Origin of the sequence: Caulobacter sp. CCG-8, from assembly GCF_037402475.1 — a bacterium.
Taxonomy (GTDB): domain Bacteria; phylum Pseudomonadota; class Alphaproteobacteria; order Caulobacterales; family Caulobacteraceae; genus Caulobacter.
On record NZ_JBBEUD010000012.1, the window covers coordinates 111,783 to 168,433 of the forward strand.

At 68.2% G+C, this 56,651-nt stretch carries 51 protein-coding genes and 1 riboswitch (1 of these 52 only partly in view); of the genes, 25 read left to right on the forward strand and 26 right to left on the reverse strand.

Features of this window, described 5'->3' with window-relative positions:
- Positions 1-173: 173 nt before the first annotated feature.
- From rplI to rpsF, 3 genes are read right to left on the reverse strand one after another with little or no spacing between them, the layout of a single operon-like run.
- On the reverse strand, positions 174-758 hold the full coding sequence (gene rplI / locus WAE60_RS13515) for a 50S ribosomal protein L9 (RefSeq protein WP_337687008.1): 585 nt from the start codon (positions 756-758) through the stop codon (positions 174-176).
- Between the two features lie 13 nt (positions 759-771).
- Complete coding sequence (gene rpsR, locus WAE60_RS13520) at positions 772-1,047, reverse strand: 30S ribosomal protein S18 (RefSeq protein WP_029914647.1); 276 nt, start codon at positions 1,045-1,047, stop codon at positions 772-774.
- Between the two features lie 15 nt (positions 1,048-1,062).
- Positions 1,063-1,443, reverse strand: a complete 381-nt coding sequence (gene rpsF / locus WAE60_RS13525; protein ID WP_029914645.1) for a 30S ribosomal protein S6 — start codon at positions 1,441-1,443, stop codon at positions 1,063-1,065.
- A 336-nt stretch (positions 1,444-1,779) separates the two neighbouring features.
- Here rpsF and WAE60_RS13530 point away from each other — a divergent pair, with 336 nt between their 5' ends.
- Positions 1,780-2,412 carry a hypothetical protein gene (locus tag WAE60_RS13530; protein ID WP_231499499.1) on the forward strand — a complete coding sequence of 211 codons (633 nt, stop codon included), beginning with the start codon at positions 1,780-1,782 and terminating at the stop codon, positions 2,410-2,412.
- Positions 2,413-2,415: 3 nt separating this feature from the next.
- Here the strand turns inward: WAE60_RS13530 and WAE60_RS13535 are convergent, their stop codons facing one another.
- From WAE60_RS13535 to WAE60_RS13545, 3 genes are all read right to left on the reverse strand, one after another.
- Complete coding sequence (locus WAE60_RS13535) at positions 2,416-3,213, reverse strand: sterol desaturase family protein (protein WP_337687013.1); 798 nt, start codon at positions 3,211-3,213, stop codon at positions 2,416-2,418.
- A gap of 70 nt (positions 3,214-3,283) precedes the next feature.
- The gene (locus WAE60_RS13540) at positions 3,284-4,399 is read right to left on the reverse strand and encodes an AraC family transcriptional regulator (RefSeq protein ID WP_337687014.1); all 1,116 of its coding nucleotides are present in this window, start codon (positions 4,397-4,399) and stop codon (positions 3,284-3,286) included.
- 81 nt (positions 4,400-4,480) lie between these two features.
- On the reverse strand, positions 4,481-5,023 hold the full coding sequence (locus WAE60_RS13545) for a peroxiredoxin (RefSeq protein WP_029914637.1): 543 nt from the start codon (positions 5,021-5,023) through the stop codon (positions 4,481-4,483).
- 167 nt (positions 5,024-5,190) lie between these two features.
- Here WAE60_RS13545 and WAE60_RS13550 point away from each other — a divergent pair, with 167 nt between their 5' ends.
- From WAE60_RS13550 to WAE60_RS13590, 9 genes are all read left to right on the forward strand, one after another.
- On the forward strand, positions 5,191-5,676 hold the full coding sequence (locus WAE60_RS13550) for a hypothetical protein (protein ID WP_337687015.1): 486 nt from the start codon (positions 5,191-5,193) through the stop codon (positions 5,674-5,676).
- A 67-nt stretch (positions 5,677-5,743) separates the two neighbouring features.
- Positions 5,744-6,688, forward strand: coding sequence for an ACP S-malonyltransferase (gene fabD / locus WAE60_RS13555; RefSeq protein ID WP_029914633.1), 945 nt, complete (start codon positions 5,744-5,746; stop codon positions 6,686-6,688).
- A 17-nt stretch (positions 6,689-6,705) separates the two neighbouring features.
- On the forward strand, positions 6,706-7,446 hold the full coding sequence (gene fabG / locus WAE60_RS13560; RefSeq protein ID WP_337687017.1) for a 3-oxoacyl-[acyl-carrier-protein] reductase: 741 nt from the start codon (positions 6,706-6,708) through the stop codon (positions 7,444-7,446).
- Positions 7,447-7,633: 187 nt separating this feature from the next.
- A complete protein-coding gene (locus tag WAE60_RS13565; RefSeq protein WP_007672577.1) occupies positions 7,634-7,873 on the forward strand; it encodes an acyl carrier protein in 240 nt (79 codons plus the stop codon).
- A gap of 170 nt (positions 7,874-8,043) precedes the next feature.
- Positions 8,044-9,324, forward strand: coding sequence for a beta-ketoacyl-ACP synthase II (fabF, locus tag WAE60_RS13570; RefSeq protein WP_337687032.1), 1,281 nt, complete (start codon positions 8,044-8,046; stop codon positions 9,322-9,324).
- Between the two features lie 137 nt (positions 9,325-9,461).
- Positions 9,462-10,445, forward strand: a complete 984-nt coding sequence (mltG, locus tag WAE60_RS13575; RefSeq protein ID WP_231499513.1) for an endolytic transglycosylase MltG — start codon at positions 9,462-9,464, stop codon at positions 10,443-10,445.
- A 1-nt stretch (position 10,446) separates the two neighbouring features.
- Positions 10,447-11,328: a YicC/YloC family endoribonuclease gene (locus WAE60_RS13580; RefSeq protein ID WP_029914624.1), complete on the forward strand. Its 882-nt coding sequence runs from the start codon at positions 10,447-10,449 to the stop codon at positions 11,326-11,328.
- Positions 11,318-11,962 (forward strand): guanylate kinase, encoded by a 645-nt coding sequence (gmk, locus tag WAE60_RS13585; protein ID WP_029914622.1) that lies wholly within the window; start codon positions 11,318-11,320, stop codon positions 11,960-11,962. Before WAE60_RS13580 ends, gmk begins: the two co-directional genes overlap by 11 nt.
- A gap of 67 nt (positions 11,963-12,029) precedes the next feature.
- Complete coding sequence (locus WAE60_RS13590; protein ID WP_029914619.1) at positions 12,030-12,533, forward strand: hypothetical protein; 504 nt, start codon at positions 12,030-12,032, stop codon at positions 12,531-12,533.
- 8 nt (positions 12,534-12,541) lie between these two features.
- On the opposite strand, the gene rsmA is transcribed toward WAE60_RS13590, so the two are convergent.
- The 6 genes from rsmA to lptF all read right to left on the reverse strand — a co-directional run bounded on the left by rsmA (position 12,542) and on the right by lptF (position 20,529).
- A complete protein-coding gene (rsmA, locus tag WAE60_RS13595) occupies positions 12,542-13,363 on the reverse strand; it encodes a 16S rRNA (adenine(1518)-N(6)/adenine(1519)-N(6))-dimethyltransferase RsmA (protein WP_029914618.1) in 822 nt (273 codons plus the stop codon).
- Between the two features lie 39 nt (positions 13,364-13,402).
- On the reverse strand, positions 13,403-14,407 hold the full coding sequence (gene pdxA, locus WAE60_RS13600; protein WP_029914616.1) for a 4-hydroxythreonine-4-phosphate dehydrogenase PdxA: 1,005 nt from the start codon (positions 14,405-14,407) through the stop codon (positions 13,403-13,405).
- Positions 14,404-15,753, reverse strand: coding sequence for a peptidylprolyl isomerase (locus WAE60_RS13605; protein WP_029914613.1), 1,350 nt, complete (start codon positions 15,751-15,753; stop codon positions 14,404-14,406). The genes pdxA and WAE60_RS13605 overlap by 4 nt, the downstream gene beginning before the upstream one ends.
- Before the next feature lie 75 nt (positions 15,754-15,828).
- Positions 15,829-18,267 (reverse strand): LPS-assembly protein LptD, encoded by a 2,439-nt coding sequence (locus WAE60_RS13610; protein ID WP_156035821.1) that lies wholly within the window; start codon positions 18,265-18,267, stop codon positions 15,829-15,831.
- Between the two features lie 25 nt (positions 18,268-18,292).
- Positions 18,293-19,396 (reverse strand): LPS export ABC transporter permease LptG, encoded by a 1,104-nt coding sequence (gene lptG / locus WAE60_RS13615; RefSeq protein WP_337687040.1) that lies wholly within the window; start codon positions 19,394-19,396, stop codon positions 18,293-18,295.
- On the reverse strand, positions 19,393-20,529 hold the full coding sequence (gene lptF, locus WAE60_RS13620) for an LPS export ABC transporter permease LptF (protein ID WP_029914608.1): 1,137 nt from the start codon (positions 20,527-20,529) through the stop codon (positions 19,393-19,395). The genes lptG and lptF overlap by 4 nt, the downstream gene beginning before the upstream one ends.
- 268 nt (positions 20,530-20,797) lie before the next feature.
- Between lptF and WAE60_RS13625 the strand changes: the two genes are divergently transcribed.
- The 10 genes from WAE60_RS13625 to WAE60_RS13670 all read left to right on the forward strand — a co-directional run bounded on the left by WAE60_RS13625 (position 20,798) and on the right by WAE60_RS13670 (position 29,849).
- A complete protein-coding gene (locus WAE60_RS13625; protein ID WP_337687042.1) occupies positions 20,798-22,279 on the forward strand; it encodes a leucyl aminopeptidase in 1,482 nt (493 codons plus the stop codon).
- A gap of 2 nt (positions 22,280-22,281) precedes the next feature.
- A complete protein-coding gene (locus tag WAE60_RS13630; protein WP_029914603.1) occupies positions 22,282-22,743 on the forward strand; it encodes a DNA polymerase III subunit chi in 462 nt (153 codons plus the stop codon).
- Positions 22,740-23,075, forward strand: a complete 336-nt coding sequence (locus tag WAE60_RS13635; RefSeq protein ID WP_029914601.1) for a peptidase inhibitor — start codon at positions 22,740-22,742, stop codon at positions 23,073-23,075. Before WAE60_RS13630 ends, WAE60_RS13635 begins: the two co-directional genes overlap by 4 nt.
- A 183-nt stretch (positions 23,076-23,258) precedes the next feature.
- Positions 23,259-23,672 carry a spore coat U domain-containing protein gene (locus tag WAE60_RS13640; protein WP_197026726.1) on the forward strand — a complete coding sequence of 138 codons (414 nt, stop codon included), beginning with the start codon at positions 23,259-23,261 and terminating at the stop codon, positions 23,670-23,672.
- A gap of 11 nt (positions 23,673-23,683) precedes the next feature.
- The gene (locus WAE60_RS13645) at positions 23,684-24,181 is read left to right on the forward strand and encodes a spore coat U domain-containing protein (protein WP_337687046.1); all 498 of its coding nucleotides are present in this window, start codon (positions 23,684-23,686) and stop codon (positions 24,179-24,181) included.
- Positions 24,182-24,193: 12 nt separating this feature from the next.
- Complete coding sequence (locus WAE60_RS13650) at positions 24,194-24,913, forward strand: molecular chaperone (protein ID WP_337687048.1); 720 nt, start codon at positions 24,194-24,196, stop codon at positions 24,911-24,913.
- Between the two features lie 39 nt (positions 24,914-24,952).
- Positions 24,953-27,268 carry a fimbria/pilus outer membrane usher protein gene (locus WAE60_RS13655; RefSeq protein WP_337687049.1) on the forward strand — a complete coding sequence of 772 codons (2,316 nt, stop codon included), beginning with the start codon at positions 24,953-24,955 and terminating at the stop codon, positions 27,266-27,268.
- Positions 27,256-27,750 carry a spore coat protein U domain-containing protein gene (locus WAE60_RS13660; RefSeq protein ID WP_337687052.1) on the forward strand — a complete coding sequence of 165 codons (495 nt, stop codon included), beginning with the start codon at positions 27,256-27,258 and terminating at the stop codon, positions 27,748-27,750. The genes WAE60_RS13655 and WAE60_RS13660 overlap by 13 nt, the downstream gene beginning before the upstream one ends.
- Positions 27,751-27,765: 15 nt before the next feature.
- Positions 27,766-28,002, forward strand: coding sequence for a hypothetical protein (locus WAE60_RS13665; RefSeq protein ID WP_029914589.1), 237 nt, complete (start codon positions 27,766-27,768; stop codon positions 28,000-28,002).
- 83 nt (positions 28,003-28,085) lie between these two features.
- The gene (locus WAE60_RS13670; RefSeq protein ID WP_337687055.1) at positions 28,086-29,849 is read left to right on the forward strand and encodes a cellulase family glycosylhydrolase; all 1,764 of its coding nucleotides are present in this window, start codon (positions 28,086-28,088) and stop codon (positions 29,847-29,849) included.
- A 146-nt stretch (positions 29,850-29,995) separates the two neighbouring features.
- Here the strand turns inward: WAE60_RS13670 and WAE60_RS13675 are convergent, their stop codons facing one another.
- Positions 29,996-30,400, reverse strand: coding sequence for a hypothetical protein (locus WAE60_RS13675; RefSeq protein ID WP_029914585.1), 405 nt, complete (start codon positions 30,398-30,400; stop codon positions 29,996-29,998).
- Positions 30,401-30,622: 222 nt separating this feature from the next.
- Here WAE60_RS13675 and WAE60_RS13680 point away from each other — a divergent pair, with 222 nt between their 5' ends.
- Entirely contained in the window at positions 30,623-31,207 is a 585-nt protein-coding gene (locus WAE60_RS13680) for a hypothetical protein (RefSeq protein ID WP_337687057.1), read from the forward strand.
- A gap of 2 nt (positions 31,208-31,209) precedes the next feature.
- Here the strand turns inward: WAE60_RS13680 and WAE60_RS13685 are convergent, their stop codons facing one another.
- Positions 31,210-33,078 carry an ABC-F family ATP-binding cassette domain-containing protein gene (locus WAE60_RS13685; protein ID WP_029914581.1) on the reverse strand — a complete coding sequence of 623 codons (1,869 nt, stop codon included), beginning with the start codon at positions 33,076-33,078 and terminating at the stop codon, positions 31,210-31,212.
- A gap of 100 nt (positions 33,079-33,178) precedes the next feature.
- Between WAE60_RS13685 and ndk the strand changes: the two genes are divergently transcribed.
- The 3 genes from ndk (at position 33,179) to WAE60_RS13700 (ending at position 35,944) form a co-directional block, all read left to right on the forward strand.
- Entirely contained in the window at positions 33,179-33,598 is a 420-nt protein-coding gene (gene ndk, locus WAE60_RS13690; RefSeq protein ID WP_029914579.1) for a nucleoside-diphosphate kinase, read from the forward strand.
- A 142-nt stretch (positions 33,599-33,740) separates the two neighbouring features.
- Complete coding sequence (locus tag WAE60_RS13695) at positions 33,741-35,303, forward strand: hypothetical protein (RefSeq protein ID WP_337687059.1); 1,563 nt, start codon at positions 33,741-33,743, stop codon at positions 35,301-35,303.
- Positions 35,300-35,944 carry a YoaK family protein gene (locus WAE60_RS13700; RefSeq protein WP_337687060.1) on the forward strand — a complete coding sequence of 215 codons (645 nt, stop codon included), beginning with the start codon at positions 35,300-35,302 and terminating at the stop codon, positions 35,942-35,944. The genes WAE60_RS13695 and WAE60_RS13700 overlap by 4 nt, the downstream gene beginning before the upstream one ends.
- Positions 35,945-35,947: 3 nt before the next feature.
- Here the strand turns inward: WAE60_RS13700 and WAE60_RS13705 are convergent, their stop codons facing one another.
- The 4 genes from WAE60_RS13705 to purM form a co-directional block, all read right to left on the reverse strand.
- Positions 35,948-37,165 carry a dipeptidase gene (locus WAE60_RS13705; protein ID WP_337687062.1) on the reverse strand — a complete coding sequence of 406 codons (1,218 nt, stop codon included), beginning with the start codon at positions 37,163-37,165 and terminating at the stop codon, positions 35,948-35,950.
- A gap of 56 nt (positions 37,166-37,221) precedes the next feature.
- Positions 37,222-39,618, reverse strand: a complete 2,397-nt coding sequence (locus WAE60_RS13710; protein ID WP_337687064.1) for a TonB-dependent receptor — start codon at positions 39,616-39,618, stop codon at positions 37,222-37,224.
- Between the two features lie 283 nt (positions 39,619-39,901).
- Positions 39,902-40,018: riboswitch (glycine riboswitch) on the reverse strand.
- A gap of 232 nt (positions 40,019-40,250) precedes the next feature.
- The gene (gene purN, locus WAE60_RS13715) at positions 40,251-40,826 is read right to left on the reverse strand and encodes a phosphoribosylglycinamide formyltransferase (protein WP_337687065.1); all 576 of its coding nucleotides are present in this window, start codon (positions 40,824-40,826) and stop codon (positions 40,251-40,253) included.
- A gap of 4 nt (positions 40,827-40,830) precedes the next feature.
- Entirely contained in the window at positions 40,831-41,856 is a 1,026-nt protein-coding gene (gene purM / locus WAE60_RS13720) for a phosphoribosylformylglycinamidine cyclo-ligase (protein WP_029914564.1), read from the reverse strand.
- 113 nt (positions 41,857-41,969) lie between these two features.
- Here purM and rnd point away from each other — a divergent pair, with 113 nt between their 5' ends.
- A complete protein-coding gene (rnd, locus tag WAE60_RS13725; protein ID WP_029914562.1) occupies positions 41,970-43,139 on the forward strand; it encodes a ribonuclease D in 1,170 nt (389 codons plus the stop codon).
- A 49-nt stretch (positions 43,140-43,188) separates the two neighbouring features.
- On the opposite strand, the gene WAE60_RS13730 is transcribed toward rnd, so the two are convergent.
- The 8 genes from WAE60_RS13730 to WAE60_RS13765 form a co-directional block, all read right to left on the reverse strand.
- A complete protein-coding gene (locus tag WAE60_RS13730) occupies positions 43,189-45,255 on the reverse strand; it encodes an ATP-binding protein (RefSeq protein ID WP_337687084.1) in 2,067 nt (688 codons plus the stop codon).
- A gap of 114 nt (positions 45,256-45,369) precedes the next feature.
- Positions 45,370-45,648, reverse strand: coding sequence for a hypothetical protein (locus tag WAE60_RS13735; RefSeq protein ID WP_337687066.1), 279 nt, complete (start codon positions 45,646-45,648; stop codon positions 45,370-45,372).
- A 177-nt stretch (positions 45,649-45,825) separates the two neighbouring features.
- Positions 45,826-48,840 (reverse strand): TonB-dependent receptor, encoded by a 3,015-nt coding sequence (locus tag WAE60_RS13740; RefSeq protein ID WP_231499497.1) that lies wholly within the window; start codon positions 48,838-48,840, stop codon positions 45,826-45,828.
- A gap of 287 nt (positions 48,841-49,127) precedes the next feature.
- Entirely contained in the window at positions 49,128-50,615 is a 1,488-nt protein-coding gene (locus WAE60_RS13745) for a Ppx/GppA phosphatase family protein (RefSeq protein ID WP_029914557.1), read from the reverse strand.
- An 80-nt stretch (positions 50,616-50,695) separates the two neighbouring features.
- The gene (locus WAE60_RS13750) at positions 50,696-51,157 is read right to left on the reverse strand and encodes a hypothetical protein (protein WP_337687069.1); all 462 of its coding nucleotides are present in this window, start codon (positions 51,155-51,157) and stop codon (positions 50,696-50,698) included.
- The gene (locus tag WAE60_RS13755; protein WP_029914555.1) at positions 51,154-53,388 is read right to left on the reverse strand and encodes an RNA degradosome polyphosphate kinase; all 2,235 of its coding nucleotides are present in this window, start codon (positions 53,386-53,388) and stop codon (positions 51,154-51,156) included. The genes WAE60_RS13750 and WAE60_RS13755 overlap by 4 nt, the downstream gene beginning before the upstream one ends.
- Before the next feature lie 294 nt (positions 53,389-53,682).
- Positions 53,683-54,381, reverse strand: coding sequence for a chromosomal replication initiator DnaA (locus WAE60_RS13760; RefSeq protein WP_337687072.1), 699 nt, complete (start codon positions 54,379-54,381; stop codon positions 53,683-53,685).
- A gap of 121 nt (positions 54,382-54,502) precedes the next feature.
- On the reverse strand, positions 54,503-56,651 hold the 3' portion of the coding sequence (locus WAE60_RS13765; protein WP_337687074.1) for an SIR2 family protein. 254 nt of this gene lie beyond the right edge of the window; 2,149 of the gene's 2,403 nt are visible here — the last part of the coding sequence; its start codon lies beyond the right edge, outside the window — the gene reads right to left on this strand; it ends in the stop codon at positions 54,503-54,505.

Below are 56,651 nucleotides of genomic sequence, written 5' to 3' on the forward strand. Positions count from 1 at the left end.
GCGGCGATCGACGCCTTGTCCGGAAGCGGAGGAGCCTGTCTCCCCCATATCGAAAGGATGGGAATGCGTGCGTTCGCCCGCAAGCTGAGCAATTCTTGACGAACGCGCAGAAAAAAACGGCGCGGATTTCTCCGCGCCGTTCTTCCAGTTTTTCTAGACGCTACTAAGCCGGATTAGGCTTCGTAGTGGTCGCCTTCGAACGAACCGGCGCCGCCTTCGGCCATGTCTTGGGCGGCTTCGGCGTCAGCGGCGCGGTCTTCCTCGAACTGAGCGGCGATGACGTTCTCGCCGCGCGCTTGGCGGTCGGCTTCGTCTTGGCTGCGCGCGATGTTGAGAGTGACCGTGACGGTCACTTCAGCGTGCAGCTTCACCTTCACTTCGTGGACGCCCAGCGTCTTGATCGGCTTGTCGAGGACGATCATCGAACGATCGACCTTGCCGCCTTCGGCCTTGATGGCGTCGGCGACGTCGCGACCCGCGACCGAACCGTACAGCTGGCCGCTTTCGCCGGCTTGACGGATCATCACGTACTGATGGCCGTCGATGCCTTCACCGGCCTTGCCGGCGTTCTCGCGGTTCTTGACGTTGCGAGCTTCGATCTCAGCGCGCTGAGCTTCGAAGGTCTTCAGGTTGGTCGAGTTGGCGCGCAGGGCCTTGGAACGCGGCAGCAGGAAGTTACGGGCGAAGCCGTCCTTCACGGTGACCACGTCGCCGAGGACGCCGGTGCCTTCGACGCGTTCGAGCAGAATGACTTTCATCGTGGTGTCTCCCTTACTTCACGACGTAGGGGAGCAGAGCCAGGAAGCGGGCGCGCTTGATGGCCTTGGCCAGTTCGCGTTGCTTCTTGGCCGACACCGCGGTGATGCGCGACGGCACGATCTTGCCGCGCTCGGAGACGTAACGCTGCAGCAGCTTCACGTCCTTGTAGTCGATCTTCGGCGCGTTGGCGCCCGAGAACGGGCAAACCTTGCGGCGACGGAAGAAGGGGCGGCGGGCGCCGCCACCGGCGGCGGGAGCGCCGGCTTCGGGAGCAGTGGTATCGGTCATGATCTCTCTTCTCCCTTACGCTTGCGGCGCGAAGTCGTCGCGCGGGCGCTCGCTGCGCTCGCCACGTTCGCGGTCGCGACGGGCCAGAACCGGCGACAGTTCCAGGTCCAGCTCTTCGACGCGGATGGTCATGAAGCGCAGGACGTCTTCATTGATCAGCAGCTGACGTTCCATCTCCTTCACGGCCGCGGCCGGAGCGTCGATGGCGAGCAGGGAGTAGTGGCCCTTGCGGTTCTTCTTGATGCGGTAGGTGAGGTTACGGAGGCCCCAGTACTCGATCTTGGCGATGTGACCGCCATTCTCTTCCAGGAGAGCCTTGAGTTGCTCGTTCAGAGCTTCGGCCTGTTGCGGCGAGATGTCCTGCCGCGCGATGACCACGTGTTCGTAGAACGCCATGTTTTCCTTCTTCCGGCTTGGAAGGCGGCGCGGGCGACGGCGGAAGTCCGTCGACCACGATGGATCTTGCATGCCGAGCGGGAAATCCCGACCCAAAGGGCTGCGCGCAAGACCGCCATCCGTGAGAGCGCGCGCTATTACAGGAAAGGCCGCGCCAAGGCAAGGAAACCCTGCGGATTCGGGCGAAGGCGGCGCCCGGCCCGCAATCGCGTCCTGCGCGAACCGCCCGGAAACCGGGCGCTCGAACAACTGTCATACAAAATTGGCGGACAGGTGCTTTGGACGCGCAAAGGCTTGTGCTATCGGGGGTTCATGGGGTTTCGCACGCTCGCTTCCTTGATCGCGGTCACGGCCGCGACCGCGGTCCTCGCCGATCCGGCGGCGGCCCGCGAGGTGATCCGCAAGCCCGACCTGTCGGTCTGGGGCTCAGACGGCCACTTCCAGGGCTATTCCGCCGCCCAGACCCTGGACCTGTCCAGCGACGTCGAGAACGCTACCTTCACCGCCAAGGTGGCCGGCTCCATCGACGACCCGACCTACAATTTCGAGCTGAACCTGAACCAGAAGCCCGACGAGCAGGTCGCCGCGAACCGCGCGCTGGGGGTCGGCGCGTCGTGGAACGCCCGCGAGGCGGCGATCCGCTCGTCCCTGGCCCGCTCGTTCGGCTTCGGTCTGCTGCCCAAGGCCAACTATGTCCGCCTGTCGATGGACATGAACGCCACCCAGCCGGTCTATGTGCGCGGCCGCATGCCCGAGACCCGGGCCAACGTGCGGTCCGAACTGACCCTGGACGGCCGCCCGGTCGCCTCGATCGCCGTCGGCGGCGGCACCACCGGCCAGGAGGGCGTCGACTTCAGCCTGACCCGGCCGTTCGACATCCCCGCCGAGTTCACCGTCAGCCTGCGCGCCGCCGACGAGCGGGTCCAGGACGGGCGGCTGATGGTCAAGCTGGTCCGCTCGACCTGGTAGGGCTCAGGCCGCCTCCGCCATCACCTCGCGCCCCGGACGGCGCACGGCTGCCGCGAACCGCTCCAGGTAGCGCGGGTTCTCGGTGCCCATCCATTTGTCCCACCAGGTGAAATAGAGCCCGTAGTTCCAGCCCGCCTGGGCGTGGTGCAGGTCGTGGTGGGTCACCGTCGTCAGCCAGGGCAACAGCGGGCGGCCGTCGCGGGTGGCCGGGAACAGCTCATAGCCGCTGTGCCCCAGGGTGTTGCGGACGATCTGGTGCAGCATGAACAGGCCCGCGACCGGCCACTGGGTGGGGACCAGCAGCATCCACAGCGGCACGAACAGCGCGTTGATCGCCGCCTCGCCCAGGTCGAAGCTGTAGGCGGTGAACGGCGAGGGGCTGTTGGACCGGTGGTGGCGGCGGTGGAAGGTCCGGAACAGCCGCCGGTCGTGGATCAGCCGGTGCGTCCAGTAGAACCAGGCGTCGTGGGCCACGATCATCAGCGCCAGGCTGGTCCAGAACCAGACCGGGCCCAGGCCCCGGGCGATGTACGGGCCCGGCATCAGGCCGGCGCGGAACAGGGCGAAACTGATCAGGCCGACCGTCGAGAAGATCATGATCGAGCGGATCGAGCAGGCGAACTCGACCAGCAGCTGGCGCGCCGGCGGCCGGCCCTCGCGGATCTTGCGCCCGGCCAGGGGCGCGGCCAGCACGACCCACAGGGTCAGCCAGACGCCGACCGCGAAGGTCACGTAGCGGCTGACGTCGGTGAAGGCGGCGTGCAGCCAGTTGTCCGCCATCGCGGCGAGATAGGGGAGCATCGGACTTCCTCGGTTGGACGATGACCGGAGGAAAGGACGGCGCGGCCGGCCCGTCGCGCCGATCGCGAAATCAGGCGGACTTGTCGGCTTTCGGCGAAGGATCGCCGCTTTCGACCAGCCGCAGGCGGGCCGGAGCCGGGGTGTTGGCGGTCCGCCATTCGGTGGGGGTGACGCCGGTGGCGGCCCGGAAGGCGCGGTTGAACGGCCCCAGCGAGGCGAAACCCAGGTCGTAGGCGATGGTCGAGATCGACTTCAGGGCCAGGTCGGGGGCGGCGAGGGCGGTCTTGGCCGCCTCGATCCGCCGGCCGTTGACGTAGTCGGCGAAGTTGCGATGGCCCAGCACGCCGTTGATCAGCCGGCGCAGGCGATGCTCGGGCGCGCCGACCAGGGCCGCCAGGGCGGTGATCGACAGGTCCTCGCCGCGCCAGACCTCGTCATCGTCCATGGCCGTCTCCAGCCGCGACAGCACCAGCCGGTCGGCGGGCGACAGGTCGTGGTCGGCCAGGGGCGCGGCGCGAGGCGGCCGGTCCTCGGCCTCGGGGACGGCGGCCAGGGCGGGTTCGGCCCGCAGCAGGGCGACCGATCCGGCCAGGGCCAGGACGGCCAGCACCAGGGCCTGGGCCAGGCGCCCGTGGCCGAAGCCCGACAGCCCGGCGCTGGCGGCCAGGTTCTGGACGCTGAGCAGCAGGATATAGCCCGCGGCGGCCAGCATGATCGGCCCGCGCATCCGCCGGCGCTCGGCCACCAGGTCGCCGCGCCAGCCGCGCCAGATCACCAGCAGGGCGTGCAGCACGATCCCGGCCGAAGCCAGGTTGAAGACCAGCCAGAAGGGCTCGCAGATCGGGGGCGGCAGGGAACGCGCCAGCAGCCACCAGGCCGCCAGGCCCACGGCCGGCCACAGGCGGTGGAGCGAAAAGCGCCGCTCGTCGGCGAACAGGGCGTAGGCCAGGGTCCAGAACAGGCCCGTGGTCGCCACCGACATCAGGCACAGCGGCAGCCAGGCCACGAGCACGCCGCCCGGCCGGTAACCCTCGACGACATGGGCGGCCGCGCACAGGAAGAACAGCGCGCCCACCCAGCGGACGGGCGAGGGGCGGCGGTCCAGGGCCAGGCCCAGCCCGGTGGCGGCGAACCCGCCGATGGCCACGCCGCGCGCGAGAGTCTCGAGAAGGATCGTGTCGACCATGGCCGTGATCCTAGGATCAGGCGGGCGGGACCGCGCTGGTCCCGCCGCGCCGATTTCGGAAGAGTCTGGCCGAAACCTGGCCTATTTGTGCTTTCCGGCCTTGTAGGCCTTCACCGCGTCCATGGTCTGGGTCACGTGGCCCTGGAAGTTCAGGTCGCTGTAAGCCAGCAAGATCTTGCCGCTGGGGGCGATGACATAGGAGGTGCGGTTGGACAGGTTGTCCTTCATCGGCAGCACCACGTCGTAGGTCTTGATCAGGGCCGGATTGGCGGCGGCCACCGCGAACTTGTCGCGGCAGTGCTCCTTGGAGAAGTCCTTGATGCGGTCGACATTGCCGGCCGTCACGCCGATCACCGTCGCGCCCAGCTTCTCGAACTCGGGCGTCGCCTCGGCGAACTCGTGGGCCTCGGCCGTGCAGCCCGACGTGTAGGCGGCAGGGAAGAAGTACAGCACCACCGGCCCCTTCTTCAGCGCCTTGGACAGGGTGAAGCTGAAATCGTTGCCGGCCAGGGCGGCCGGGGCGGTGAAGTCCGGCGCCTTTTCGCCGACCTTGAGGGCGGCCAGGGCGGGAGAGGCGGCCAGCAGGGCGCCGCAGAGGGCGAGACCGGTGAGCAGGCGTTGCATGCGGGAGGCTCCGAGGGAAGGCGAGGCGCAGCCAAGTGCGTCGTCGATTCAATAACCCCATTCTCGCGCCTTCCAAACGCCGACCTTCGTCGAGGCGGCGGATGCTTCGGCCGTCGCGTTCGGCCTCGCGCCATGGTAGAGATGAGCGACAGACGGAGGCGGCTCGAATGCGCGGCGCGATCCTTTCCCCGGCGGTGCTTTCCATAGCGGTGCTTTCCATAGCGGTGCTGGCGGCCGCCGCGACGACCCTGGCCCAGGCGGAGACGCCGACGATCCGATCGTTCCGCGCGGTCTCGTCGTCCCGAGTCGCGATCCCGGCCACGCCGCGCCCGCCGATGACGCCTTCGGTCATGCCCAGGACGACCCCGGCCGCCACGCCGCCGCACTGTCCGCCGCCCAAGCCGCCGCCCAAGCCGCCGCTGTCGGTCAGCATCCCCAAGCCCGACTACAACAAGCGGACCATGGCGCTGATCCAGCAGAACATCGTCATGATGGCCGCCATGCGGGCCGCCGAGACGCCTCGGCCCTGCGACCCGTCCTGGAGCGCCAAGAAGCTGGCCCGCAAGGGCTGCCCGCCGGTCCAGCTCTCGCCCGAGATGATCGTGGCGAACGCGCACGAGGCCGCGTTCGACCCCGTTCCCGGTCAAAACTGATCCTTGCCCGTGGCGCGGTGATCCCATAACCCTCCCGCCCTTGGATTTGTAACGACGGAGCGGGCCCATGAGCATCGCCTTCATCTTCCCGGGACAGGGCAGCCAGACGGTCGGCATGGGCGCCGATCTCGCCCAGGCCTTCGCCGCCGCCCGCGAGGTCTTCCAGGAAGTCGACGACGCCCTGAACCAGAAGCTGTTCCAGCTGATGACCGAGGGTCCCGACGGCGACCTGACCCTGACCGAGAACGCCCAGCCGGCCCTGATGGCCGTCAGCCTGGCCGTGACCCGCACGCTGGAGAAGGAATTCGGCGTCGGGATCGACCGCGCCGCCTTCGTGGCCGGCCACAGCCTGGGCGAATACAGCGCCCTGGCCGCCGCCGGCGCGATCACCCTGGCCGACACCGCGCGCCTCCTGAAGCTGCGCGGCCAGGCCATGCAGCGCGCCGTGCCGGTGGGCGAGGGCGCCATGGCTTCGCTGATCGGCCCCAAGACCGACCTGGCCCTGGCCGAGGCCGCCGCCGCGGCCGGTTCGGAAGTCGGCGTCTGCGTCGTGGCCAACGACAACAACAACGGCAACGTGGTGATCTCCGGCGCCAAGGCCGCCGTGGACAAGGCCATCGAGAAGGCCAAGGAGCTGGGCGCGCGGGCCATCCCGCTGAACGTCTCGGCACCGTTCCACTGCCCGCTGATGCAGCCGGCCGCCGACGAGATGGCCGAGGCCCTGGCCAAGACCACGATCGTCTCGCCCCGCGCCCCGCTGGTGGCCAACGTCACCGCCGCGCCGGTCCACGACCCCGACGTCATCCGCAAGCTGCTGGTCGAGCAGGTCACCGGCCGCGTCCGCTGGCGCGAAAGCATGACCTGGCTGGCGGGCGAGGGCGGCGTCACCCGCTTCGCCGAGGCCGGCGCCGGCAAGGTGCTGTCGGGCATGGCCAAGCGGATCGCTCCGGACGCCGAAGCCGTTCCCCTGAACAGCCCGGCCGACCTCGAAGCCTTCGCCAAGTCGCTCTAATTCCAGGATATCAGATCATGTTCGATCTCACCGGCAAGACCGCCCTCGTCACCGGCGCCACGGGCGGCATCGGCGGGGCCATCGCCAAGGCCCTGCACGAGCAAGGCGCCCATGTCGTGCTCTCGGGCACCCGCGAATCGGCCCTGGCCGAGCTGAAGGCCCAGTTCGGCGAGCGCGTCTCGACCGTGGTGGCGAATCTCTCGGACGCCGAACAGGTCGACGGCCTGGTCGCCAAGGCCGAGGAAGCCGCCGGCGCGCCGTTGGACATCGTGATCGCCAACGCCGGAATCACCCGCGACGGCCTGATCGTCCGCATGAAGGACGAGGACTGGGACACCGTGATCAAGGTGAACCTGGAAGGCTATTTCCGCCTGGCCCGCGCGGCCGCCAAGGGCATGATGAAGCGCCGTTCGGGCCGGATCATCGGCATCACCTCGATCGTCGGCGTCACGGGCAACCCCGGCCAGACCAACTACGCCGCCTCCAAGGCCGGCATGATCGGCTTCTCCAAGGCCCTGGCCCAGGAACTGGCCAGCCGGAACGTGACGGTCAACTGCGTGGCTCCCGGCTTCATCGCCAGCCCCATGACCGACGCCCTGAACGAGCAGCAGAAGGCCGGCATCCTGTCGACCATCCCCGCCGGACGTCTGGGCGAGGGGAGCGATATCGCCGCTGCGTGCGTTTACCTCGCCAGTGACCAGGGCGGTTACGTCACGGGTCAGACCTTGCACGTCAACGGCGGCATGGCCATGATCTAGACGGGCCGTCTTTTCCTGGGCTCCGCGCCTTTCTGCTTGGAAAGACGAAAGCCCACATTTCTAATCGGACGTGCCGCTAGTCACTCGAAAAGGAACGTGATAGGCGGTGGCCCGACAATTCCCGTGGGGGCGAGGTTCGTCCGAGCCTCCCGCGGTACTGCAAGATTCAAAACGAGGGACTAACAGAATGTCCGACATTCTCGAGCGCGTGCGTAAGATCGTCATCGAGCACCTGGACGCCGATCCGGAAAAGGTCACCGAAAAGGCCAGCTTCATCGACGACCTGGGCGCCGACAGCCTCGACAACGTCGAGCTGGTCATGGCGTTCGAAGAAGAATTCGACATCGAAATTCCGGATGACGCCGCCGAGCACATCCAGACCGTCGGTGACGCCGTGAAGTTCATCACGGAAAAGACCGGCGCCTAAGGCGTCGGGTTCGCGTATTTCAGCGAACGGGACTATCAACCGCCGCGTCGCACGGGCTCTTGCCATCGTGCGCGCGGCGGTTTTCGTATGTGGCCGAGATTCGAGGTCGGGGGGCTGTCCGAGTCGTCAGCATCCCCATATGACCGCGATGCGAAGGTTGGGAGTGATCCATGCGTAGAGTTGTCGTCACCGGGCTTGGCCTCCTGACCCCTCTGGGTCAGGGCGTCGATGTCACCTGGAAGAACATCCTGGCCGGCAAGTCCGGCGCGAACAGGATCTCGGCCTTCGATCCGACGGAATACGCCTGCCAGGTGGCCTGCGAGGTTCCGCGCGTCGACGGCCGCGGCGGCGGCGGTCCGGACGTCGAGGGATCGTTCAACCCCGACCTGACCATGAGCCCGCGCGACCAGAAGCGCGTCGACGACTTCATCTTGTACGGCATCGCCGCCGCGGACGAGGCCGTGAAGGATTCGGGCTGGGTCCCGGAAACGGAAGAAGACAAGTACCGCACCGGCGTGATCCTGGGTTCGGGCATCGGCGGCCTGTCGACGATCGCCGACACGGCCCTCGAGCTGGAAGCCAAGGGGCCGCGCCGCGTCAGCCCGTTCTTCATCTCCTCGGCCCTGATCAACCTGATCTCGGGCCAGGTCTCGATCCGCTACGGCTTCAAGGGCCCCAACCACGCCGTGGTCACCGCCTGCGCCACCGGCGCCCACGCCATCGGCGACGCCACGCGCCTGATCAAGTACGGCGACGCCGACGTGATGATCGCCGGCGGCGCCGAAGCGGCCGTCTGCAAGGTCGGCATGGCCGGCTTCATCGCCTGTCGCGCCGTGGCCACCGCCTTCAACGACACCCCGGAAAAGGCCTCGCGTCCCTATGACAAGGACCGCGACGGCTTCGTGATGGGTGAGGGCGCCGGCGTCGTGGTGCTGGAAGAGTACGAGCACGCCAAGGCGCGCGGGGCCAAGATCTACGCCGAAGTCATCGGCTACGGCCTGTCGGGCGACGCCTATCACATCACCGCCCCGTCGGAAGACGGCGACGGCGGCTTCCGGGCCCTGTCGGCGGCCGTCAAGGACGCCGGCCTGGCGCCGTCGGACATCGACTACGTCAACGCCCACGGCACCTCGACCATGGCCGACGGCATCGAGGCCGGGGCCGTCGAGCGCTTCCTGGGCGACCACGCCAAGAACGTGGTGATGTCGTCGACCAAGTCGATGACCGGCCACCTGCTGGGCGCGGCCGGCGCGATCGAGGCGATCTTCTCGGTCCTGGCGATCCGCGACCAGATCGCCCCGCCGACCATCAACCTCGACAATCCGGACGTGAGCGTCGCCATGAACCTGGCGCCGAACAAGGCCGTGCCGCACAAGATCGACGTGGCCGTGTCCAACAGCTTCGGCTTCGGCGGCACCAACGCCTCCGTCGTGTTCCGCAAAGTCTCGTGAGCCGGAAGCCCTCGCCCCAACGCCGGACCCCGCGGCCGGCGCCGAAGACGGGGGCTCCCCGCAAGGCCAATCCGCGTCGGCGTGAAACCGCGCCGGTCGGACGCCGCATCGCCGCCACGGGAGCGGGCCTGCTGACCATGCTGGGCCTGGCCGCCATGGTGGTGGTGCTGGCCGCCGTGTGGATCTACCAGGGCCCGGGGCCGGCCGCCCGTTCGGGCGACGTCACCACCGTCGTCCTGCGGCGCGGCGCCAGCCTGCCCGAGATCGCCTCCAGCCTGGAGCAGGCCGGGGTGATCCGCTCGTCGTCGCTGTTCCTGACCGCCGCCCAGACCACCGGCGCGGCCCGCAAGCTGAAGGCCGGCGAATACGAGTTCGCCTCCAAGGCCTCGCTCAGCCAGGTCCTGGCCAAGATCCGCGACGGCAAGATCGTCCGCCACCAGGTGACCATCGCCGAAGGCCTGACCTCGGACATGGTGGTCGACATCCTGATGCGGGCGCCCGAGCTGACCGGTACGGTCGCGACTCCGCCCGAAGGCTCCATCCTGCCCGAGACCTATCAGGTCCAGCGCGGCGAGGACCGTTCGGCGGTGCTGCAGCGGATGATGGACGACCGAGACGCCCTGCTGGACAAGCTGTGGGCCGCGCGCCAGCCGGGCCTGCCGTTCGAGACCAAGGACCAGGCCGTGACCATGGCCTCGATCGTCGAGAAGGAAACCGGCCTGGCCCGCGAGCGCCCGCACGTGGCGGCGGTGTTCATCAACCGCCTGCGCCAGGGCATCCGCCTGGGCAGCGACCCGACGATCATCTACGGCCTGACGCGCGGACGGCCGCTGGGCCGGGGCATCCTGCAGTCCGAACTGCAGCGCGAGACGCCGTACAACACCTATCTGATCACCGGCCTGCCGCCGACCCCGATCGCCAACCCGGGCAAGGCCGCTCTCGAGGCCGTGCTCAACCCGATGAAGAGCGACGACCTCTATTTCGTCGCCGACGGTACGGGCGGCCACGTCTTCGCCTCGACCTACGAGGAACACGAGCGCAATGTCGCCAAGTGGCGGCAGATCGAGCGCTCCAAGGCGGCCGGTCCTGTCACCTCCAAGACCCCGCTCGCCGGAGGGTAGGATGGCGCTGTCAGGCATGACCGGCTTCGCCCGCGTCGAGGGCTCGCACGGGGCCTGGTCGTGGGCGGTGGAGGCGCGCAGCGTCAACGGTCGCAACCTCGAGACCCGCTTCCGCGGCCCGCCGGGCTTCGAGGGCCTGGATCGCGCGGCCCGCGACGGCGCTCAGGCCCGCTTCCAGCGCGGCCAGCTGACCGTCAACCTGCAGGCCAAGCGCATCGAGGCCCAGGCCGCGGTGCAGATCAATGTCGAGGCGCTGGAGCGCTATCTGAAGGCCGGCGCGCCCTATGTGGCGACCGGCATGGTCGCCAAGCCCACCTTGGACGGCCTGCTGGCCCTGCGCGGCGTGATCGACGCCCGCGACGAGGACGACGCCGCCGAGGACCGCGCCGAGGTCGAGGCCGCCATGTCCGCCACGATCGCCCACGCCCTGGACGGGCTGAAGGCCGCGCGGCTGGAGGAGGGGGCCGCCCTGGCCCCGATCCTGACCGGCGCCGTCGACCGCATCGAGGCCCTGACCGTCCTGGCCTCGCAGGAGGCCGCCGGCCAGCCGGCCGTGCTCAAGGAGCGCTACGCCCGCAAGCTGACCGAGCTGATCGGCGAGGCCGCCTCGGAGGAGCGCATCGTCCAGGAAGCCGCCGCCATGGCCGTGAAGGCCGACGTGCGCGAGGAGCTGGACCGCCTGGCCAGCCACGTGACCGCCGCCCGCGCCCTGCTGGCCGCCGACGCGGCCGCCGGCCGTCGCCTGGATTTCCTCTCGCAGGAGTTCATGCGCGAGGCCAACACCCTTTGCAGCAAGTCGGCCCTGACCGCCTTGACCGCCCACGGCCTGGATCTGAAGGCCACGATCGAGCAATTCCGGGAACAGGTTCAGAATGTCGAATAACCCGCATGGACGCACGCGCGGCCTGCTGATGATGGTCGTGGCCCCGTCGGGCGTGGGCAAGACCTCGCTGACCCGCCGCCTGGTGGCCGACCACAACGACCTGCACCTGTCGATCAGCGCCACCACCCGCGATCCGCGCCCGGGCGAGCACGACGGCCGCGACTACCACTTCGTCACCCGCGACAAGTTCCAGGTGATGATCCAGGACGACGCCTTCCTGGAATGGGCCGAGGTCTACGGCAACCACTACGGCAGCCCGCGCGGGCCCGTCGTCGAGGCGCTGGAGCGCGGCGAGAGCGTGCTGTTCGACATCGACTTCCAGGGCGCGATGAAGGTCCACGCCCAGCTGCCGGACGACTCGGTGCTGATCTACGTCCTGCCGCCGTCGCTGGCCGAGATGAGCCGCCGCCTGCACGCCCGCAGCCAGGACAGCGAGGAAGTCATCGCCCGCCGCCTGTCGCGCGCCAAGGACGAGGTCGCCGACTGGGAGCGGTTCGACTACGTCATCCTCAACGACGACTTCGACAAGGCCTATTCGGACCTGGCCCACATCTACCACGCCGAACGCCAGAAGCGGGCCCGCAACCCGTGGATCGGCAACCTGGTGGCCGACCTGCTGAAGGAAGAGGTCTAGAGGGCTCGGCAAGCGTTGCCTTAAGTTCGCGCGTGGGTAGCATGCGAACATGAAAGCGCTTCGAACAATGCTCGCCGCCGCCGCGTTCGCCCTGGTCGCAGCCGGGGCCTGGGCGCAGGGCTTCGACTACGACGCCTTCCAGCCGACGACGCTATCGAAGGCCCGGGCCGAATTCGTCGAGGTCGCGAGCCAGCCCATCCCGGGCCGGCCGGGCGCGTTCCTGACCAGCTACTTCAATCAGGGCGGCCAACGTTGGCGGACCCCGGCGACCTATACCGGGCAATCACGTCCCCTCGACGCGGAAGAGCTGAAGTTCATCCGCGATTGGCTGAAGAGCAGCCAGCGCGAGAACCTCGCCGGCATTTTCACCGACAGCTATCTCTTCACCCTGGACGGCGCGGAGTACTGGCTGCCGGTCCAGGCTCCGGTCGCGACGTTTTTCCCGAAGGAACTCAGGGCTGGGGACAAGATCGACCTCTATCTGGTCGAGATCGGCGGTACGCGGCGCGGCGATCGCTGGCTCTGGCTGCCCCTGGTCTCCGAATTCCGGGCGATCGAGGAGGGGCGCTAGCCCGCCGATCAGGCCTCCAGCAACGCGCGCGCCAGGTCCTGGAACCCGGCCACATCGATCGTCTCGGCCCGGGCGTCGGGATTGATCCCGGCCTTTTCGCACAGCGCCGCGCCGCCCAGGCCCTTGAGGCTGGAGCGCAGCATCTTGCGGCGCTGGCCGAAGGCGGCGGCGGTGATCTTCTCCAGGGCCGCGACCAGGGCCTTGTCGGGCGCCGGCTCCAGCGGGACCAGGCGCACCACGGCCGAGGCCACCTTGGGCGGCGGGGTGAAGGCGCGGGCCGGCAGGTCCATGACCACCTTGGCGCTGCAGACGGTCTGTGACACCACGGCCAGGCGGCCATAGGCGTCGTCATCCGTATCGGCGGCGATGCGGTCGGCGACCTCCTTCTGGAACATCAGGGTCATCGACAGCGGCCGGTACGGGCCCGTCAGCCAGTTGATCAGCAGCGGCGTGCCGACGTTGTAGGGCAGGTTGGAGACCATGTGGGCCGGGCCGCCGGCGATGGCGGCCATGTCGACCTTCAGGGCGTCGCCCTGGACGATGGTCAGGCGGCCGTCCGCCGCGGCGCCCAGTTCCTCCAGCAACGGGATGAACCGCTTGTCCATCTCCACCGCCACAACGCGGGCGCCCGTCTCCAGCAGGGCGCGGGTCAGGCCGCCGGGACCGGGGCCGACCTCGATCACCACGTCGCCTTCGCCCACCTCGGACAGGCGGGCGATCTTGCGGGTGATGTTCAGGTCCAGCAGGAAGTGCTGGCCGAAGCTCTTGTTGGCCAGCAGGTCATGCTCGGCGAGAACCTCGCGGAGCGGCGGCAGGTCGGCGAGGCTCATCGGGTCTCGAGGGTTCTAGCGGCTCAGATATCTGGAGACTTAGGCGATCGAGCGCCGGTCGGCGATCTCGGCGGCCAGGCGGATGGCGGCGATCAGGCTGTCGGCCCGGGCCAGGCCCCGACCGGCGATGTCGAAACCCGTACCATGATCGGGCGAGGTGCGCACGATCGGCAGGCCCAGGGTGACGTTCACCCCGGCCCAGAAGTCCAGCATCTTGACCGGGATCAGAGCCTGGTCGTGGTACATGCACAGCACCGCGTCGTAGGTGGCGCGGGCCTCGGCGTGGAACAGGGTGTCGGCGGGGGCGGGGCCCTTGACCTGCACGCCCTGCGCGCGAAGGGCCTGGACCGCCGGCTCGATGATCGCCGCCTCCTCGCCGCCCAGCGCGCCGCCTTCGCCGGCGTGGGGGTTCAGGGCCGCCACCGCCAGGCGGGGGACGGCGATGCCGAAGTCCTTGCGCAGGGCCTCGACCGTCACCAGGCCGGCGTTGACGATCGCCTCGACCGACAGGGCGGCGGGCACGGCCGACAACGGGGTGTGGATCGTCACGAGGGTGGCGCGCAGGTCGCGGGCCGCCAGCATCATGATCGGCCCGTGCGGCGGCTGGCGCTCGCCCACATGGGTCAGCTCGGCCAGGAACTCGGTGTGACCCGGAAAGGCGAAGCCGGCGTCGTAGAGCGGGGCCTTGGCGATGGGGGCGGTGACCAGGCCGGCGACGGCGCCGGACAGGGCCAGGCCGGCCCCGGTCTCGATCCAGCGGATCACCTGGGGCGCGTGGGCGCTGGACGGCTGGCCGGCCACGACGGGCGCCTGCAGCGGGATGTCGAGGACGGGTAGGGCCTCGCCGAACACCTTGATCGCCTCGACCGGTCCGGTGACGGGACGGACCTTCACCCCGCCGCCGGCCGAGGCCAGCAGCTGGGCGTCGCCCACCACCATGAACGTCGGCCCTTCGGCGCGCAGCACCGACCAGGCCTTGGCGATGATCTCCGGCCCGATGCCGGCCGGATCGCCCGCGCTCAGGGCAAGGGCGGTCGTCTTCACCGGGTCTCGATGGTCGCCGAGTTGCGCAGGTCTCGCAGGTAACGTTTGGAGATCAGCGCAAGCTGTTGGCCGCGCAGGCGATTTTCGATCTGATCGTGGGTCGGGGCCTGGGCGCCGGACTGGCGCTTGCCGCAGACGGCGATCAGGTGGAGGCCCGCGTCGGTACGGATCGGGTCGGAGACCTGGCCGACCTTGAGGCTGTTGGCGGCTTCCTGGAAGGCGGGCGCCAGATCGGTGATCTCGGCTTCGCCCAGGTCGCCGGCGACCGCGCCGTCGACCTTGCCGGCCGTGGCTTCCAGGGTCTCGCAGCTGGTGATCTTCGGCTTCAGGTCGACCAGCAGCTTGTTGGCGGCGTCGACCTGGGCCTGGGGCGCGTCCTTGGGCAGGGCCACGGCCACCTGCTTGAGGTCGACCAGGGCCGTCTTCGCGCCCGAGCGCTTGTCGCGCAGATACAGGATGTAGACGCCGTCGCGCACCGGGATCGGGGCCGACAGCTGGCCGGGACGCAGCTGATCCAGCGCCGCATCGACCTCGGGCGGCATCTCGCCGGGGCTGACCCAACCGGCGTCGCCGCCGTTGGCCGCGGTCGGCGAGGCCGAGAACTGACGGGCCACGGCCGGGAAGGGGGCGCCCTGCTGCATCTGGGAGATCAGCTGCTTGGCGCCGTTCTCGGCCACTTCCATGCCGCCCACGCGCTGGGCGTCGATGAACACTTCGCTGACCTGGTACTGCGGCTTGCTGGCGGCTTCCGCCTGGCGGCGCTCGAAGGCCTTGATCTGGTCGTCGCCGATGCGCAGGCGCGAGCCGTAGCGGCCGCTGATCCAGGCCTGCCAGCTGCTGTCGGCGCGGATTTGCGCCTTCCAGGTGTCGATGCCGACACCTTGGGCGGCCAGCTGCTGGGTCAGCTGGTCGGCCGTCATGTTGTTGCCCTTGGCGATGTCCTGGATCTGCTCCGCGACCTCCTGGTCGGTGGAGATGATCGTGATCTTCTGAGCCTTCTCGACCCGACGCAGCTCCTGCATCTGGACGTGCTCGTCGATCAGCGAGCGCAGGGCTTCCTGCTCCAGCTGGGGCAGGTTCTCCTGGGTCGGCTGCATGCCCGAGGTCACCATCAGCAGGCGCATGCGCTGCATCAGGTCGTAGCTGGAGATGATGTCGTCGTTGACGACGGCGGCGACGCTTTCCGACAGCGGGTTGGCGCGCGGCGCGGCGGCCGCGGCGGGGGCGTCCGCCGACGGAGGCGCGGCCTCCTGGGCCTGGACCGCCGAACCAAGGCTCGCCACGGTCAAGGCGAGGATGGAAGCGGTGCAGGCCGCCAGTTTCGTCACGCTACGCGCAGACCGCATCGGTATTGTCGTTCCTCTAGACGCGTCCAAAGGAAGGCGCGCGCTTAATCGCGCGTCCCCCGACGCGGTGACATTCTAATCGCTGTACAGTGTGTCGCCCAATGTGGCGAGCGTTAGGCGCAGCACCACGGATTGATCCGCCCTCAGTTTCAGGCCGGCATTGGACGTCTGGGTGTAGCGATCCTCGTTCTGGTAGATCACATCCAGCCGGATGCAGTCGTCCTTGTAGTAGACGCCCAGGTCCCGCCGGGTCCACGACCACTTGCTGGCGTTGGCCGAAAGACCGAAGGCGCGGGCGTCCTGATAGGCCAGCCGTCCCAGGGCGGTCACGCCCCAGTGCTCGCTGACCATGTAGTCGCCGATGAAGTCCAGGTTCTCCTGGCGCAGGCCCGAGGTGTCCTTGTTGTCCTTCAGGTAGCGCAAGGAGGCGAAACCCTTCGCGCCGGAATAGTCGAGGCCGGCCTCGAGGCGGTTGAGCTTGCTGGTGTCGTCGTCGAAACGCGCGCGGGTGAAGGCCGTGACGCCTCGGATCGGGGTGACGGTGGCCGCCACGATCCAGTCGGACGCCTTCTGGTCGAGGCCCGCGCGGGTGGGCATCAGCGGATCGACCTTGGTGCGCAGGCTGCGCCCGACGAGGACGCTGCCGCCGCGGCCGTCGGCGAACTTCACCGTGGCGCGGCCGCCAAGGTTCATGCGCGTGCCGCCTTCGTAGAGGTCGAAGCCGGGCGACTTGTTGACGTCGAACAGGTTGGTTTCGTCGAGCTCGAAGTTGGTGCTGTCTTCGTTGAAGTAGATCGGATTGCCGGCGGGATCGCGCGCCACGACGATCGGCACGCGCGAGCTGTCGGAGCCGGTGGCCAATTGGGCCAGAGGTTCGAGGACGATGCTGCCGCCACCCTTCAGGGGCTTGAAGAAGGGCATGCTCAAGTCAACGCCGGCGACGCCCAGGCCGCGCGAGTAGTTGATGTTGGTCGTCGTGTCGCCCGCGGCCAGGGCGCTGGGCGGCAGGAAGACGTCGCGGACGCGGTAGCTGTCGCCGCGCGCCTGCGCGAAGGGCTCCACGCGCACGCCCGGCCCCACGACGACGCTGGCGCGCCAGTCGCCCTCGATCGTGCCGCGCGCCGAGTCGACGCCGTCCTGGCCCTTGTAGGCCGCATAGGCGTAGGGCGGCTCCCCGAACTGGGATTCCGAACGGGTCAGGACCACGCCCGAGCCCTGGACGCGCAGGCGTCCGCCCAAGACTGGCGACTCCGGCTCCCAGCGCCCTTCCACCAGCGGGCCGATCAGGGGGAAGGCCCCGCTGTTCTCGAACTGGTTCGCCAGGCCGGTGGAGCTGACCTGCACGACGCGCAGCCCCTGGACGGACACCATCGAGGCCGAGAACCAGGACCGGTCCGACTGCCGGGTGGCGTAGATCTGCGACATCAGGCGATGGTCGTCGCCCGTGAACATGCCGCGCTGCTGGTAGACGTCGCCGATGTCGTAATCGTCGAAGATCAGCGCCTGCGAGGCCCGCTCGGCGGTGAAGCCCCACTTCCACTTCTCGTCGATGTCGAACGCGCCCTTGGCCAGGATGTAGCTCTTGGCCGTGGCCTCGCCGAAGCGGTCGCCGTGGTTGTCGAAGTCCTTGTCGTAGGTGGCGCCGACCCGCGCCTCGACGTAGCCCGAATAGAAGCGCTTGCGGTAAGTCGCGTTCAGGAACGGGTTAACTTTCGTGTTGATTTGAGGACTTACGACCAAATCCTGAGACGGCGATATCACGAACAGATAGGGCTGCTGGTAGACCAGGCCGCGCTTCTTGGAGACGCCGATCTTGGGCACCAGGAAGCCGGAGCGCCGCTCGGTCTCGGGATCCGGGTGCCAGAACACCGGCAGGTACATCAGAGGCGCGCCCCACATGCGGATCGTCGCGCCGTGGTAGTAGACTAGGTGCTTGGTCTTGTCCTGGACCACCTTGTCGGCCTGGATGCTCCAGGTCGGCTTCGGCTTTTCGGCGCACACTTCGCAGGGCGTGTAGATCGCCTTGTTCAGTTCGGTGATCTGGTCGTTGCGACGCACGGCGCTGTCGGCCGCGATCTTGATGTTCTTGTCCAGGCGGGCCGACACATGGCGGGCGAAGCCGGCCTTCATGTCCTTGTCCATGGTCATGTCGTCGGCGAACTGGGCGGTGCCGTCGGCGTTGATCAGGGTCACGTGGCCGTGGGCGGTGATCACCTCGCTCTTGGTGTCGTAGACCACCTCGTCGGCGCGCAGGGTGCGCCCCTGGTAGCGGGCCTCGACGTCGCCGCGGGCGATCATCTTCTGATTGGCGTCGTCGCGGATCAGAAGGTCCGATTCCAGGTAGTAGCCGGTGTCGCCCAGGCCGTCGTCCACGGCCGGGGGCGGCGCGGGCGCGGCCGGGATCGTGGCGAGCGACTGCTGCGCCTGCGCCGAGCCGCTCAGGGCGAGCCAGGCCGCACCGGCCAGCAGGACCGCGCGGCTCTTCTCTTTCGCCCCCCAGCGAAGCTCCAACATCAACGACCTCGATCCCGACACAGACTCAACCATCCTCGGTATAGCAAAGCAGAGTCAGACCCGCCAAAAGCGCCGCCACCGGCGGCGTCCAGGCGGCCATGACCGGCGTCAGCACGTCGGCCTTGCCCAATGCGCCACACAGCTCGTTAAAGAAGAAGAAACCAAAGCCCAGCGTCACGCCAGCCCCGGCCAGTCCCGCCAGCCCGCCCAGCCGCATCAGCCGCAGCGAGAAGGCGGCCGCCAGCACCGACATCGCCGCGAACAGCAGCGGCGTGGCCAGGACCTGCTGCAGCCGCAGACGGAAGGGGATCGACGAGAAACCCGCCGCTTCCGTGCGCTTGATCGTGTCGGGCAGCCGCCAGACGGCGATGGCCTGCGGGTTGTTGAACCGCTCGGACGCCGTGCGGTCGTCCAGGTCGGACGGCATGGTGTAGGTCTCGGAACGGATCGCGCCGGCGCCCGGCATGGCCACCCGCACCCCCGACAGCTGCCAGAAGCCCGGCTCCAGCCGCGCCTCGTCCGCCTCGATGCGGCGGGAGAACTGCAAGGTGCCGTCCGGCTGCACCGCGTATTCGAACAGGGAGACGCCGCGCAGGCGGACGCTGCCGTCGACCTGGTCGCGGGCCCGCGCCCGGATGACCACCTGGGTCTTCTCGTTGCCCTGGCGCAGCCACAGCCCCTTGGGCGCCGCCTTCAGGTAGGTCTCCATCAGCGCGTCGCGGGAGGCCTCGAACTGGGCGCTCATCGCCGAGGTCAGCGGGTTGAGCAGGGTCAGGGTCACCAGGCCCATCACGAAGGCGGCGACGGCGGCGGGCATGATGAAGCGCCAGGCCGACACCCCGGCCGCCCGCATGGCGATCAGCTCGCTGCGCCGGTTCAGGCCGACGAAGGCGCCCAGGGTCCCGAACAGGAAGATGAACGGCGTCAGCACCAGGATCGTGGCCGGCGCCTGCAGCACGGTCAGGAACAGCAGCTGGGCGAAGCCCACCTCGGCTCGGGTGCCGACGTTCTTGGAGATGTCGACGAAGGCGATCAGCATGACCAGCACGCTGACGACCGCCAGGGCGGCGGCCAGCCCCCCCAGGGTCTTGCGGAGCACATAGCGCTCGATCATGCCGATGCCGATCATCCGACCCCCAGCGGCTGGAGATCTTCGTGCGCCCCGATCGCGATGTAGCGCTTGACCTTCTGGCGGAAGATCTGGGCCAGCCCCCACCAGATCGCGGCCAGGGGCACCGCGTACTGCAGCGGGTTGAGCCAGAGGTCGTTGTCGCAGGCGGCCTTCACGCCGAAGCCCAGGATCTGGACCATGGCGGCGGCGGCGCCGACCAGGGCGATCCGCTTGCCGTAGCCCATGCGGCTGAACGAACCGCCAATCACCGCCGCCACGGCCATGGACATCATGGCCAGGTTGTAGAGCGGGCTGGCCAGCCGCCAGTGACCTTCCGACAGCAGCTTCTCGCGGTTCTGCTTCTCCCAGTCCTGGGTGAGGTCGGGGAAGAACAGCTCGTGCGGATAGCGGTCGCCGATCTTGTAGTGCAGCAGCTCGTCGCTCTGGAACAGCGAGCTGAGGTCGAAGGTGTATTCGTCCCAGGACAGGTATTGCAGCACGCCCGCGCTCGAGAATTCCTGGTTGGAGCCCTTGCGCAGGATCAGCACCGGCAGGCCCTTGCGTTCGGCGATGACCCCTTCGCGGGCGGTGTAGGTGACGGCGCCGCCGTTGGCCTTTTCCTGGTGGATGAAAAGGTTGTGGATGATCTGGTCGCGGTCGATCGTCTGAGCGTAGACGGTCAGGCCCGGGCCCGGCTCGGTGAACTCGCCCGGACGCACCAGGGTCGAGGCCAGGTCGGACTTGATGTCGAAGAAGGTCTCGCGAATCGCCCGCGAGCTCCACGGCGCCGCCCACAGACTCATGACCAGCGAGATCAGGGTCGCGAACACGGCCAGCCGCATGGCCGGCGAGATCACCCGCCAGCGGCTCATGCCGCCCGCGAAACAGACCACGATCTCCTGCTCGGTATGCAGACGATTCAGCGCCACCAGGGTGGCCACGAACAGGGCGATCGGTAGAATCATCGACAGCAGCTGGGGCAGGGCCAGGGCGATGATCTTCAGGAAGACCGTCGCGCTCTGGCGCTGCTCGATCAGGACGTCGAACTCCGACAGGCTGCGCGCCAACAGGGCGAGCGCCACCAGGGCCAGGGTCGCCAACAGCGTCGGGCCCAGCAGCTGGCGGAAAAGATAGCGTTCGATCAGGCGCATCGACGTTGGGGCAGGGGACCGGCTCGAAGGGGGACGACTGGGGCGGGAAAGACGGAGTCGCGCGGCGCGCCCCCAGGACGGGTCCCTTCTACACGGCGTGTTCGCGTGCGCACAACCGCTCAAGTCAGGCGAGAAAGCGGCGTTCGTTGCCATTCGGCGCCCGCCGCGCCGACGAGCCCGACGATTGGTGCTTTTCTTCGGTTCGGGTTTGCGTCAATCCAACGGCTGAAGGTCCCGCCAGGGCTCCATCGGTTTTCAGGAGCGCGCCATGCGTATCGAGTTCGTCACCGCCGACACCCAAGCCGGCGCCAACGCCGCCCTGGCGGTCCTGGCCTACGAGGCCGCCGCCCTGTCGCCGGAGGCCAAGGCCGTCAACGAGGCCACGGGCGGCGCCCTGGCCCGCGCGATCGCCGGCGGCCGCTTCACCGGCGCCAAGGGCCAGACCCTGGACCTGATCGCCCCCGCCGGCCTGGACGCCGCCCGCGTGCTGCTGGTCGGCGTCGACGGCGACGGCGCGGTCGAGCCCGAGACGGTCGAGGTCGCCGCCGGCCACGCCTTCCAGGCGCTGAAGGCCTCGGGCGTCACCGAGCTGGTGCTGAAGCTGGGCGGCGACGCGGAGACGGCGGCCCGCGCCGCCTTCGGCGTCAAGCTGGCGGCCTATCGCTTCGACAAGTACCGCACCACCGAGAAGGCCGAGAAGAAGCCCTCCGTCGGGGTGGTCAAGGTGGCCGCCGCCGATCCGGCCAAGGCCCAGAAGGCGTTCGCCGGCCTGGAAGCCCTGGCCGACGCCGTCCTGTTCAGCCGCGACCTGGTCTCCGAGCCGGCCAACATCCTGCACCCCGAGGAATTCGCCGCCCGCGTGAAGGGCCTCGAAAAGCTGGGTCTCGAGGTCGAGGTCCTGGGCGAGGCCGAGATGGCCAAGCTGGGCATGGGCTCGCTGCTGGGCGTGGGGCAGGGCAGCGTCCGCGAGAGCCAGCTGGTGGTGATCAAGTGGCTGGGCGCCGCCGACAAGTCGGCCCAGCCGGTGGCCTTCGTCGGCAAGGGCGTCTGTTTCGACACCGGCGGAATCTCGATCAAGCCGGCCGACGGCATGGAGGACATGAAGTGGGACATGGGCGGCGCGGCCGCCGTGGCCGGCGTCATGCACGCCCTGGCCGGCCGCAAGGCCAAGGTCAACGCCATCGGGATTCTCGGCCTGGTCGAGAACATGCCCGACGGCAACGCCCAGCGCCCCGGCGACGTGGTCACCTCGATGTCGGGCCAGACCATCGAGGTCATCAACACCGACGCCGAAGGCCGCCTCGTCCTGGCCGACGCCCTCTGGTACTGCCAGGACCGCTTCAAGCCCAAGTTCATGATCGACCTGGCCACCCTGACCGGCGCGATCATCATCTCGCTGGGTAACGACCTGGGCGGTTTGTTCAGCAATAACGACGGCTTGTCGGAAAAACTTCTCGCCGCCGGCAAGGCCGAGCGCGAGCCGCTGTGGCGCCTGCCCATGCCGGCCGCCTACGAGAAGCAGATCGAAAGCCCGATCGCCGACATGAAGAACATCGGCGGTCGCCCGGCCGGTTCGATCACCGCCGCCCTGTTCCTGCAGAAGTTCGTCAACGGCCTGCCGTGGGCCCACCTGGACATCGCCTCGGTGGCCTGGAAGAAGCCCTCGACCGACCCGACCGTCCCGGACGGCGCCGTGGGCTTCGGCGTGCGCCTGCTGAACCGCCTGGTGGCGGACTCCTACGAAGGCTGACCTTGACCGACGCGTCCTGCGACATCTGGTTCTACCACCTCGAGCGCAGCCCCTTGGAAGAGGTGCTGCCCGGGCTGCTGGAGAAGACGCTGGGACGCGGCTGGCGGGCCCTGGTGCGCGGCGGCGACCCCGCCCGCCTGCGCGCCCTGGACGCCCATCTCTGGACGTTCCGCGACGACAGCTTCCTGCCGCACGGCCTGGACGACGAGCCGATGGCCGACCGCCAGCCGGTGCTGCTGACCGACAAGCTGGACAACCCGAACGGCGGTCAGGCGTTGTTCCTGCTCGACGGGGCCGAGCCGGGCGATCTTTCGGCGTTCGAACGCTGCATCCTGCTGTTCGACGGTCGTGACGAGGAGGCCCTGCGCCTGGCGCGGGGTCGGTGGAAGGCCTTCAAGGGCGCGGGGCATCCCGTGTCCTACTGGCGCCAGGGCGCCGAGCGCGGATGGGAGAAGCAGGCATGAAGCGTTTCGCGTTGGGTGGCGTCATCCTGATCCTGGCCGCCTGCTCCAGCGCGCCGCCGCCGCCCGCGCCCATGCCGCCGCCGGCCACCCCGACCGCGCCGCCGGCCATCGCCCTGCCCAAGCCGCCCGAACCCGAGAAGGACCAGTGCGGCCTCAAGGACGCCCAGGCCTTCGTCGGCAAGAACCGCACCGAGCTGCCCGCGCCCGTCGATCCCTCGCGCTGGCGCGTGGCCTGCACCACCTGCCCGGTGACCATGGACTACCGGCCCGACCGGCTGAACATCCTGTTCAACCCGGACACCGGCGTCGTCCAGCAGGTGAAGTGCGGCTAGGACCGCCACGCCTCCTATCAAGGGCCGTTCGCGACGCCAGGCGTGGGGCTAGACCCTAGGGTACGTGGGTGTTTCGCCCGATGGCTCAGCCCCGGGTGAAGTGGCAGCGTGGCCGTTATGGGCTTCGCGTTCCGTCATCTCCTGTGGCTTCCGCTCGCGGCGATCGCGGGCGCTTCCCCCGCCTTGGCGGAGATCGATCAGGACATCCTGGCGGTGCGGACCGAGGTTCGCCCGCAATGCCGGGTCCAGGCCGGCGACCTGGACCTGGGCCTTTACCATCCCGACCAGCCCTCGCGGGCCACGTCCTCGATCGAGCTGCAGTGCACGCCGGGCGTGGCCGCACGGATCGCCCTGAGCGGGGGCCAGACTGGCGATCCGATGAACCGCGCCATGCAGGCCAAGGGCCAGCTGCACTACCAGCTCTACAAGGACGAGGCGCGCACCCAGGTGTTCGCCGATCGCAACAGGACCGAGATGCAGGACCTGAAGACGACGGGCCTGCCGCAGCGCGTCCTGGTCCACGGCGAGGCGCCGGCCGGACAGCCGGTCCCAGAAGGGACCTACGTGGACATCGTCGTCGTCACGGTCACCTATTGAAAGGACATGCCATGCGATCCCTGACCCTGCCGGCGTTCCTGGCCATGGTCCTGAGCATCCTGGGCCTGCTGCTGGGCGCCCGCCAGGCGGCGGCCCAGACCGCCACCGACACCTTCCAGGTCAGGGCCCAGGTCACCAAGACCTGCACGGTCGTGGCCAACGACCTGGACTTCGGCATCTACAATTCCTCGCAGCAGAGCCGCGCCTCGTCCGACATGACGGTGCAGTGCACCCCGCTGACGCCCTTCGCGGTCGAGGTCGGCGCCGGCGGTTCCGGCAACCGCAACGACCGCTGGATGAACGGTCCCGGCGTCAACCGGCTGCGCTACGGTCTCTACAAGGACGGCGGCTACACCCAGCCGATGATGACCACGGGGTCCGACTTCACCGGCCAGTCCGATCCCCAGGGCACCCCGATCCGGTACCAGATCTACGGCCAGATCGTGTCCAACCAGAGCGTCCCGGCCGGTGACTATCTCGACACCGTGACCGTGACCGTCACCTACTGAGGGAGAAGGGCGATGAAGGCATTTTGGGTTGGCGCCGCCGCGGTCGCCCTGTTCGCCTCGACCCTGGCGGCCGCGCCCCCAGCCGCCCTGGCGGGCTCGGTCGAACTGTCGCCGATCACCCTCCAGATGGTGGGCAAGGAGCGCACCACGACCTTGCGGGTGCGCAACACCGAGGCCCAGCCGATCACGCTTCAGCTGCGCGCGGTGGACTGGGATCAGCCGAAGGGCGAAGACGCCTACACCCGGTCCCAGACCCTGGCGGTCAGCCCGCCGGTGTTCACCCTCAAGCCCGGCGAGACCCAGACGGTGCGCGTCGTCGTCGAAGGGGTGGACTCGGTCAAGACCGAGAAGGCCTATCGCCTGATCCTGGACCAGATCCCGGAGAGCCACCTCAAGGGCGACGCGGGGGTCGTCGTGCCGATCCGGGTGCTGCTGCCGGTGTTCCTCACCCCGTCGGCCAGCTCGCGACCCAAACTGTCCTGGTCGCTCAGCGCCTCGCCCTCGGGCGGCGTGCTGACCGCGAAGAACACCGGCAACGCCCGCGAACGGCTGGTCGGCCTGAAGGTGACCAGCGGCGCGACGGAGATCTCGAACGAGCAGGGCCTGAGCGGCTACGTCCTGGCCGGCTCCAGCCGGACCTGGCCCTTGAGCGGGGCAGGGGCGGGGACAGCCAAGGTCTCGGTCACCGGAGAGGGTCTCTTCGAGCCGATCAAGGCCGACGTCTCGCCCTAAGCCGCACCGATGGGATCGTGGCGGCGCGAGGCCTTGGCGATGGGCTTGTGGGCGGTCGCCGCCGTCGCTGGGCGGGCCCAGGTTCCGCCGACCTCGGCGATCCCGGAGGCGACGATCGATCCCACCGCGCCGATGACCTACTATCTCGACGTGCGGATCAACGACTGGCCCGTGCGGCTGGTGGCCAGGTTCCGGGACGAGAAAGGCCGTCTTTCCCTGCCCGCCGACCAGTTCGAGGGCCTGGGCTTCCGCCTCGACGAGGCCTGGGTGACCCGGGAGGGCGAGGCGCGGCGCGTCTATCTCGACCAGGTTCCCAACCTGTCTTGGCGGGTCGATTCCAAGGCCCAGACCATCGCGATCGCCGCGCCGTTCGAAATCCTGTCGCCCGAAAAGCTCGCCGTCGCGCCCGCCCCCCAGCACGTCCAGGCGCAATCGGGACGCGGCGCGCTTCTCAGCTACGACCTGTACGGCGAATGGGCCGCCAAGCCCAACGAGGGCAGCTATGGCCGCAGCCTGAGCTCGGCCCTGGAGGCGCGCCTGTTCTCCTCGCGCTACACCCTGGTCTCGACGGGCGCCGTCAGCTGGTCGGAAGCCGCCGCCCAGGCCATCCGCTACGAAAGCTACCTGGCCTTCGACGACCAGGACCGGGCGCGCACCCTGCGGATCGGCGACGGCACAAGCCGCGCCCTGAACTGGAGCCGGAACCTGCGTTTCGGCGGCGTCCAGTATCAGCGCAACTACAGCCTCCGCCCGGACCTCGTCATGACGCCGCTGCCGGAGTTCACCAGCGGCGTGACGACGCCGTCGACGCTGGACCTCTACATCAACGGCGTGAAGCGCTATTCCGGCAACGTGCGGCCGGGCGCCTTCCAGCTGGGCCAGCTGCCGGTCCTGACCGGCGCCAACAGCGTCACGGTCGTCGTCACGGACGTCGACGGGCGCGAGCGCGCCGTGAACCTTCCGTTCTACATGAACACCCAGATGCTGGGGCGGGGGATCACCGACTTCAGCTTCGAGGCCGGAGCGGTGCGCGAGGACTTCGGTATCGCGAGCGGACACTACGGCCAGACCTTCGCCTCGGGCGTCTGGCGACGGGGCCTGTCCGACGCCCTCACCCTGGAGCTCCACGGCGAGGCCGCCAAGGGGCTGGCCATGGGCGGCCTTTCGTTCGGCGGAGCCGTGCGGGACCTGTTCGCGGTCGGCGGATCGTTCGCGGTCAGCCACAGCCCGGACGGCGACGGGACCCTGTGGGCCATCGGCTTCGACCGCACGACGCCCAGGTTCAGCTTCATCGGCCGCCACGAAGAGGCGTCGGCCGGCTTCAAGGACATCGCCGCCGTCGCGGACGAACCGCACACGCGCAAGCGCGACAGCGCGGCCGTCGGCCTGACCCTGGGCAGGAGCGGGACGCTCAACGTCGCCTATGTCTCCGAGACCCGGGCCGACGGCGTGAAGACGCCCGTGGCCACCGCCAGCTACTCCGCCGACCTGTTCCATCGCCGCGCCCGCCTGATGGTCACCGGCTACGGCGTCCTCGACGAGCACGACCAGTGGGGCGTCGGGGTGACCCTGTCTGTGCCCCTGGGCCAGCGGGGCCTGCTCACCGCCGGCGCGCACGAGCGGCCGGAAGGCCGGTCCTATGAACTGGAGGCGCGGGGCACGACGATGGACGACCGCCTGATCTGGCAGGTGCGCGACGTGGAGGGGCCGGCCCCGAACCGGTCGGCGGAGCTGCGCTGGGACGGCTCGACCCTCGACGGCCAGGTGCGGGTCCGCAACGACGAGGTCACGACCACCCTGCAGGTCGAGGCGGCCCAGTCCCTGGTGCTGTTCGACGGCCGCGTGTTCGTGGCCGATCGGGTCGACGACGCGTTCGCGGTCGTGCGGGTGGGGAAGAACGGCGGCGTCGAGGTGTTCCGCGAGAACCAGCCGGTCGGCCGCACCGACGCGAGCGGCCGGCTGTTCGTGAACCATCTGCGCGCCTACGAGAGCAACGGCCTGTCGATCGATCCCGCCGGCCTGCCGCTGGACGCGGTCCCGGAGACCACCAGCAAGACGGTCGCGCCCCGCCGCGGCGCCGGCGCGCCGTTGGTCTTCGAGGTCGTCGAGGAACGCTCGGCCCTGGTGACCCTGATGACCAAGAGCGGATCCGCGCCGCCGGCCGGCGCCGAGGTCTATCTGGGCGACCGCATGTTCCCCCTGGGCTACGGCGGCGAGGTCTACTTGCGGGGGCTGGCGGTCGGGCGCAACGTGATCCGGGTGCTGTGGCGCGAGCACAATTGCGAGGTGATCGTCACGGTTCCGGATCAGCCGGGCGAGATCGTCAAGCTGGGACCCTACACATGCGCGCCTTGATCGCCCGAACAGCGTCCGCCGCCGTGGTCCTGGCGCTTGGCCTCGTCCTGGTCCCGGGGTCCGCCGCCGCCCAGTCCCACGCCGGAGCCTGCAACATCACGGTCCTGGAGCTGTCGTTCGGCGAATACGACGTCTTCGCCTCCAACCGGACGCGGGCCGTCGCGCGGGTGAAGGTGGACTGCGGGGGAGCGAGCACCAAGATCCGGCCGACGATCGAGCTCAGCGCCGGCATGTCGCAGGATTTCGGCCGCCGGACCCAGGTCTCGGGCGCCAATATGCTGGTCTACAACATCTACGCCGACCAGGCCCTGACCCGGATCGTCGGCGACGGCTCGTCCGGAACGACCGTCCTGTTCCCCGAGCTTGCCGGCGGCCCGGGCGGGAGCGTCAGCAGCGTCGACCTGTACGGCGCGATCGAGCCGCGACAGTTCGTACCACCGGGTTCATACTTCGACACCGTATACGTGACGTTGACCTTCTAGGAGGTTGGATGAGCCATGATCTCGGTTCTCGTCTCCGTCCTCGCCGTCGCCGCCGTCGCCGGCTCCGGCGCCCAGCCTTCCAGGCCCGCCGCGGCTTCGGGCTTGATCGGCACAGGCCAGATGACCGTGCGGGCGAAGGTCGTCGATCGCTGCACGGTCGGTCCCGGCGGCGCGGTCTGCCAGGGCGGCGCGACAGTCAGGCCGCTACCCGTCGACCAGCCCACGACCGTGCGGGTCGACATCGTCTTCTGACGATCTAGACAACGTTGTCATCGACGACCTAAAGTGGCCTGACCAGTTCGCCCGCGAGAGGCGACGTCGGGAGGTCCGTCCAGATGAAAGCCTTGTTCGCCGCCGCGGCTTCGCTCGCGCTCCTGTCCGCCATGGGGTCGAGCGGGCCGGCCCTGGCCGACGGCTACCTCCGGGCCAAGGACAAGCGGATCGTCGACGAGACCGGGCGGCCGGTGATCCTGCGCGGCATGGGCCTGGGCGGCTGGATGCTGCAGGAGGGCTACATGCTGCGCCTGGGCGACCTGGGCCGCGGCCAGGAGCACGTGATCCGCGCCGAGACCGCCAAGCTGGTCGGCCCGCAGCGCGAGGCCGCCATCCACCAGGCCTGGCTCGACAACCACACCACCAAGGCCGACATCGACGCCATGGCCGCCATGGGCTTCAACTCGGTGCGCCTGCCCATGCACTACGGCCTGCTGACCCTGGCCGCCGACCAGGAGCCGGTCCCCGGCCAGGACACCTGGAAGGAGGACGGCTTCAAGCGGATCGACGACCTGCTGGCCTGGACCAAGGCCAACGGCATGTACCTGATCCTGGACCTGCACGCCGCGCCGGGCGGGCAGGGCAACGACCTGCCGATCGCCGACCGCGATCCCGCCAAGCCCTCGCTGTGGCAGAGCCCCGAAAACCGCCGCAAGGTGGTGGCCCTCTGGCGCAAGCTGGCCGCCCGCTACAAGGACGAGCCGGCGATCGGGGCCTACGACCTGCTGAACGAACCCAACTGGGACTTCGACGGTCAGTATGGTCCAGGAGGGGGAGGCGACCACGGCTGCAAGGACGAGAAGCAGACGGCCCTGTGGGACTACTACAAGGAACTGACGGCGGCGGTCCGCGAGATCGACAAGCGCCACATGATCATCCTCGAGGGCAACTGCTGGGGCAATAACTACAAGGGCCTGCCCGCCGTTTGGGACGACAACATGGCCCTGTCGTTCCACAAATACTGGAACGTCAATGACGAGGCCTCGATCGCCACGGTCCTGAAGCTGCGCGAGGACACGGGCCTGCCGCTGTGGCTGGGCGAGAGCGGCGAGAACTCCAACGCCTGGTTCCGCGACGCCATCGCCCTGGTCGAGAAGCACGAGATCGGCTGGGCCTTCTGGCCGCTGAAGAAGATCGGCTTCAACCAGCCGCTCGAGGTGACGCCCAATCCCGGCTACGCCAAGCTGGTCGACTACTGGACCAAGAAGGGCCCCCAGCCGACCGCCGACGAGGCCTATGCGGCCCTGATGACCCTGGCGTCCAAGGATGTCCGGTTCGAGAACAACATCCGCCACGACGACGTGGTCGACGCCATGATCCGCCAGCCGCACGACGAGACGACGCGGCCGTTCAAGGATCACCGGATCGGCGCCAAGGGCGGGACCTTCGCGGCCGTCGACTACGACCTGGGCGCCCTGGGCCAGGCCTATTCCGACCGGGACACGGCCAACTACCACGTCTCGACCGGCGGTCAGCGCACGTCGTGGAACAACGGCCGCACCTATCGCAACGACGGCGTCGACATCGCCCGCGAGGCCGACGGAGGCGCCTATGTCGAGGACTTCGTCGACGGCGAGTGGTTGAAGTACACGGTCGTGGTCGACAAGGCGGGGACCTACGACCTGGCGGTCTCGGCACGCGGCGAGGGCGGCAAGCTTTCGGCCGCGGTCAACGGCGAGGCGGCGGGGGCGACGGTCACGACGCCTGCAGCGTGGACGACGGTTCGGCTATTGAAGGTGAACTTGCTGGCGGGCCGGAACACCGTGGTGTTGCGTGCGAACGGCGCGGCGGGGCAGGTTCGAAACCTGTCCCTCAAACTCCACTAACACCGCTCATCCCGGCGAATGCCGGGACCCAGATGGAATGGCCGTGTGGCTGACGCCAAGGGCGCTGAAGCCATCCAATCATCCACCCAGCCATAGGATCTGGGTCCCGGCATTCGCCGGGATGAGCGGATGGAATTAAGGAAGCCCTAGCGCGTTCCCACGCCCGGATAGAGCGCCGGTTCGCCGTCGAAGACGCCCAGATAGCCCAACTCGCCCAGCAGCGGGGTCATGGTGTCGGCGTAGTCGTCGGCGTGCTTGAGCAGGGGCGCCGGACGGCCGGTCTGGTCCTGCAGCCGGTAGACGGTCCACATCTTGCCGCGCGGGGCCGGGGCGCCGGGCTGCAGGTAGCGATGCTCCCAGCCGACCAGGGCCGGGCTGCGACCGACCTCGACGTCGAACGGGCGATCGCGGAAGGCCAGGTCCATGTCCAGGCGCATGGCGTCGGCCAGACGCTGGTCCAGCCATTCGCCAAAGGCCGCCAGCACCGAGGTGGCCGACAGGCCTTCGGGATTGGCGACGATGTGGTTTCGGGACGCGGTTCCTGAACTCATGCGAGCAGGAATACGCCTGGGGTCTCTCGTTTTGGCTAAGAGACGTGGTTCACGGCGATTAACCAAGGGTTGTGCAGAAACCGCCCCCACGATTTTGCCCAAGCTGGGCAATAAACGCCCGCCTGGGTTGGACACCAGTACAACGTCACATTGTTTTTCCGGTGATTTTCCGTCTGGCGCCCGGCTTGCTCCCGTCCGGCCAGCGAAACCGGAGATCGAGCGATGACGATCGGCGCGACGAATTCGACGAGCGGCCTGGCGCGGATCCTGGCGGCGGCCGGCTCCTCGCCCAAGGATGGGATTCCGGTCAGGGAGCTGAAGCGCATCGACGCCTCCATGATCAAGCCGCTGTCCGCCCGCATGGCGCCGGTGGCGGTCGCGCCGTCGCTGATCGATCCGACCAGCATGCTCAATGCGATGAAGGACGCCGGCGTCACGTCCGACGACGATCCATCCAAGCTGTTCGCCGAGGTCTACAAAGACGGCAAGGTGGTGGCGCGGCTCTACAACGGCGGTTCGGCGACCACCTACGGCCAGGCCCAGGGGATCGTCACCGGCGAGAACGAGCCCTACGAGGGCGGTCCGCAGCTGGCCCAGTGGCGCGCCGCCAAGATCGCCAAGGCCCTGGGCGGAACCGTCAAGATGGCCGACACCGCCCAGACCCAGTCGCAGTGGGCGGTCACCTTCGCGGCCGAAAGCGCCAAGCGCGACCAGGCCATGGCCCCGTACCGCGCGGCCATGGAGGCCTTCCGCGCCCAGATGGACGCGTGGGCCTCCCAGACCTCCCAGGCCTCGACGACCGCCTAGGCCTAGCCTTCGGCTTCCGCCAAGGCCTCGGCCAGCTCCATCCAGGTCGCCTCGGCCTCGTCCAGCTTGGCCTTGGCGTTGTCGCGGCGCTTGGTCAGCTCGGCCACCTTGGCCGGGTTCTTGTAGAGCTCCGGATCGGCCAGCTGGGCGTCCAGCTCGCTGAGCTGGCGGGTCTGGCGGGTGACGACCTGCTCGGCGGCCTCGATCTTGCGCTTCAGCGGCTCGACGGCGACGGACTTCTTCGCCGGCGCGGCGGGCTCGGCCTTGGCCGGTTCGCGGTCCACCTGGGTGGGCTTCACCGCCTGCTTGGCGCGCTCCAGCACGAACTTGGCGTAGTCGTCCATGTCGCCGTCGAACGGCTTGACCGAGCCGTCGGCGGCCAGCCACAGGCGGTCGGCGACCAGCTCCATCAGCGAGCGGTCGTGGGTGATCAGGATCACCGCGCCCTCGTAGTCGTTCAGGGCGTCCAGCAGGGCCCGGCGGCTGTCGATGTCCAGGTGGTTGGTCGGCTCGTCCAGGATCAGCATGTGCGGCGCGTCCATCGCCACCAGGTTCAGCAGCAGGCGCGCGCGCTCGCCGCCCGACAGGCTGTCGACCTTGGTCTCCTGCTTCTCGAAGCCCAGGCCGAACTGGGCCAGTTTCGAGCGGCGCGAGCTCTCCGAGGCTTCCGGCATGGCGCGGCGGATGATCTCCAGCGGCGTGTCCTCGGGGTCCATCGCCTCGATCTGGTGCTGGTGGAACCAGCCGACCTTCATCTTCTTGTCGCGGTGGAACTCGCCGGTCTGCACGCCCAGCGCCCCGGCGATCATCTTGGCGAAGGTCGACTTGCCGGCGCCGTTGACGCCCAGGAGACCGATGCGGTCGTCCAGGTCCATGCGCAGGTTGAGATTCCTGAGGATCGCGCGGCCCGCCTCGTAGCCGACGGCGGCCTTCTCCAGCCGGATCAGCGGCGGCGGCAGGGGCTTGGGCGGCGAGGGCAGGGTGAAGGGCGCGACGCGCTCCTCGATCGTGGTGGCCACCGGCTCCATCTTGGCCAGGCGCTTCATGCGCGACTGAGCCTGGGCGGCCTTGGAGGCCTTGGCCTTGAAGCGGTCGACGAAGGCCTGCAGGTGGGCGCGCTCGGCGTCCTGCTTGGCCTTGGCCGACAGCTGCAGGCGCGCCTTCTCGGCGCGGCGCTTCTCGAAGTCGTCGTAGCCGCCGGTATAGAGTTCCAGCTTGCCGCCGGCCAGGTGCAGCATGTGGGTGCAGCTGTTGTTGAGCAGCTCGCGGTCGTGGCTGACGATCAGGGCGGTGTGCGGGTACTTCTGGAGCCTGGCTTCCAGCCAGAGCGCGCCTTCCAGGTCCAGATAGTTGGTCGGTTCGTCCAGCAGCAGCATGTCCGGCTCGGCGAACAGGGCCGCGGCCAGGGCTACGCGCATGCGCCAGCCGCCCGAGAACTCGGCCATCGGCCGGCTGAGGTCGTCCTGGGTGAAGCCCAGGCCCACCAGGATTTCCGAGGCCTTGGCCGGGGCGGCGTCGGCGTCGATCTCGATCAGCCGGGCCCAGATCTCGCCCATCTCCTCCGGCTCGGCCGTCTCCAGGCGGGTCAGCAGGCCGTGGCGCTCCTCGTCGGCCTCCAGCACCGTCTCCAGCAGGGTGAAGGGCGTGGCCGGGTGCTCCTGGTCCACCGAGCCGACGCGGGCGCTCTTGGGCAGGCTGATCTCGTCGTCGCCGGCCTGCAGATGGCCCAGGATCAGCTTGAACAGCGTGGACTTGCCCACCCCGTTGCGGCCGATCAGTCCGACCTTGGCCCCGGGGGGCAGAGTCACGCTGGCGTGGTCGAAGAACCGCCGACCCCAGGCGTCGAAGGTCAGGTCGTTGATCTGCAGCATTTGATTTTAAGGTTACGCGGCGGGTTGGCGGGGAGGAGGCGCCCGGCTATAAGCCCGCAACCTCCCAATCTACAAACTTTCTCTGTGAGATTTTCGGATCATGACCGAACGCACCTTCTCGATCATCAAGCCCGACGCCACCCGTCGCAACCTGACCGGCAAGATCAACGCCGTGATCGAGGAAGCCGGCCTGCGCATCGTGGCCCAGCGCCGCGTGAAGCTGACTGAGGCCCAGGCCAAGAAGTTCTACGAAGTCCACGCCGAGCGCCCGTTCTACGGCGAACTGGTCGCCCAGATGACCGCCGAGCCGGTGGTCGTCCAGGTGCTGGAAGGCGACAACGCCGTCCTGAAGTACCGCGAAGTGATGGGCGCCACGAACCCGGACAACGCCGACGAAGGCACGATCCGCAAGCTGTTCGCCCTGTCGATCGGCGAGAACTCGGTCCACGGTTCGGACAGCCTGGAAAACGCGGGCATCGAAATCGCCCAGTTCTTCAAGGACGAAGAGATCGTCGGCTAAGGCTCTTCGCCTTATCGACACCGAAGAGGCCGGCGGAGCGATCCGCCGGCCTTTTTGTTTGGCCGCTGGACATCCGCCCCCGGCTTGTCCTCCAATCCGCATCAGGGAGCAGCGTGGGGCGACGAGATTGCTGGGGCGGGCGATGATCATGCGGGGCGTGCTGGCCGCCGCGTTGCTGGCCGCGCCCGGCGCCGTCCACGCGCAGACCCCGGTCCCGCCCAAGGCCACGCCCGTCGAGGCCGTGGCCGTCTCGCCCCAGGGCTTCGGCCGCTGGCTGCGGGCCGAGGGCGACCACGTCGTCGTCTATTCCGACGAGAGCGCCGAGGTCGCGCGGCGCACGGTCGAGGACCTGGAGGCGCTGGACCAGACCCTGCGGTCGATCTACGGCAAGCCCCGCGATCCGACGGCGCGCAAGTTCCCCATCTATCTGATCCGGCCGGTCGGGCGCGGCGCGGCGGTCAACGAGACCTACCAGCGCTTCCTGCCCGGGGCGACGACCGGCTCGCTGTCGATGGACGTGGCCACCACCGACGACATCTTCGCGGTCGTGGTGCGCGACAATTTCCGCTTCTTCGGCGTGACCGACCGGACGGCCGGCGACGACAGCGTGCTGTGCGCCTACGCCTTCCACTTCTTCAGCGAGAACTTCGCCTTCCGCCAGCCGCGCTGGCTGAGCAAGGGCGCGGCCATCTACTACAGCGCCGTCGACATCCGGCCCGGCAGCGTGGTGGTTGGCGCGACGCCGGCGCTGTTCGGCGACGACCGGATCGCGCGCGACCTGGACAGCATGCCCAGCCTGATCGCCGAGGCCGGCGGCGACCGCACCGATCCTGGCCGGTACGACGCGCGCTCGGCGCTGCTGGTGCGCTACCTGTGGGCCGATCCCGACCGCAAGGCCCGGCTGGCGACCTATCTGGATCGTCTCGAGGCCGGCGCGCGCGACCCGAAGGCCACCTGGGGCGAGGTCTTCGGGCGGCCGGTCGGGAAGCTGGAGCCGGACCTGCGGGCCTTCCTGCGCGGACAACCGGTCATGACGACCCTGGCCCGCCCGCAGGGGCCGCCGCCCGCCGTCACGATCCGCCGGATGCCGGCGGGCGCCGACGACCTGATCCTGGAGCTCCAGCGGCTGAAGGCCGATCCCTATCGGGGCCGGACCGACCTGCTGCGGCGGATCCGCAAGGCGGCGGCCAAGCGGCCGGACGAGCGCTACAGCCGCCAGGCCCTGGCCCGGGCCGAGATCACGCTGGGCGACCGCGACAAGGGCGAGCGCCTGCTCGAGACGCTGCTCCACGAGGACGAGGGCAATCTGGAGGCCCTGCGGCTGATGGGGACCAGCAAGCTCTATCGCGCCGCCGCCGACATGGCGCACGCCGCCCCGCTGCTGGCCGAGGCCCGCGCCTACCTGACCCGCGCCGACGCTGCCGAGCCGAACGACTACCAGACCCTGTTCCTGCTGGCCCAGACGATGTCGCCCGACGAGACGCCCTCGCCGGAACGGCTGGCCCTGCTGCGGCGGGCCGTGACCTTGGCGCCGGACGTGGCCGAGATCCGGATCGTGGCGGCGGTCGCCTTCCTGCGGGCCGACGACAGCGAGACCGCCTTCTCGCTGCTCAAGCCGATGTCGGCCGACCCCAACGGGGGGCTCGCCTCTGTCCAGGCCCGCAAGGTGCTGGAGCTGATGGCCAAGGCGGGCGAGGGCTCATGAAGGACTATCGCCGTCGCGAGATCGCCCTGGCGGCCGGACTTTCGGCCGTGGCGGGCTATGTCGACGCCGTCGGCTTCCTGAAGCTGGGCGGATTCTTCGTCTCGTTCATGAGCGGCAATTCCACGCGGCTGGGCGTGGGGATCGCGACCGGCGACTGGGCGATGGCGCGCACCGCCCTGATGCTGATCGGCCTGTTCGTGGTCGGAGCCACGCTGGGGGCCCTGGTCGCGCGGGCGGCGGGCGAGGGGCGCCGGTCCTGGGTCCTGGCCCTGGAGGCCGCCCTGCTGGCGACCGGCGCCGGCCTGATCGGCCTGGACTTCGGCCCGGCCGGCGCGGGGGCCGTGGTCCTGGCCATGGGGGCCGAGAACGCGGTGTTCCAGCGCAACGGCGACGTCGGCCTGGGCCTGACCTACATGACCGGGACTCTGGTCAAGATCGGCCAGCGCATCGCCGCGGCCCTGACCGGCGGCGACCGCTGGGCCTGGGTCCCGTTCGCGTGCCTGTGGCTGGGCCTGGCCTGCGGCGGTGCCCTGGGGGCGTTCGCCTATCTGCGCTGGGGCGTGCTGGCGCTGTGGGCGGCGGCCGCGCTGATCGCGGTCCTGGCCGCCGCCCAGGCCTGGCGGGAGCGTCAGGCGGCCTGAGCCCTAGGCCGCCGGCGCCTTGGCCGCCTCGGCCGCGCGCAGCAGGCGCAGGACGTTGCCGCTCCAGATCTTCTCCAGGTCGGCCTTGGTGTAGCCCTCGGCCAGCAGCGCCTGGGAGATCTTCCAGTAGTCGGAAGCGTCGTTCAGGCCGGTCACGCCGCCGCCGCCGTCGAAATCGATGCCGATGCCCACGTGATCGACCCCGGCCACCTTCAGGGCGTGGTTGAGGTGGTTCATGAAGTCCTGGAAGGTCGCCTTGGTCACCGGCCACTTGGCGTCGATGGCGTTGCGCTCGGCCATGAAGGCGGCGCGCTGTTCCTCGGTCATCTTGTTGCGCGCACCGACCTTGGCCATCAGGGCGGCCATGGCGGCTTCGCGCTCGGGGTTCTTGGGCGTGTCGATCAGGTAGCTGGAATAGGCGTCGACCTGGATCACGCCGCCGCTGTCGGCCAGGGCCTTGATGCGGGCGTCGTCGACGTTGCGCGGATGGTCGAACACCGCCTTGCAGCCGGAATGGGTCAGGATCACCGGGGTCTTGGACAGGGCGATCAGCTGGTCCAGCACCTCGTCGGACGAGTGCGAGCCGTCCAGCACCACGCCCAGCCGGTTGGCCTCGGCCACGAACGACTTCCCCAGCGGCGACAGGCCATGCCATTCGGGCTTGTCGGTGGCGCTGTCGGCCATGTCGTTGTTCTTGAAGTGCGCCAGGCCCGAGATCCGCACGCCCATCGCATAGAAGCTGGACAGCAGGGTGACGTCGCCGTCCATCGGATAGCTGTTCTCGACGCTCATGAAGACCACGCGCTTGCCCTGGGCGGCGATTCTGGCGGCGTCGTCGGCCTTCAGGGCCAGGCCGAACTTGTCGCCGTGCTTGGCGACCATCTCGCGGATCTCGACGCCGCGGATCAGGGCGCCGTCGCGGGCGGCCCGGGTGGCCTCGGGCGTGCGCGGCCCCTGGGGCGTGTAGATGGCGAAGAAGCCGCCGTCGAGGCCGCCCTCGACCATGCGCGGATAGTCGATCTGCGAGCCGTCCTTGGCCGCGTCGTGGCGGTCGAGGATGTCCCAGCCGGGCCGGCCGAAATTGGCCGGGGTGTCCAGGTGGGTGTCGAGGGTCAGCAGGCCCTCGTGGATCTTGCGGGCCGAAGCGGCGGTCTCGGCCGCTTGCGAGGCGGTGGCGAAGGCAAGGGCCGAAACGGCGGCCAGGAGCAGGGGACGGGTCATGCGAGCACTCGAAAACTGTCCGGCCAGCCTCTCGCGAGGCTGGCCGGAGCGTGGACCTAGAAGTCGGCGGAGAGGGTGAACTGGATCGTGCGGTGCGAGCCGGGCCGGAAGCTGGCCGGGGTGTTCACCGTGGTGCTGATCGTGCCCAGATAGTCCTTGTCGAAGATGTTATCGACATTGACCCGCGCCTTGACCTGCTCGAACGGCCCGGCCCCGAAGCCGTCGCCGAGGTCCAGATAGGCGTTCCAGATCGTGTAGCCGCCGGTGGTCTCGTTGTTGACGAAGTTGGTGAAGCGGTCGTCGATGTGGCGGGCCGAGAGGTTGAACACCACGCCGTCGGTCGGCTGGACCGTCACCCCGCCCTGGAACAGCCATTCGGGGAAGTCGGGCACCGACTTGCCCTTGGTCAGCAGGGTGATCGGCGCGGCCGTGGCGCTGGCGCGGTAGCCCGGGACGTCGTCCTGGAACTCCGACTTGTTGTACGAGACGTTGGCGTTGAAGAAGATCTTGCCGTCCAGCAGCGCCGGCTTCCATTGGCCGCTGAACTCCACGCCCTGCGCTTCGACCGCGCCGACGTTCTGGTAGAAGCTCTCGATCGTGCCGCCGCCGCCCGGCACCTCGGTGTTGAACTGCTGCAGGCGGTTCTTGAACTCCGTCTTGTAGGCCACGACCGAGGCGTTGAAGGTCTGGCGGTTGGCGCGATAGCCCAGTTCCAGGTTCTTGGAGGTCTCCGGCTTGGGCGCGACCACCGTCGGGCTGGCGGCCGAGAACACGTCGTCGGCGCCGCGGGGCAGGGCCATGTTCTCCGAATAGGACGAGAAGATCTGGTCGCGGCTGTTGATGTCGTAGACGAAGCCCACCTGCGGCAGGAAATCGTCCTTCCATTTGGCCGTCAGGGTCGGCTTGCGCTGGGCGATGTAGTCGCCCGGATTGCGATAGCCGGTGATCTTGTAGTCGATGTCGGTGGCCTTGAAGCCCAGCTCGACCTTCAGCTTGTCGTCGACCAGGCTCAGCGTGTCCTTCAGGAACAGCTGGGTGGTCTCGCGGGTCGAGACGTAGTTGCGCTGCAGGTGGACGGGCTCGTTGAACAGCGGCGCGCCGTCCGGGTTGCCGTCCTGCACGTTGTAGCGCGCCTGGGTGCGGTGATAGTCGTCGTCCTCGAGCCAGACGCCCGCCTCGAACTTGTTGAAGCCGGCGCGCCAGGCGACCTTGCCGGTCACGCCCTTGCGGGTGCCGTCGATGCCCGAAAGGCCGTACTGCAGGCCCTTGGGCGCGGTCAGGCCGGCCACGATCAGCCGCTCGGCGTTGTAGCTGGCCAGCGAGGTGGCGTAGGCCTCGGGCGAGACGCCGTAGCCTTCCTTGTCCTCGTAATAGCCCGTGGCGGTGACGTCGATCGCGTCGGTGATCGGCGTGTTCAGGGTCAGGCCGTAGAGGTGGTCCTGCCGGCTGTTGACCGCGAACTTGTAGTACTGGGCGTAGTTGGCGTTGGAGTAGGGCACCCCGGCCGTGGTCTGGGGCAGGCTGGAATCCGTGGCCGCCGTGCCGAACGGCGTCGAGAGCGGCACATTGCCCAGATAGGCGAAGCTGCGTCCCTTGCGGCCGAACACGTCGCCCGCCGTGCCGGCGTACTGGGCCTTGGTGATCGACGGGCTATCGTAGTCGAAATAGTCGTTGTGCACGGTCTGGAAGCTGATGTTCCCGCCGTTGGGCAGGGCGTAGTTGATCTTGCCCTCGTAGTGCTTGCGATCGATCGTGCCCGGGCCGCGCCACAGGTCGCCCTTGATGATCGAGCCCGAGACATAGGCCGAGAAGCCGGCGTGCTCGCCGGTCTCCAGGCGCAGGAAGGTGCGGCGCAGGCTGTCGCTGCCCAGGGTCTGGCTGAGCGAACCGCCGGCGGTCTCGGACGGCTTCTGGGTGAAGTAGTCGACGATCGGGCCCAGCGAGGCGTAGCTGGGCAGGGAGACGTCGCCGGCCCCGGCCGAGGCGGTGACGCGCAGCAGGTTCTCGTTGTCGACATAGCGATAGATCGGGCTGCCGCCGAACTGGTCGCTGCGGCCCATCGGGATGTTGTCGAGCAGGAAGCCGATCTGCTGGAAGTTGAAGGCCCGCACCGAGACCGAATTGCCGAACTCGTACATGCCCAGGGCGTCGTTGGCCTGGACGTTGAAGCCCGGCAGGCTCTCCAGCATCTTCAGGCCGGTGATGCCGGCCGGGGCCGACAGCAGCGCCTCGCGGGTGATCGACACCGTGGCCGTGGCGTGGTCGGTGCCGATGGCGACGCTGGCTTCGGAAACGCGGGCCCCGGTGACGACCAGTTCATCGACGGTCGAGGCCTTGTCGGTCTCCTGGGCCAGGGCGGGCGTCGCGCCCCCCAGGATCGAAGCGGCGAGCAGCAGGGCTCGGAACCGGCCCGAGGCCGGCGAAAGGCGCGTGTTCGTCATGACTATCCCCAATCATTTTTGACTAGGGACAAGCTCGACGGTTGGTTTATCGCGGTAAATTCAGAAAAGCTGCTTTCGACGACAAAATATACTTAAGTTCAGAGGATGCGCATTGATGTATAAATTATAAACATTGAAAATGTCGAGTATTTATAGATCAAATGGGTATCTCACGAAAACCGCATAGGCCTTCGTGTGACGGTCGAACGAAGCTTTCTGAACGAGATCGCAAGGACTGGGTTTCAGGTCATCGGCAGCCAAGAGGTGTCGTGGCGGACCGCCATGGCCCGCCTTCCGCACCCCCGCTGTCCTTGGCGCCTGAGAGATTCAGCGACCACCCCATGGACGGGGATCGCCTTGCTCCTTCGGCGAGGGCGCACGCAGACACGCCCTGCTTTCCAGCGTTTCGAGGCCGTCGCGGTCCTTCTGCTTGAGCGTTTCCGGGGTGGTTTCGCCTTCAGCGCCGGGCCGGGCCCGATCTCTCCCGCGAGAGCCCCGACAGGAGGATCCGCAACAGGCTTTGCGTCAATTGTGGGAAGCGCCGACGTCTCGGCTTGCCGCGGGGCGCCGCCGCGGGACGCAGCCCACGCTGCTTTTCCCGGCGTCCCATGGGGCGAAAGTTCGCCCTGGTGCAAGTCGGGGCGTCAGAGCCCGCGGACGAACTCGGCCAGGGTGGCCGGATAAAGCTGGTGCTCCTGCTCCAGCACACGATCGCTCAGCATATGCTCGGTGTCGCCGGGCAGGATCGGCACGCGGGCCTGGCCCAGGACCGGGCCTTCGTCGACGCCGGCGGTGACCAGGTGGACCGTGCAGCCGGCCTCGACCTCGCCAGCCGCCAGGGCCCGGCCGTGGGTGTCCAGGCCCGGATAGGCGGGCAGGAGGGAGGGGTGGATGTTCAGCATCCGGCCTTCCCAGGCCTCGACCAGGAACGGCGTCAGGATGCGCATGTAGCCGGCCAGGGCCACGACCTGGATCTCGCGTTCGCGCAGGGCCGCGTCGATGGCGCGCTCGTGGGCCTCGCGGTCCTTGCCGAAGTCGCGCTGGTCGACGGCCAGGGCCTCGATCCCGGCGGCGGCGGCGGTGACCAGGCCGCCGGCTTCCGGCTTGTTGGAGAGCACCAGGGCGATCTCGAACGGGCAGGCGGGGTCCTGGGCGGCCCGGACCAGGGCCTCCATGTTGGAGCCCCGGCCCGAGATCAGGACGGCGACCTTGGTCTTCATGACGCTAGGCCTGGACCAGCTGCCCGCAGATGAAGGCGTCCTCGCCCGCGTTCAGCAAGGCGGCCAGCACGGGTTCCGCGTCCGAGGCGGCGACCACCAGGATGAAGCCGACGCCGCAGTTGAAGGTGCGGCGCAGTTCGTGGTCGCTGATGCCCCCCTCGCGCTGCAGCCAGTCGAAGACCGGGGGCAGGGGCCAGGCGTTCCAGTCGAACTCGGCCTTCAGGCCCTCGGCGATGCAGCGCGGCGGGTTCTCAATCAGGCCGCCGCCGGTGATGTGGGCGCCGCCTTTCACGCGTCCCGACTGAAGGAGCGGCAGGATCGACTTCACATAGATGCGGGTCGGGGCCATCAGGGCCTCGGCCAGCGTCTTGCCTTCCGCGAACGGGGCCGGGGCGTCCCAGGCCAGGCCCGAGCGCTCGACCACGCGGCGCACCAGCGAATAGCCGTTGGAATGCGGACCCGACGAGCCGATGCCGATCACCAGGTCGCCGGCCCGCTGCTTGTCCAGCTTGGGCAGCACGCCGTCGCGCTCTACGGCCCCGACCGAGAAGCCGGCCAGGTCGTACTCGCCGTCGGAATACATGCCCGGCATCTCGGCGGTCTCGCCGCCCACCAGGGCCGAGCCGGCCAGCTTGCAGCCCTCGGCGATGCCGGCGACCACGCTGGTGGCGGTGGCCACGTCCAGCTTGCCCGTGGCGAAGTAGTCGAGGAACAGCAGCGGCTCGGCGCCCTGGGCCAAGAGGTCGTTGACGCACATGGCCACCAGGTCGATGCCGACCGTGGCGTGCATGCCGGTGTCGATGGCGATGCGCAGCTTGGTGCCGACGCCGTCGGTGGTGGAGACCAGCAGCGGGTCCTCGTAGCCGGCGGCCTTGAGGTCGAACAGGGCGCCGAAACCGCCCAGTCCGGCCTCCGCGCCGGGGCGCCGGGTGGCCTTGGCCAGGGGCTTGATCGCCTCGACCAGGGCGTTGCCCGCATCGATATCGACGCCGGCCTGGGCGTAGGTGAGGCCGTTCTGGGGGTCGCTCATGCGTTCGCTCTGGCTCGAAAACGGCCCAAGGGACCGTTTAGACAAGGAAAAGTTGACGCCCAACTCATGCTTTAGCTTGCAGACTCGGGGGTGCGCGAGGCTATTAGCAGCCGATGACGACGATCACCACTACCGCTGAGCTGGCGGCGTTCTGTAATGAGCTGAAGGGACAGCCCTTCATCGCCGTGGACACCGAGTTCATGCGCGAGACCACCTACTGGCCCAAGCTGTGCCTTATCCAGGTGGCATCGCCGGACACCGAGGCCTGTATCGATCCGTTGGCTGACGGCATCGACCTGACGCCGCTGCTCGACGTGCTGCGCGATCCCTCGATCCTGAAGGTCTTCCACGCCGCCCGTCAGGACGTCGAGATCTTCAACAACCTCAACGCCATGCCCACGCCGCTGTTCGACACCCAGGTGGCCGGCATGGCCGCCGGGTTCGGTGAGCAGATCGCCTACGACGCCCTGGTCCGTCAGATGCTGAAGGTCGAGCTGGACAAGTCCAGCCGCTTCACCGACTGGGCCCGCCGTCCGCTGAGCGAGAACCAGCTGACCTACGCCATCGCCGACGTGACCCACTTGGCGACCCTGTTCCCCATCCTGCGCGACCGCCTGGAAAAGGCCGGCCGCCTGGCCTGGGTGGAAGAGGAGATGAAGGCGCTCAACGATCCGGCCGCCTACGACGTCGATCCCGAGAAGGCCTGGCGTCGCCTGCGTCCGCGCAAGACCGCCGCCAAGTACCTGGCGGTGTTCAAGGCCGTGGCCGCCTGGCGCGAGCGCACCGCCCAGACCCGCGACCAGCCGCGCGGCCGCATCCTGAAGGACGAGGCCATCGACGAGCTGGCCACCCAGGCCCCGACCTCGCTGGAGGGCTTGAACACCCTGCGCAGCGTGCCCAAGGGCTTCGGCGGCTCCAAGTTCGGTCCCGACCTGCTGGCCGCGATCAAGACCGCCCTGGCCGATCCGGAGGGCTACGCCCCGGTGCTGGAGAAGTCCGGCCCGCCGCCGCCCGCCTCGGCCGGCGCCGTGGTCGAGCTGCTGAAGGTGCTGCTGAAGGCCCGCGCCGAGGAAGCCGGCGTGGCGTCCAAGCTGATCGCCACGGTCTCGGACCTGGAGAAGATCGCCGCCAACGACGAGGCCGACACGCCCGCCCTGCAGGGCTGGCGCCTGGAGGCCTTCGGTTCGGACGCCCTGAAGATCAAGCGCGGCGAGCTGGCCCTGGTGCTGGACGGCACGCGCGTGCGGGTGGTCGAGGTCCGCCGGGCGACTCCGAAAGCGTAACAATCAATCCGCTCATCCCGGCGAATGCCGGGATGAGCGGTGTCTTTCCTTAGACCGCCCCGCGTTCCATCGCCGCGGTGATCGCCTCGATCAGCTTGCCGGCGTCGACGGGCTTGGCGACCACGCCGTCCATGCCGGCCTGGGCGTATTCCGCCACCTGGTGGTTCATGACATTGGCCGACAGGGCCAGGATCGGGGTCGGCGACAGGCTGTGGGCGCTCTCGCGCTCGCGGATGGCCCGCGTGGCCTCGATGCCGTTCATCACCGGCATCTGCACGTCCATCAGGATCAGGTCGAAGTCGTCGGCGTGGAAGGCGTCCACGGCCTCGCGGCCGTTGGCCACGGTGTGCAGGTCCACGCCCGCCGGCTCGAGCAGGGCGCGCAGGATGAACTGGTTGGTGGCGTTGTCCTCGGCCGCCAGGATGCGCAGGGACCGGATGTCGCCGTCGGCCTGGGCGGAGGGCAGGCAGTCGTCGGCGTCGGCGCGCACGAACGGCAGGCGGAAGACGAAGGTCGAGCCCTTGCCCGGGGCGCTGTCCATTCGCAGGGTCCCGCCCATGCGCTCGACCAGCTCGCGCGAGATGGCCAGGCCCAGGCCCGTGCCGCCGAACCGTCGGGTGGTCGAGCTGTCGGCCTGGACGAACTTCTCGAACAGGGCGGCGATGCGCTCGGGCGCGATGCCGATGCCGGTGTCGGCCAGGGTGAAGGTCAGCCCCTCGGGCGTCGCCTCGACCGAGAGCCGGATCCGGCCCTCAGGGGTGAACTTCACGGCGTTGGACGCCAGGTTCGACAGCACCTGGCGCAGCCGCACGCTGTCGCCGCACCAGGTCCCCTGGGCGTCGGGCGCGATCTCGGTGACGAAGGCCACGTCCTTCTGGTCGGCCAGCAGGGCGAAGGGCCGGCAGGCGGCGGCGACCGTCTGGCGCAGGTCGAACACGTGGTCGTCCAGCTCGAAACGGCCGGACTCGATCTTCGACAGGTCCAGCACGTCGTTGAGGATGGCCAGCAGGGTCTCGCCGCTGTCGCGGATGATCTTCAGGTGCTCGCGGTGCGGCGAGCCCAAGCCGCTCTGCTCCATCACCTGGGCCATGCCCAGCACCCCGTTCAGGGGCGTGCGGATCTCGTGGCTCATATTGGCCAGGAACTGCGACTTGGCGAGGTTGGCGGCCTGGGCCCGGTCGCGGGCCTCGACCACCTCGGCCAGGGCCTTCTTCTCGCCGACCTCCGAGGCGTCCAGCTCGCGCAGGACGCGGCGGACCCGCAGCGCCAGGGCGGCGCCGGCCGCCACCAGCAGCAGGACGCCGGGCAGGACCAGGGGCGCGGCTTCGCGGACCGCGTCGAGGCCGGGCTGCTTGGGCGACCAGGTCAGCCAGCCCAGCGGCTCGCCGCTCGGACCGGTCAGGGCGATGGCCGCGCCCCGCGCCGGCTGGGCGCCAACCAGACCGGGACGGCGGATGCGCATCTCCTGGGCCAGGGCGGGCAGCAGATGGCGATCGGCCCGCTGGGCGCAGATCACGATCATCGCGGGCGTGTCGGCCCGAGGCCGCGCGGCCTTTTCCGGCGTGACCGTCGAAAGGGCGACCAGATACACACGGCCGTCCGCCCGGACGACGCCGTGGGCGGTCTCGGCGATCGTCGCGACCGTGGGATCGGTGGGGCGAGAGCGCTTGGCCGCGGCCTTCTCCTGGCGGCGGACCTCGGCGATCAGGGGCGCGACCGCGGCGACCAGCCCCGCCTGGCTTTCCGGCGCCGCCCGGCCCTGGTCCACCCAGGCGTAGAAGGGCCGGTTCGTGGAATCCAGCACGATCGACAGGTCGTCGCCGCGGTTGTTGGCGTAGTAGGAGCCCATCTCGGAATCCATCCACGTGGGATCGACGCCCGGGCGGATGGTCTCGAAGGCCTGGTCCCAGACCGCGGCGGCGGCCACGTCGCTGTCCAGGCGCAGCAGCGACCGCTCCAGGGTCTGCCGGACGACGACATGCTCCTCGCGCGCCTGCAGGCGGTCGACGGACACGGCGGCGAAGGCCAGCAGGGCGCAGCCGCCCAGGACGACGATCGTCACGACGATCGCCCCCAGGACCAGCAGGCTGCGCACCGCGCGACGTCCCGCCGGCATGCCGTCCAAGATGTCTATCCCCCTGCCCATGGCCCCAGATTGCATGCGCGCGTGTTCAAACAGTAAAGGTTGCGCGCTTGCGTAACGCTGTTCCGCCGCCGGCGTTCCGGAGGGTTAACGCACGATCTGCGGAAGGAGGCCGCCGGCCGCCAGGGCCAGCGAGCCCAGGACCGCAACGTGGAAGACCAGGCCGACGATCACCGTGCGCTTGACCGACCAGCGGGCATCGGCGGCGAAGGCGTGGGCCAGGTCGTCCTGCAGGCGGTGGGCCGGTCCGATCACGGACACGTCGCTGTCGTCGGCCAGTCGCGGCGCGGGCCGCACCCGCGGCGGCGGAAAGGCCAGGCTAGGGTCCTCGAGACGTTCGACTTCGAAAATCCGCTGCTTCTGCATGGATGCGCTCCCCGTTTCTGAGGTGGAGCTTGCGACGCCTGTGGATAACAAACCGTGCTCATCGACCGCGGTTCGGTGCGGCGGCGTGTCGCGGACCCGACGGAGCCGGGGCGAAGGGGCAAAAAGAAAGGGCCGGCTCCTTTCGGAACCGGCCCCCTTCAGGCGATGGCTTCGAGCCTAGTACTCGAAGCGGACGCCCACCTTGAACGTCCGGCCGACCAGACCCGGATAGTGGAAGGTCGTCAGGAAGTTCGGCGCGCTGGCGTAGGCGGCCGGAGCCACCGGCGCGCGGGCGTCGAACAGGTTGCCGACGTTGCCGTACACCGTGAAGCCTTCCTTCACGCGCGCGGAGGCGTTCAGGTCGACGTTCACGAAGCGCTTGATGTAGCAGAACTTGTTCCCGATCGTGGCGTTGCCCGGCGAGTACAGGTTGTTGGTCGCGCAGTCGGTGCCGGCCCGTTGGTCCTGGGCCACTTCGGCGATCTTGCCGACCCAATAGGTGGTGGCCGACACGGTGTAGCGGCCGAACTCGACCGAGTTCTGCCAGTTGCCGCGCCAGTCGGGCGTGCCGTTGCCCGACGACAGCTGGTACGGACCCAGGGTGCCCGCGTACTTCTGCACGCCCTTGCTGGTGTGCAGGTCGTACTGGAGCACGTGCGTCACCTCGATCCGGCTGGTGAACTTGCCGTCATAGGGCAGGTTCACCTTGGCCGTGGCCGAGAAGTCGACGCCCGAGGTCAGCGAGTAGTTCGCGTTGACGAACGGGGCGTTGATGATCAGCACGCGGGGCAGGGCGGTCGGGTACAGCGGGTCGATGGCGTCGACCAGGTTGCACGAATAGCCCGCGCCCACCGCCGCGACGGCCGCGCAGGCGTCGGTGACGTTGGTCTTGGAGTAGTAGGCCGCGCGCGCGTCGGCCATCAGCGGGCCGGCGACGATCAGGTCCGACTTCTTCACGTTGTAGTAGTCGACCGTCATGCTGAGCCACGGGAAGGGCTCGGCGATCATGCCGACGGTGTAGCTGCGCGAGGTTTCCGGCTTCAGGTCCGGATTGCCCACGTAGCCGCCGCCCAGATTGTACTGCTGGGCGTAGGGGTTGGTGTTGCCGGCCGAGACCAGGCCGCCGTGGGCGTTCTGGAACGAGTTCGGCGGGGCGTAGGTCGAGAAGCCGGCGTACTGGCTGCGCGGACCGGATTCAGCGAAGGTCGGCGCGCGGAAGCCTTCCGAATAGGTGCCGCGGAACGCCACCTGCTTCACCGGCGTGTATTTCACGCCGATCTTCGGCGAGAAGTGGCTGAAGCCTTCCGAATAGTGGTCGTAACGGCCGCCCAGGTTGACTTCCAGGTTGTCGAGCACCGGCGCCAGCAGTTCGGCGTAGGCGGCCGACACCGTGTGCTCGCCGAAGGCCGACGAGGTGGTCAGGGTGTAGGTGTCCAGCTTTTCGTTCTGGTTGTTGTTGACCAGCTTTTCCTTGCGGACCTGGGCGCCGACGGCCAGCTGCATGTCGCCGCCAGGCAGGGCCCACAGGCGCTTGGTGACCGAGGCGTCCAGCGACACCATCGACGAGTGCGACGGGGTGGTGATGGTCGGCGAGATGAAGTTGCGGACCGCCGCGGTGTTCTGCGACGGGTTCACGAAGTTGTAGGCGCCCGTGTTGATCGCGTTCATCAGGTTCGCGATGTTCAGGAAGCCGAACTGGTCGATGCTCAGGTTGTCCTTGGCCCCGACCGCTTCAACGCGCCAGTTCCAGTCGCCGTCGATGTCGCCCTTCAGGCCCGCGGTGCCGCGGTACACTTCGTTGGTGCGGTCGCTGCCGGCCGGCAGGTCGCCGAACAGGTAGTAGATCCGCGCCGCGCCGTTGGCCGGGTCGTTGGCGAAAGCGGCGGCGTAGGGGTTGTTCGGGTTCAGGCGACGGCCGGCCGCGGTCGGGTCGGCGCAGTTGGCGCCCGAGGTGCAGATCCACACCGGCAGCACGATGCCCGGGTTGTTCGAGGCCAGGGCGGCGGCGCCGCCGAAGGGCTGCGTGTTCCGGATGGCGCGCGGCTGGTTGATGATGCTGACGAAGTCGTACGAGTAGCTGCCGGTGACGTAGCCCTCGACGTGATCGCTAAAGCGCTTGCTGATGCGGCCGTTGACCGCGTAGCGCTTCTGCTTGGGCGCGATCTGGTTGTACTGGTCGACCAGGTTGTACTTGCAGCCCGTGCCGCGCGCGCCGCCGCTGGTGACGGTGTAGCTGCCGTTGGCGCAGTTCGTGTTCAGCGAGGTGTAGTTGCTGTACGGCTGGGTCGCGCCCGAAGAGTCGACATAGGTGCCGTCCGGGAACGCCAGGACGCCGCCCGAGAGCGGGTTGTTCAGGTTGCTCTGGGTGGTGCGGACCACCACGGCGTTCGGGCTGGCGGTGTTGATCGAGTCATCGCCGCGGTTGTTGTCCAGGCCGCCGATCGAGGTCAGGTCCTGGGTGTTGTAGGGGAAACCCCGGTCGTGGCTGGCCACGCGGCCGTCCGTCTGGAATTCGCCGTTGATGTAGACGTTGAAGCCGCTGGCCGAATAGTCGCCATAGCCCAGCGTCAGGTCGAAGCGCTTGTGCTCGGCGTCGCCGCGGTCGGATTCACCGACTTCCGCGCTGCCGGCAATGCCTTGGAACTGCGGCTTGAGGATCAGGTTGACCACGCCGCCGATGGCGTCGGCGCCGTAGGTCGACGACGCGCCGTCCTTCAGCACTTCGACGCGGTCGATCAGGCTGAACGGGATGCTGTTGAGGTCGACATAGGCGTTGTGGCCGTCGTCGTTGATCGGGAAGTTGGTCGAACGCAGGCCGTCGATCAGGACCAGGGTCGAGGACACGCCCAGGCCGCGCAGCGAGACGGCCGAGCCGCCGGCGCTGAAGCCGCTCTGGAAGCCGGTGCCGATCGAACCGGCGCCGTCGGCCGAGACCGAGCGGATCGCGTCGGTCGCGGTCGTGAGGCCGGCGCGCTGCAGGTTCTCCGAGGTCAGCACGGTGACGGGCGAGGGGGTTTCGGTGTCCGTGCGACGGAACAGCGAACCGGTGACGACGATCTCTTCGACCTCGGTCTGGTCGGCGGCCGGAGCGGCGGTCTGGGCGGTCGCCGAGCTCGCGGCGAACAGGCCGGCGGCGACGCCGCAGATCATCGACGACGCAAGCAGGCGCTCACGCAAGAGTTTAGTTGTCAAGATACATCCCCAATGTAGTGACCACGCCGTTGGAGGCGCGAACGAGTCACCGACTCAGCTTTTCTGACCCCGGCTTTAGAACGGCTACAGATCAACGAGACGCACGGTCAACAATCATTGCATTAATGAAATGTAACGTGGTTCTTTTGTCACATAATCGAGACTTATCGTGTCACGATAGAAACATCCGACAAGTTATCGTTTGTCGATAGCCCAACGCGCGCGGACGTAGAGCGGGCCGTGGCCGGCCAGCCGGTACAGCCTATGCGCGTGGCCAGGCTGGCCGGCTAGAGCGCGGTGATCTTGAGTTTCAGGCCCAGCAGCGCGGCCAGGGCGCCCGCTCTTTTGGCGGTCTGCTCCCCCAGAAGCAGGTCGGCGTAGCCCGGCTCGGCGGTCAGCAGCAGGTCGCCCTTGTCGATGGACAGGCGCGAGCGGGCCAGCAGGGGCGCGCTTCGGCCGGACAGGTCGCAGCCCAGGCGGATGGCCGCGCCCACGGCCCGGGCCCGCTTCAGCCGGGCCGGCGTGAGCAGGCGCTCCAGCACGTCCACCTCCGGCGGCGTGAAGGCCGTGGCGTGGCGCGCGAAGGCCGCGGCGGCCAGGAAGGCGCGTTCGGCGTGGGTCTGGCCGGCGATCGGGGCGCGCAGCACCTGCTCGAACACCAGGTCGGCGCGATGGTCCGGGTGCAGGCGCGCGCCCAGGTCGGCCAGGCGGCAGGCCGCCGAGACCAGGACCGCGTCGCGCTCGCCGAAACAGGGCGGCAGCTGGTCCAGGGCCGGCGTCAGCCATGTGTCGAGCGCCGCGCCCAGTTCGTCGGCGACGCCTTGTCGAGCCCCCAGCGACGCGCAGCCCTCGATCAGCGGATCCAGCCGGCGCACGCCGGGCGGCATGGCCTCGAACAGCAGGCCCTCGCGCACGCCGTAGGCCGAGATCTCGATGCGCTTGAGGTCCAGGCTCTCGATCAGCTGCTCCAGCACCACGGCGGCGTAGGGCAGGGTCTCCGAGCGCTTGCGGCTCATGCCCTCGATGCGCTCCAGCGAGCTCTTCGACTGGTGGGCGACCAGGCGGGCCGCCTCCAGGGCCTCGGCGCGGCCGATGCTGTACTGGTGGACGACGTGCAGCGGATAGCCCGTCAGGCGCATGTGCAGCAGGGCCAGGTTGCGCCAGGCGCCGCCCACGGCGTGGAAGACGTCGGTCTTGAACGCCTCGGCCACCGGGGCCAGGCGCTGGGCGCACAGGCGGCGCACCTTCTCCAGGTCGAAGCCGTCCGAAACGCCCAGGCTGAACGGGCCCAGGGGCAGGGTGACGCCCAGGCCCGCGCCGGTGGCCTCCAGGCGGATCAGCTCCAGGCTGGCGCCGCCCAGGTCGCCGACCACGCCGGTGGCGTCCGGCGCGCCGGCCAGCACGCCCAGGGCGGCGTAGCGGGCCTCTTCCTCGCCCGACAGCACGCGGGTGGAGAAACCGGTCTCGGCCAGGATCTGCTTGACGAAGGCCGCGCCGTCCTTGGCCTCGCGCACGGCGGCGGTGGCGGCGATGAAGGTCTCGGCCGGCTTGACGGCCTCCAGCACGGCGCGGAAGCGCTTGAGCGCCGCCAGGGTCTGGGCCACGCCCTCGGGGTTCAGCTTGCCGCCGTCGCCCAGGTCACGGCCCAGTCCCGCCAGGACCTTCTCGTTGAAGACGGTCCAGATGGCGCGGCCTTCCAGCCGGTACACCACCAGGCGGACCGAGTTGGAGCCGATATCGATAACGGCCGCGTCGCGCGGCGCCGCAAAAGGCATGGGGGTGGTTTAGCGCATTGGGCGGGGAGGGGAAGGCGCCGCACGGAAAAAGCTGTCGACCGTCGCGTGCGCCGCCTCCTCTAGGACAGCGGATGCGCCGTGACCAGCGGCAGGGGCTCGTTCAGGGTCTTGCGGCAGGCCCGCACGCGCCAGCCCGACGGGCCCTTCTCGTAATAGCAGGCGCCGAAGCTGACGGGCCGGCCGTGCTCGCGGCGCCCGCCCTTGGTCATGGCGTAGGTCGCGTCGGGGCTGACCAGCAGGTGCTCGATCGGCTTGGGGCGACCTGGTCCTTTGGCCGGACAGCGGCCCCACGGGCGGCCGTGCTCCATGACCTTCCAGCCGGAGCGGTAGATCACACCGGACTTGAACAGCGCCCGCTCGTGGACCTTGGCCCAGGCCAGGTCGGCGGCGTCGCCGGCCTGAGCGTCGCCGGGCGCGGCGGGCAGGGCGAAGATCGCGCAGATGTCGGCCTGCTCGGCCGGACGCGGTCCGCAGGCGGTGAGACCAAAGGCCGCCAGGACGGCTATGAGAGACCGCCTCATCCCCGCTTGCGCGGACCCACGTGGTCGAACGCCTGCGGCAGGTCCTTCACCTTGTGGCCCCGGCCCGACAGGCTGGGATTGGTCATGAAGTATTCGTGCGCTGAGAAGGCGCCCTTGCGGTCCCAGGCCGGGTCGCGGGCGTAATGGCCTTCCGGGTCGAGGTTCCAGCTCTGGGCCTCGTCGTTGAGGTTGGCGACCATGATCTGGTTCAGCACCTGCTGGTGCACGGTGGGGTTCTCGACCGGCACCAGGCTCTCGACCCGGCGGTCCAGGTTGCGCGGCATCCAGTCGGCCGAGCTGATGAAGACCCGGGTCTGCGGGCTGGGCATGGCCCCGCCGTTGGCGAAGGCCACGATGCGGGCGTGCTCCAGGAACCGGCCGACGATCGACTTGACCCGGATGTTCTCCGACAGCCCCTTGATGCCCGGCCGCAGGCAGCAGATGCCGCGCACCACCAGGTCGATCTGCACGCCGTCCTGGCTGGCCGAATAGAGCGCGTCGATGATCTGCGGGTCGACCACGGCGTTCATCTTGGCCCAGATCGCCGCCGGCTTGCCCTCGCGGGCGTTGCGGGCCTCGGCCGCGATCATGGTCAGCAGGTCCGGCTTCAGCGTCTCGGGCGAGAAGCTCAGCTTCTCCAGCCGTCCGGGCTGGGCGTAGCCGGTGATGAAGTTGAACAGCTTGCCGCCGTCGCGCCCCAGGGCCGGGTCGCAGGTGAACAGCGACAAATCCGTATAAACGCGGGCCGTCTGGGGGTGATAATTCCCGGTGCCGAAGTGGCAGTAGGTGCGCAAGGAGCTGTCGCCCTCGCGCCGCACCACCACCGACAGCTTGGCGTGGGTCTTCCAGTCGACGAAGCCGAACACCACGTGCACGCCGGCCCGCTCCAGGTCGCGGGCCCACTTGAGGTTATTCTCCTCGTCGAAGCGCGCCTTGATCTCGACCAGGGCGGTGACGTTCTTGCCGTTGTCGGCCGCCTCGATCAGGGCCGCCACGATCGGGCTGTCCTTGGACGTGCGGTACAGGGTCTGCTTGATCGCCAGCACGTTGGGATCGCGCGCCGCCTGGCGGATGAACTGGACCACCACGTCGAAGCTCTCGAACGGGTGGTGGACCAGGATGTCCTTCTCGCGGATCGCCGCGAAGCAGTCGCCGCCGTGGTCGCGGATGCGCTCGGGGAAGCGGGCGTTGAACGGCTTGAACTTCAGGTCCGGACGGTCGGGCGGGATCAGCTCGGCCATCTGGGCCAGGCCCAGCTTGCCGTCGACCAGCACCACGTCCTCGGGCAGGGCGCGCAGACCCTCGATGATGAAGGCGCGCAGGTCCTCGGGCATGGTGGTCTGGATCTTGACCCGCACCACGCGGCCCAGGCGACGCTTCTTCAGCCGCGCCTCGAACTCGCGCACCAGATCCTCGGCCTCTTCCTCGATCTCCAGGTCGCTGTCGCGGATCAGGCGGAACAGGCCGCGGCCCTCGACCTCGTAGCCGGGGAACAGGTGGTCCAGGAACAGGATGATGAAGCTTTCCAGCGCCACGATCCGCCGCTCGCGCTTGCGCGTGCTCTTGGCCGGGGTCTGCGACAGCTCCCAGAACCGCTGCACCTGGCTGGGCACCGGCACCAGGGCGTACAGGTGCTTGTCGTCGGCGATGCGGCGCAGCTTCAGCGCCAGGCAGAAGCCCAGGTTCGGGATGAACGGGAACGGGTGGGCCGGATCGATCGCCAGGGGCGTCAGCACCGGGAACATCCGGGTCAGGAAGATCTCCTCGGCCCGCTCGCGGTCGGCGCCGACGATGTCCTTGGCGTCCAGCAGCTTCAGGCCCTCGCCCCACAGCTCGGCCCGCACCTCGCGCCAGATCTTCTGCTGCTCGGCCATCAGCTCCGCGGCCGAGGCGTTGATCCGCGCCAGCTGCTCGCCCGGCGTCAGCCCGTCCTGGCTGACCACCCGCACGCCCTCGCGCACCTGGCCCTTCAGGCCGGCCACGCGGACCATGTAGAATTCGTCGAGGTTGTTGGCCGAGATCGACAGGAACCGCAGCCGCTCCAGCAGCGGGTGGCGCGGATTGCCGCTCTCCTCCAGCACCCGCCAGTTGAAGGCCAGCCACGAGGTCTCGCGGTTGAAGAACCGCTCCGGCGCGGCCAGCAGCTCGTCGTCCAGCCGCAGGCCCGCCAGGTCCGGCGCGGCCGGCGAGGGCGCGGCGGGCAGGTCGAGGGCTGTGGCGTCGTCGGGCATGGGGAACTCCGTTTACCGCGTACAGAGTGAAGGACGGTGGTGACAGGAGCAAGACAAACGCCCCTCACGCGCGCGGCGTCGCAAGCTTTGCCTGGAAGAAGTTCCCAAAGGTTTGCGTTCGGCCAAGTTCCTCCACGCCCGCCCAAAGGTTGTCATCCCGGAAAGCGCGCAGCGCTTGTCCGGGACCCAGGAGACTGGGCGAAGGCGGTGCGGTTCACCTGGGTCCCGGCTCTACGCTTCGCTTCGGCCGGGATGACAACCATTTGGGGACGATGAGGAAAGACGCGGTGCCTCTCAGTCCTCGCCGTCGTCGTCCCCGCCGAAATCCAGCACCGACAGGGCCAACGCCTTGTTCACCTCGCGTCCCTGCTCGATGGACGCCTCGTCCAGGGCCGCCACCGCCGCCAGGACCTCGGCCGCCGAGCGGGGCAGGCGGGCCATCAGGTAGGGATAGAGGTCGCCCGTCGGTCGGATGCCCGCCGCCTCGAAGGCACGGCGCAGCACGGCCTCCAGCACGATGTCGTCGGGCTCCATGACCCGGGCCACGGTCAGGGCGTTCAGCCGCGAGCGCAGGTCGGGCACCGCCGCCTCCCAGGCCACGGGGGCCAGGCGGCCGGTCAGCAGCAGGCTGCCGCCGTCGACCCCGGCCATGTTGATCAGGTGGAACAGGGTCTCGTCGTCGACCAGGTCGCCCTCGGACCGGCGGTCGGCGTCCTCGACCAGCAGCGGCCGGCCGCGCAGGGCGGCCAGGTCCAGCGGCGCGTTGCCCGTGGAGGCCGCCTCGATGGTCACGGCCCCGGTCCGCGCCGCCCAGTCGCGCGCCAGGTGCGACTTGCCCGTGCCCGCCGGCCCCACCAGGGCCATCCGCCCGTCGGGCCAGGCCGGCCAGGCGTCCAGCCCCTCCAGCGCCTCCAGATTGGTCGGCGACGACGCGAACGACTCCCGGTCCCAGCAGGGCGGGGCGGTCAGCGGCAGTCGGAACTGACGGGGCAAGGCGGCGTCCGGACGTAGTTACTCGGTGTCCGGAGATATAGGCCGGGTTGCGGGAGAGGGCGAGGGAGCGGGGTGTGGTTGGCTGGGGATGAGGAAGGCGGAGGTGTGGATGATCGACTCGCTATTCAATGCGAACCTGATCGAGTCCTTTCTTCAGAGATTCAAGGATTTTCTCAAATTTTCCTTTCAACTCACTGACCGATATGCGGGCGGTGAGCAGTATTTCCATGTTTCCGTAACGAGTTCCGTCGACTATCTCCCAACCAGAAGAAGTCAAAATCTCGCGCGCTCGGAGCAATTTATCCGCCCAAACCCGATCCATTCCCGATCTATTGGTCGACGGAAGGGCCTGGTTTTGGAACGTCAAGACAACCGATTTCGAACGAAGGTCGCCGCGGAACTTGATAGATCGCCCCGCGCGCGGTGTTCTAAGGAACTCACTACCATTTTCGCTTTCGATATAATCCGCCTGCTCTGAGCGACTTATCAGCTCCTCAGCCCAGTAATCGGCGGGAAGCGCTTCAAAATCACCAGCAGTAGCTTGCTGGAGGAGCTTAAGCTCCGCACTCAAGCGTTCAATTGGCATCCTGTCATTCGGATCGGGTGCACACGCTTTCTCAATGGTACGCTTGAGCCTCGAAGGTGCCGACCGCCAACGGAGGCGTGTATCCGCCCGAAATCTAGTGCTTAGCTCCTGTTGCCAATCAGTCGACTTGCTGCCCCCCGTGGGTGGCTGTCGCCGAGTAAATGCATAGAACACACACATTCCACAACCGAATGAATCGACCAGCGTCGATCTCGAAGCTTCCGAATTTTTGGACGAAGTCTGCTCCGGCGCGTAATATCCGGCTTCTTCCAGATTTCCAGATATAGTCTGCCCGGCCGCGTTTGCATGCCAAGACATATCATAATTCAACAAGGTAACATCGAACCTTCCAGATCCAGATTGCTCTGCATCATCTTCTTGCCAATAGTATTTGGGAACCATTATATTAGACGGCCTAACATCCCTATGCAGAACGCCCTGCGGAAGGTTGTGACTATACCTTAAATGTTCGCAAACATTAAAGAGTATCGATAACCCCTCATCCCAGAAAGAAAAATTTGGATTTTGGACAATGTCATGCAAAGTCGATCCTTCGACAAATTCCATAACGACAGAACTCGGTATTTCGTAGGCATCAAAGAGTTTCGCCGTTCCAGGAACTTGAGCAGAAGTCAAATATTCGAGCGACTTTACGCCGCGCCTAAAACTTTCAATTTGCGGACCAGAATGCAAATTCTCAATTCGCAATGTTTTCAGAGCCATTACCTGGCCATTGCCGCCCTTTATCTTCCACACATTGGAAAAAGGAGAGCTGGAAATTTTTGACACGACCTCGTAATGATAGAATTTGTTGTGCGGCTTTTCGGAAGTTATGTGCCAAGCCTGATGCACGCAAGGGGAGTATGTTTTAAGAAATTCCACATATTCTTCGGAATTCGTATCTCCACCATTTCCCTCGAGCAGTTTTCGCGCATATCCAGATAACATATTTCGCAGATCGTCATCTTCCTGCATCCTCAACTCTTTGACGGACGGAAGATTTTCAACTTGAATAACGTTTGGAATGAGAGCCGATGCATTTTCGTCTCTAGAAACAAACGACCTCAAATCAGAGAGCGCAGTCAGTATGGGGGCGGAATGATCTTCCCCGCCAGACGCATTGGTTTCTGGATTGTATCGAATAATGCTTATATCAGCATTCGCGGCCCAGGCGTGGGTAGCAGCATCAGTTCGATGCGTTATCCAATAGTGCCCGCCAAGATCAAGGCCCTCAGCGGTCAGCCTCTCAAGAAACCCTCCGGCCGAAGAATCTTCGGCTGATATTCCCAAGAATACAACCGTCATATTAGCGAATATGAAGTTGATGAAGTTCCGATATCCGCCTTGACCAGTTAATTCACCAATTTCGGACTTTGTAAAAACCCAAGACCGCTCCGCATCCATGACGCCATGAAGGTTCGCGATGAACGTCCTTCGAGCTCCAACCACATGGGCATATTCAGTCGCATCGCGCCCAAAAAAAGTTACCGGATCTTCGTTAGGCCTTGCTCTTTTATGGGACTTCGATGCGAATTCATCCAAGTTCAACGTAAGCATACCGCCGACTCCGGGCAGAGCCCAGATGGCCTTATAGGTTTCAGGTATTCCGACGCTAGAATCTGGCGTCAAAACACTTCTCATGGTCGCTTTATATTCTGCGCGACCCATAACTTTTTTGAGAGAT

Bases quoted from the DNA above. Each gene is read 5' to 3' on its own strand.
- lptG (WP_337687040.1), bottom strand. From the start codon at position 19,396: ATGATCGGCATCGGCATGATCGAGCGCTATGTGCTCCGCAAGACCCTG.
- rnd (WP_029914562.1), top strand. From the start codon at position 41,970: ATGACGACGATCACCACTACCGCTGAGCTGGCGGCGTTCTGTAATGAG.
- rpsR (WP_029914647.1), bottom strand. From the start codon at position 1,047: ATGACCGATACCACTGCTCCCGAAGCCGGCGCTCCCGCCGCCGGTGGC.
- WAE60_RS13750 (WP_337687069.1), bottom strand. From the start codon at position 51,157: ATGAGGCGGTCTCTCATAGCCGTCCTGGCGGCCTTTGGTCTCACCGCC.
- WAE60_RS13540 (WP_337687014.1), bottom strand. From the start codon at position 4,399: ATGGTCGACACGATCCTTCTCGAGACTCTCGCGCGCGGCGTGGCCATC.
- WAE60_RS13700 (WP_337687060.1), top strand. From the start codon at position 35,300: ATGAAGGACTATCGCCGTCGCGAGATCGCCCTGGCGGCCGGACTTTCG.
- rplI (WP_337687008.1), bottom strand. From the start codon at position 758: ATGAAAGTCATTCTGCTCGAACGCGTCGAAGGCACCGGCGTCCTCGGC.
- WAE60_RS13550 (WP_337687015.1), top strand. From the start codon at position 5,191: ATGCGCGGCGCGATCCTTTCCCCGGCGGTGCTTTCCATAGCGGTGCTT.
- WAE60_RS13590 (WP_029914619.1), top strand. From the start codon at position 12,030: ATGCTCGCCGCCGCCGCGTTCGCCCTGGTCGCAGCCGGGGCCTGGGCG.
- fabF (WP_337687032.1), top strand. From the start codon at position 8,044: ATGCGTAGAGTTGTCGTCACCGGGCTTGGCCTCCTGACCCCTCTGGGT.
- WAE60_RS13695 (WP_337687059.1), top strand. From the start codon at position 33,741: ATGATCATGCGGGGCGTGCTGGCCGCCGCGTTGCTGGCCGCGCCCGGC.
- WAE60_RS13675 (WP_029914585.1), bottom strand. From the start codon at position 30,400: ATGAGTTCAGGAACCGCGTCCCGAAACCACATCGTCGCCAATCCCGAA.
- WAE60_RS13755 (WP_029914555.1), bottom strand. From the start codon at position 53,388: ATGCCCGACGACGCCACAGCCCTCGACCTGCCCGCCGCGCCCTCGCCG.
- WAE60_RS13625 (WP_337687042.1), top strand. From the start codon at position 20,798: ATGCGTATCGAGTTCGTCACCGCCGACACCCAAGCCGGCGCCAACGCC.
- WAE60_RS13545 (WP_029914637.1), bottom strand. From the start codon at position 5,023: ATGCAACGCCTGCTCACCGGTCTCGCCCTCTGCGGCGCCCTGCTGGCC.
- fabD (WP_029914633.1), top strand. From the start codon at position 5,744: ATGAGCATCGCCTTCATCTTCCCGGGACAGGGCAGCCAGACGGTCGGC.
- purM (WP_029914564.1), bottom strand. From the start codon at position 41,856: ATGAGCGACCCCCAGAACGGCCTCACCTACGCCCAGGCCGGCGTCGAT.
- WAE60_RS13745 (WP_029914557.1), bottom strand. From the start codon at position 50,615: ATGCCTTTTGCGGCGCCGCGCGACGCGGCCGTTATCGATATCGGCTCC.
- WAE60_RS13535 (WP_337687013.1), bottom strand. From the start codon at position 3,213: ATGCTCCCCTATCTCGCCGCGATGGCGGACAACTGGCTGCACGCCGCC.
- mltG (WP_231499513.1), top strand. From the start codon at position 9,462: ATGCTGGGCCTGGCCGCCATGGTGGTGGTGCTGGCCGCCGTGTGGATC.
- WAE60_RS13645 (WP_337687046.1), top strand. From the start codon at position 23,684: ATGCGATCCCTGACCCTGCCGGCGTTCCTGGCCATGGTCCTGAGCATC.
- WAE60_RS13610 (WP_156035821.1), bottom strand. From the start codon at position 18,267: ATGTTGGAGCTTCGCTGGGGGGCGAAAGAGAAGAGCCGCGCGGTCCTG.
- rsmA (WP_029914618.1), bottom strand. From the start codon at position 13,363: ATGAGCCTCGCCGACCTGCCGCCGCTCCGCGAGGTTCTCGCCGAGCAT.
- WAE60_RS13705 (WP_337687062.1), bottom strand. From the start codon at position 37,165: ATGACCCGTCCCCTGCTCCTGGCCGCCGTTTCGGCCCTTGCCTTCGCC.
- WAE60_RS13580 (WP_029914624.1), top strand. From the start codon at position 10,447: ATGGCGCTGTCAGGCATGACCGGCTTCGCCCGCGTCGAGGGCTCGCAC.
- rpsF (WP_029914645.1), bottom strand. From the start codon at position 1,443: ATGGCGTTCTACGAACACGTGGTCATCGCGCGGCAGGACATCTCGCCG.
- fabG (WP_337687017.1), top strand. From the start codon at position 6,706: ATGTTCGATCTCACCGGCAAGACCGCCCTCGTCACCGGCGCCACGGGC.
- WAE60_RS13660 (WP_337687052.1), top strand. From the start codon at position 27,256: ATGCGCGCCTTGATCGCCCGAACAGCGTCCGCCGCCGTGGTCCTGGCG.
- WAE60_RS13680 (WP_337687057.1), top strand. From the start codon at position 30,623: ATGACGATCGGCGCGACGAATTCGACGAGCGGCCTGGCGCGGATCCTG.
- WAE60_RS13635 (WP_029914601.1), top strand. From the start codon at position 22,740: ATGAAGCGTTTCGCGTTGGGTGGCGTCATCCTGATCCTGGCCGCCTGC.
- WAE60_RS13685 (WP_029914581.1), bottom strand. From the start codon at position 33,078: ATGCTGCAGATCAACGACCTGACCTTCGACGCCTGGGGTCGGCGGTTC.
- gmk (WP_029914622.1), top strand. From the start codon at position 11,318: ATGTCGAATAACCCGCATGGACGCACGCGCGGCCTGCTGATGATGGTC.
- WAE60_RS13735 (WP_337687066.1), bottom strand. From the start codon at position 45,648: ATGCAGAAGCAGCGGATTTTCGAAGTCGAACGTCTCGAGGACCCTAGC.
- WAE60_RS13565 (WP_007672577.1), top strand. From the start codon at position 7,634: ATGTCCGACATTCTCGAGCGCGTGCGTAAGATCGTCATCGAGCACCTG.
- WAE60_RS13670 (WP_337687055.1), top strand. From the start codon at position 28,086: ATGAAAGCCTTGTTCGCCGCCGCGGCTTCGCTCGCGCTCCTGTCCGCC.
- ndk (WP_029914579.1), top strand. From the start codon at position 33,179: ATGACCGAACGCACCTTCTCGATCATCAAGCCCGACGCCACCCGTCGC.
- WAE60_RS13605 (WP_029914613.1), bottom strand. From the start codon at position 15,753: ATGCGGTCTGCGCGTAGCGTGACGAAACTGGCGGCCTGCACCGCTTCC.
- WAE60_RS13650 (WP_337687048.1), top strand. From the start codon at position 24,194: ATGAAGGCATTTTGGGTTGGCGCCGCCGCGGTCGCCCTGTTCGCCTCG.
- WAE60_RS13655 (WP_337687049.1), top strand. From the start codon at position 24,953: ATGGGCTTGTGGGCGGTCGCCGCCGTCGCTGGGCGGGCCCAGGTTCCG.
- purN (WP_337687065.1), bottom strand. From the start codon at position 40,826: ATGAAGACCAAGGTCGCCGTCCTGATCTCGGGCCGGGGCTCCAACATG.
- WAE60_RS13665 (WP_029914589.1), top strand. From the start codon at position 27,766: ATGATCTCGGTTCTCGTCTCCGTCCTCGCCGTCGCCGCCGTCGCCGGC.
- WAE60_RS13730 (WP_337687084.1), bottom strand. From the start codon at position 45,255: ATGCCGGCGGGACGTCGCGCGGTGCGCAGCCTGCTGGTCCTGGGGGCG.
- lptF (WP_029914608.1), bottom strand. From the start codon at position 20,529: ATGCGCCTGATCGAACGCTATCTTTTCCGCCAGCTGCTGGGCCCGACG.